General features: G+C 60.4%; 50 protein-coding genes. 20 read left to right on the forward strand and 30 right to left on the reverse strand.

The window, feature by feature from the left end; translation table 11 throughout:
* Positions 1–483: methyl-accepting chemotaxis protein (locus M5G18_RS28490; RefSeq protein ID WP_273926229.1), on the forward strand; the 483-nt coding region annotated here is incomplete at its 5' end.
* Between the two features lie 72 nt (positions 484–555).
* Here the strand turns inward: M5G18_RS28490 and M5G18_RS28495 are convergent.
* The 5 genes from M5G18_RS28495 to M5G18_RS28515 all read right to left on the reverse strand — a co-directional run bounded on the left by M5G18_RS28495 (position 556) and on the right by M5G18_RS28515 (position 3,916).
* Positions 556–963 (reverse strand): HvfA family oxazolone/thioamide-modified RiPP metallophore, encoded by a 408-nt coding sequence (locus tag M5G18_RS28495; RefSeq protein ID WP_273897794.1) that lies wholly within the window; start codon positions 961–963, stop codon positions 556–558.
* Positions 964–1,175: 212 nt separating this feature from the next.
* Positions 1,176–2,474, reverse strand: coding sequence for an NAD(P)/FAD-dependent oxidoreductase (locus tag M5G18_RS28500; RefSeq protein ID WP_064599500.1), 1,299 nt, complete (start codon positions 2,472–2,474; stop codon positions 1,176–1,178).
* Between the two features lie 66 nt (positions 2,475–2,540).
* A complete protein-coding gene (locus M5G18_RS28505) occupies positions 2,541–2,714 on the reverse strand; it encodes a DUF3094 domain-containing protein (protein ID WP_007909875.1) in 174 nt (57 codons plus the stop codon).
* Between the two features lie 51 nt (positions 2,715–2,765).
* Positions 2,766–3,293, reverse strand: coding sequence for an MOSC domain-containing protein (locus tag M5G18_RS28510; RefSeq protein WP_102686306.1), 528 nt, complete (start codon positions 3,291–3,293; stop codon positions 2,766–2,768).
* Positions 3,290–3,916 carry a DUF1780 domain-containing protein gene (locus M5G18_RS28515; protein WP_230733577.1) on the reverse strand — a complete coding sequence of 209 codons (627 nt, stop codon included), beginning with the start codon at positions 3,914–3,916 and terminating at the stop codon, positions 3,290–3,292. Before M5G18_RS28515 ends, M5G18_RS28510 begins: the two co-directional genes overlap by 4 nt.
* 133 nt (positions 3,917–4,049) lie before the next feature.
* Here M5G18_RS28515 and M5G18_RS28520 point away from each other — a divergent pair, with 133 nt between their 5' ends.
* A complete protein-coding gene (locus M5G18_RS28520) occupies positions 4,050–4,739 on the forward strand; it encodes an energy-coupling factor ABC transporter permease (protein ID WP_115079246.1) in 690 nt (229 codons plus the stop codon).
* 65 nt (positions 4,740–4,804) lie between these two features.
* Positions 4,805–5,020: a hypothetical protein gene (locus M5G18_RS28525; RefSeq protein ID WP_007959584.1), complete on the forward strand. Its 216-nt coding sequence runs from the start codon at positions 4,805–4,807 to the stop codon at positions 5,018–5,020.
* Between the two features lie 6 nt (positions 5,021–5,026).
* Here M5G18_RS28525 and yacG read toward each other — a convergent pair whose 3' ends face one another.
* The 5 genes from yacG to pilB are packed head-to-tail and all read right to left on the reverse strand — an operon-like array spanning position 5,027 to position 9,638.
* Entirely contained in the window at positions 5,027–5,227 is a 201-nt protein-coding gene (gene yacG / locus M5G18_RS28530; protein WP_011335983.1) for a DNA gyrase inhibitor YacG, read from the reverse strand.
* The gene (coaE, locus tag M5G18_RS28535; protein ID WP_007959586.1) at positions 5,224–5,847 is read right to left on the reverse strand and encodes a dephospho-CoA kinase; all 624 of its coding nucleotides are present in this window, start codon (positions 5,845–5,847) and stop codon (positions 5,224–5,226) included. Before coaE ends, yacG begins: the two co-directional genes overlap by 4 nt.
* On the reverse strand, positions 5,844–6,716 hold the full coding sequence (locus tag M5G18_RS28540; RefSeq protein ID WP_273897795.1) for a prepilin peptidase: 873 nt from the start codon (positions 6,714–6,716) through the stop codon (positions 5,844–5,846). The genes coaE and M5G18_RS28540 overlap by 4 nt, the downstream gene beginning before the upstream one ends.
* 1 nt (position 6,717) lies before the next feature.
* A complete protein-coding gene (locus M5G18_RS28545) occupies positions 6,718–7,935 on the reverse strand; it encodes a type II secretion system F family protein (RefSeq protein WP_273897796.1) in 1,218 nt (405 codons plus the stop codon).
* A 2-nt stretch (positions 7,936–7,937) separates the two neighbouring features.
* Positions 7,938–9,638, reverse strand: coding sequence for a type IV-A pilus assembly ATPase PilB (gene pilB, locus M5G18_RS28550; protein ID WP_273897797.1), 1,701 nt, complete (start codon positions 9,636–9,638; stop codon positions 7,938–7,940).
* A gap of 226 nt (positions 9,639–9,864) precedes the next feature.
* Between pilB and M5G18_RS28555 the strand changes: the two genes are divergently transcribed.
* Both M5G18_RS28555 and M5G18_RS28560 read left to right on the forward strand, forming a co-directional pair.
* Positions 9,865–10,281 (forward strand): pilin, encoded by a 417-nt coding sequence (locus tag M5G18_RS28555; RefSeq protein ID WP_011335978.1) that lies wholly within the window; start codon positions 9,865–9,867, stop codon positions 10,279–10,281.
* A gap of 310 nt (positions 10,282–10,591) precedes the next feature.
* The gene (locus M5G18_RS28560; RefSeq protein WP_085608680.1) at positions 10,592–10,948 is read left to right on the forward strand and encodes a BON domain-containing protein; all 357 of its coding nucleotides are present in this window, start codon (positions 10,592–10,594) and stop codon (positions 10,946–10,948) included.
* Between the two features lie 166 nt (positions 10,949–11,114).
* On the opposite strand, the gene M5G18_RS28565 is transcribed toward M5G18_RS28560, so the two are convergent.
* The 14 genes from M5G18_RS28565 to dksA form a co-directional block, all read right to left on the reverse strand.
* Complete coding sequence (locus M5G18_RS28565; RefSeq protein ID WP_273897798.1) at positions 11,115–11,411, reverse strand: DUF2845 domain-containing protein; 297 nt, start codon at positions 11,409–11,411, stop codon at positions 11,115–11,117.
* Positions 11,411–14,362: a DUF748 domain-containing protein gene (locus M5G18_RS28570; protein WP_273897799.1), complete on the reverse strand. Its 2,952-nt coding sequence runs from the start codon at positions 14,360–14,362 to the stop codon at positions 11,411–11,413. Before M5G18_RS28570 ends, M5G18_RS28565 begins: the two co-directional genes overlap by 1 nt.
* A 133-nt stretch (positions 14,363–14,495) precedes the next feature.
* Positions 14,496–15,512 carry a class I SAM-dependent rRNA methyltransferase gene (locus M5G18_RS28575; protein ID WP_273897800.1) on the reverse strand — a complete coding sequence of 339 codons (1,017 nt, stop codon included), beginning with the start codon at positions 15,510–15,512 and terminating at the stop codon, positions 14,496–14,498.
* 100 nt (positions 15,513–15,612) lie between these two features.
* The gene (gene acs / locus M5G18_RS28580; RefSeq protein ID WP_273897801.1) at positions 15,613–17,550 is read right to left on the reverse strand and encodes an acetate--CoA ligase; all 1,938 of its coding nucleotides are present in this window, start codon (positions 17,548–17,550) and stop codon (positions 15,613–15,615) included.
* Between the two features lie 114 nt (positions 17,551–17,664).
* Complete coding sequence (gene pgi, locus M5G18_RS28585; RefSeq protein ID WP_273897802.1) at positions 17,665–19,329, reverse strand: glucose-6-phosphate isomerase; 1,665 nt, start codon at positions 19,327–19,329, stop codon at positions 17,665–17,667.
* 349 nt (positions 19,330–19,678) lie between these two features.
* Entirely contained in the window at positions 19,679–20,539 is an 861-nt protein-coding gene (gene panC / locus M5G18_RS28590) for a pantoate--beta-alanine ligase (protein ID WP_273897803.1), read from the reverse strand.
* A complete protein-coding gene (gene panB / locus M5G18_RS28595; RefSeq protein ID WP_273897804.1) occupies positions 20,536–21,336 on the reverse strand; it encodes a 3-methyl-2-oxobutanoate hydroxymethyltransferase in 801 nt (266 codons plus the stop codon). The genes panC and panB overlap by 4 nt, the downstream gene beginning before the upstream one ends.
* 320 nt (positions 21,337–21,656) lie before the next feature.
* Entirely contained in the window at positions 21,657–22,142 is a 486-nt protein-coding gene (folK, locus tag M5G18_RS28600; RefSeq protein ID WP_273897805.1) for a 2-amino-4-hydroxy-6-hydroxymethyldihydropteridine diphosphokinase, read from the reverse strand.
* Between the two features lie 3 nt (positions 22,143–22,145).
* Positions 22,146–23,546, reverse strand: a complete 1,401-nt coding sequence (locus M5G18_RS28605) for a polynucleotide adenylyltransferase PcnB (protein ID WP_007959609.1) — start codon at positions 23,544–23,546, stop codon at positions 22,146–22,148.
* A gap of 734 nt (positions 23,547–24,280) precedes the next feature.
* Positions 24,281–25,717 (reverse strand): sigma-54-dependent transcriptional regulator, encoded by a 1,437-nt coding sequence (locus M5G18_RS28610; RefSeq protein WP_085608675.1) that lies wholly within the window; start codon positions 25,715–25,717, stop codon positions 24,281–24,283.
* Between the two features lie 22 nt (positions 25,718–25,739).
* Positions 25,740–28,694: a sensor histidine kinase gene (locus M5G18_RS28615; protein ID WP_007959612.1), complete on the reverse strand. Its 2,955-nt coding sequence runs from the start codon at positions 28,692–28,694 to the stop codon at positions 25,740–25,742.
* Complete coding sequence (locus M5G18_RS28620; RefSeq protein WP_003176118.1) at positions 28,678–28,854, reverse strand: hypothetical protein; 177 nt, start codon at positions 28,852–28,854, stop codon at positions 28,678–28,680. The genes M5G18_RS28615 and M5G18_RS28620 overlap by 17 nt, the downstream gene beginning before the upstream one ends.
* Before the next feature lie 77 nt (positions 28,855–28,931).
* The gene (gene gluQRS, locus M5G18_RS28625; RefSeq protein ID WP_273897806.1) at positions 28,932–29,828 is read right to left on the reverse strand and encodes a tRNA glutamyl-Q(34) synthetase GluQRS; all 897 of its coding nucleotides are present in this window, start codon (positions 29,826–29,828) and stop codon (positions 28,932–28,934) included.
* A gap of 83 nt (positions 29,829–29,911) precedes the next feature.
* Positions 29,912–30,355 (reverse strand): RNA polymerase-binding protein DksA, encoded by a 444-nt coding sequence (gene dksA, locus M5G18_RS28630; protein WP_007959616.1) that lies wholly within the window; start codon positions 30,353–30,355, stop codon positions 29,912–29,914.
* Positions 30,356–30,689: 334 nt separating this feature from the next.
* On the opposite strand from dksA, the gene M5G18_RS28635 reads away from it, so the two are divergent.
* Positions 30,690–31,862, forward strand: a complete 1,173-nt coding sequence (locus tag M5G18_RS28635) for a pyridoxal phosphate-dependent aminotransferase (RefSeq protein ID WP_007959618.1) — start codon at positions 30,690–30,692, stop codon at positions 31,860–31,862.
* Positions 31,862–32,575 (forward strand): DNA/RNA nuclease SfsA, encoded by a 714-nt coding sequence (sfsA, locus tag M5G18_RS28640; RefSeq protein ID WP_273897807.1) that lies wholly within the window; start codon positions 31,862–31,864, stop codon positions 32,573–32,575. The genes M5G18_RS28635 and sfsA overlap by 1 nt, the downstream gene beginning before the upstream one ends.
* Here the strand turns inward: sfsA and M5G18_RS28645 are convergent.
* Positions 32,572–32,889, reverse strand: a complete 318-nt coding sequence (locus M5G18_RS28645) for a Rieske (2Fe-2S) protein (RefSeq protein WP_273897808.1) — start codon at positions 32,887–32,889, stop codon at positions 32,572–32,574. The genes sfsA and M5G18_RS28645 overlap by 4 nt on opposite strands.
* Before the next feature lie 162 nt (positions 32,890–33,051).
* On the opposite strand from M5G18_RS28645, the gene M5G18_RS28650 reads away from it, so the two are divergent.
* The 4 genes from M5G18_RS28650 to M5G18_RS28665 are packed head-to-tail and all read left to right on the forward strand — an operon-like array spanning position 33,052 to position 36,598.
* Positions 33,052–33,924 carry a heme/hemin ABC transporter substrate-binding protein gene (locus M5G18_RS28650; RefSeq protein WP_273897809.1) on the forward strand — a complete coding sequence of 291 codons (873 nt, stop codon included), beginning with the start codon at positions 33,052–33,054 and terminating at the stop codon, positions 33,922–33,924.
* Positions 33,925–33,974: 50 nt separating this feature from the next.
* Complete coding sequence (locus tag M5G18_RS28655) at positions 33,975–34,958, forward strand: FecCD family ABC transporter permease (RefSeq protein ID WP_273897820.1); 984 nt, start codon at positions 33,975–33,977, stop codon at positions 34,956–34,958.
* Positions 34,958–35,725, forward strand: coding sequence for a heme ABC transporter ATP-binding protein (locus tag M5G18_RS28660; protein WP_273897810.1), 768 nt, complete (start codon positions 34,958–34,960; stop codon positions 35,723–35,725). The genes M5G18_RS28655 and M5G18_RS28660 overlap by 1 nt, the downstream gene beginning before the upstream one ends.
* A gap of 21 nt (positions 35,726–35,746) precedes the next feature.
* Positions 35,747–36,598: a ChaN family lipoprotein gene (locus M5G18_RS28665; protein ID WP_273897811.1), complete on the forward strand. Its 852-nt coding sequence runs from the start codon at positions 35,747–35,749 to the stop codon at positions 36,596–36,598.
* A gap of 226 nt (positions 36,599–36,824) precedes the next feature.
* Here the strand turns inward: M5G18_RS28665 and M5G18_RS28670 are convergent, their stop codons facing one another.
* The 4 genes from M5G18_RS28670 to M5G18_RS28685 all read right to left on the reverse strand — a co-directional run bounded on the left by M5G18_RS28670 (position 36,825) and on the right by M5G18_RS28685 (position 40,117).
* Entirely contained in the window at positions 36,825–37,616 is a 792-nt protein-coding gene (locus M5G18_RS28670; RefSeq protein WP_273897812.1) for a Crp/Fnr family transcriptional regulator, read from the reverse strand.
* Positions 37,617–37,631: 15 nt separating this feature from the next.
* Positions 37,632–37,904 carry a TfoX/Sxy family protein gene (locus M5G18_RS28675; RefSeq protein ID WP_003228231.1) on the reverse strand — a complete coding sequence of 91 codons (273 nt, stop codon included), beginning with the start codon at positions 37,902–37,904 and terminating at the stop codon, positions 37,632–37,634.
* A gap of 220 nt (positions 37,905–38,124) precedes the next feature.
* Positions 38,125–38,469: a pentapeptide repeat-containing protein gene (locus M5G18_RS28680; protein ID WP_007959639.1), complete on the reverse strand. Its 345-nt coding sequence runs from the start codon at positions 38,467–38,469 to the stop codon at positions 38,125–38,127.
* A 91-nt stretch (positions 38,470–38,560) separates the two neighbouring features.
* Positions 38,561–40,117: a bifunctional aminoglycoside phosphotransferase/ATP-binding protein gene (locus M5G18_RS28685; RefSeq protein WP_273897813.1), complete on the reverse strand. Its 1,557-nt coding sequence runs from the start codon at positions 40,115–40,117 to the stop codon at positions 38,561–38,563.
* Positions 40,118–40,235: 118 nt separating this feature from the next.
* On the opposite strand from M5G18_RS28685, the gene mrcB reads away from it, so the two are divergent.
* From mrcB to M5G18_RS28700, 3 genes are read left to right on the forward strand one after another with little or no spacing between them, the layout of a single operon-like run.
* Positions 40,236–42,560, forward strand: coding sequence for a penicillin-binding protein 1B (gene mrcB / locus M5G18_RS28690; protein WP_273897814.1), 2,325 nt, complete (start codon positions 40,236–40,238; stop codon positions 42,558–42,560).
* A gap of 16 nt (positions 42,561–42,576) precedes the next feature.
* The gene (locus M5G18_RS28695; RefSeq protein WP_273897815.1) at positions 42,577–43,323 is read left to right on the forward strand and encodes a tetratricopeptide repeat protein; all 747 of its coding nucleotides are present in this window, start codon (positions 42,577–42,579) and stop codon (positions 43,321–43,323) included.
* Positions 43,323–43,658, forward strand: coding sequence for a YqcC family protein (locus M5G18_RS28700; RefSeq protein ID WP_064599443.1), 336 nt, complete (start codon positions 43,323–43,325; stop codon positions 43,656–43,658). Before M5G18_RS28695 ends, M5G18_RS28700 begins: the two co-directional genes overlap by 1 nt.
* Before the next feature lie 18 nt (positions 43,659–43,676).
* Here M5G18_RS28700 and M5G18_RS28705 read toward each other — a convergent pair whose 3' ends face one another.
* Complete coding sequence (locus tag M5G18_RS28705) at positions 43,677–44,093, reverse strand: DUF4124 domain-containing protein (RefSeq protein WP_273897816.1); 417 nt, start codon at positions 44,091–44,093, stop codon at positions 43,677–43,679.
* 400 nt (positions 44,094–44,493) lie between these two features.
* On the opposite strand from M5G18_RS28705, the gene M5G18_RS28710 reads away from it, so the two are divergent.
* From M5G18_RS28710 to msrQ, 6 genes are all read left to right on the forward strand, one after another.
* Positions 44,494–46,218 carry an acetolactate synthase 3 large subunit gene (locus tag M5G18_RS28710; protein WP_273897817.1) on the forward strand — a complete coding sequence of 575 codons (1,725 nt, stop codon included), beginning with the start codon at positions 44,494–44,496 and terminating at the stop codon, positions 46,216–46,218.
* A 2-nt stretch (positions 46,219–46,220) separates the two neighbouring features.
* Complete coding sequence (ilvN, locus tag M5G18_RS28715) at positions 46,221–46,712, forward strand: acetolactate synthase small subunit (protein ID WP_003176102.1); 492 nt, start codon at positions 46,221–46,223, stop codon at positions 46,710–46,712.
* 48 nt (positions 46,713–46,760) lie between these two features.
* The gene (gene ilvC, locus M5G18_RS28720) at positions 46,761–47,777 is read left to right on the forward strand and encodes a ketol-acid reductoisomerase (protein WP_007959661.1); all 1,017 of its coding nucleotides are present in this window, start codon (positions 46,761–46,763) and stop codon (positions 47,775–47,777) included.
* A 147-nt stretch (positions 47,778–47,924) separates the two neighbouring features.
* Complete coding sequence (pssA, locus tag M5G18_RS28725) at positions 47,925–48,782, forward strand: CDP-diacylglycerol--serine O-phosphatidyltransferase (protein WP_039771608.1); 858 nt, start codon at positions 47,925–47,927, stop codon at positions 48,780–48,782.
* 62 nt (positions 48,783–48,844) lie between these two features.
* Entirely contained in the window at positions 48,845–49,858 is a 1,014-nt protein-coding gene (msrP, locus tag M5G18_RS28730) for a protein-methionine-sulfoxide reductase catalytic subunit MsrP (RefSeq protein ID WP_273897818.1), read from the forward strand.
* Positions 49,858–50,481 carry a protein-methionine-sulfoxide reductase heme-binding subunit MsrQ gene (gene msrQ, locus M5G18_RS28735; RefSeq protein ID WP_273897819.1) on the forward strand — a complete coding sequence of 208 codons (624 nt, stop codon included), beginning with the start codon at positions 49,858–49,860 and terminating at the stop codon, positions 50,479–50,481. The genes msrP and msrQ overlap by 1 nt, the downstream gene beginning before the upstream one ends.
* Positions 50,482–50,603 lie beyond the last annotated feature (122 nt).

The following is a 50,603-nucleotide window of genomic DNA, read 5'->3' on the forward strand; positions in this document are numbered from 1 at the left end:
GCCGAACAGACCAACCTGCTGGCGCTCAATGCTGCCATCGAAGCGGCACGGGCCGGGGAGAGTGGACGCGGTTTTGCGGTGGTCGCCGATGAGGTGCGGGCTCTGGCTTATCGCACGCAGCAATCGACCCAGGAAATCGAGCAGATGGTGCAGGGCATGCGCAGCGGTTCGAGCCTGGCGCTGGAGTCGATGCAGGCCAGTGCCTCGCGGGCGGCTACCACGCTGGTGCTGGCCGAGCGGGCCGGTGAAGCGTTGCAGACGATCACGGCCTCGGTACACGAAATCCACGAACGCAATCTGGTGATCGCCAGCGCCGCCGAAGAACAGGCGCAGGTGGCGCGGGAAGTGGATCGCAATCTGGTGAACATTCGTGATCTGTCGGTGCGTTCAGCGGCGGGTGCCGATCAAACCAACGCGTCGAGCCATGAACTGTCGCAACTGGCCAACGCCCTGCAAGGCATGGTGCGACGCTTCCAGCTGTAATCATGCAGGCGTGAAAAAGCCGCGCTTCTCGTCAGAGAAAGCGCGGCTTTGTTTTGTCGGGCGTCTGAAAAATCAGGCACCGTCCTGGTCTTTCAGGTGTTCGAACAGGCCTTTCGGCATTTTCTTGCCATTGGCTTCGAAGTTGGCTTTGACGTTGTTGTACGCCTCTTGCTCGTCGATGAAGCCGTCGTGGTTGGTGTCGATCTTGTCGAAGTCGGACTTCGGCGCGACCTTCAGAAATTCAGCGCGCGAGACCTTACCGTCGCCATCGGTGTCGGTCTTGGCCATCGACGCATCGCCGCATTTGCCTTCACCGCATTTGCCTTCCGGGGTTTTCACTGAGGTATCGGCCGAGGCGACCATGTAGCCCTGGGCCAGCGGTTGCGCGGCGAATACCGAGCCGGACAACATCAGGCCGCCGGCCAGTACGGCACCGACCAGGCCAAGGGAGTTTTTGCCGATTTTCGAAGTACGGGACATTGCATTCTCCTTCGGTTGCACTGCGCAACCACACGTTAAGGGCGATCAAGCCGGAGCAGGTGTGCTCGGGTGTGGCCATTAAGCGGTGGCGGTGTATCGCGTCTGTGTCGAGGAGCGGGGCGTTTGTAAGCGAAGGTGGGGAAAGCAGGGGGCAGATACAGTAGAAAACAAAACACCGTGGGGGCCAGCCAGCCCCCACGGTGTTTTTTACATCAGTGCAGCTTCAGGCGAGGCTCGGTGCCGCGTCCGATCTTGCTGCCCAGCATCAGCATCGCCGTGCGGAACGGCCCGTACAGCGCCATCTGGTGCATGCGATACAGCGACACGTAAAACATCCGCGCCAGCCAGCCTTCGAGCATCACGCTGCCGGTCAGGTTGCCCATCAAGTTACCCACAGCCGAAAAACGCGACAGCGAAATCAGCGAGCCGTAGTCGGTGTACTTGTACTCCGGCAGGGTCTTGCCTTCGATCCGCAGTTTCAGCGACTTGGCCAGCAACGACGCCTGTTGGTGCGCTGCCTGAGCCCGTGGCGGAACGTTGCGATCCGAGCCCGGTTGCGGGCAGGCGGCGCAGTCACCGAAGGCGAAGATGTTTTCGTCGCGGGTGGTCTGCAGCGTCGGCAGCACTTGCAGCTGATTGATGCGGTTGGTTTCCAGACCGTCGATGTCCTTGAGGAAACCCGGTGCGCGGATCCCGGCAGCCCAGACTTTCAGACTCGCCTTGATCTCGTTGCCATCGGCGGTGATCAGGCTGTCGGCGGTGACCTGGCTGACTGAAGCGTTAGTCATCACGTTGACCCCGAGTTTCTCCAGGGTCTTGTGCACCGGCCCGCTGATGCGCTCCGGCAGGGCTGGCAGCACCCGTGGCCCGGCTTCGATCAGGGTGATGTGCATGTTTTCCGGTTTGATCCGGTCCAGACCGTAAGCCGCCAGTTCATGGGCGGCGTTGTGCAGCTCGGCCGCCAGTTCCACTCCCGTGGCGCCGGCGCCAACGATAGCCACGCTGATTTGCTGGACCACATCGGTTTGCCCGGCGTGAGCACGCAGATAGTGATTGAGCAGTTGTTGATGGAAACGCTCGGCCTGTTTGCGGGTGTCGAGGAACAGGCAGTGTTGCGCGGCGCCCTGGGTGCCGAAATCGTTGGTGGTGCTGCCGACCGCGATCACCAGCGAGTCGTAGGGCACTTCCCGCGCCGGAACCAGCTCGACGCCGTTTTCGTCGTAGGTGGCGGCCAGCTGGATCTTCTTCTGCTCACGATCGAGCCCGCTCATGCGCCCCAGCTGGAACTCGAAGTGGTTCCATTTGGCCTGGGCGACATAGTTGAGTTCGTCTTCGGAAGAGTTCAGCGATCCTGCAGCCACTTCGTGCAGCAGCGGTTTCCAGATGTGTGTGAGGTTCGCGTCGACCAGCATGATGCTGGCGGTGCCGCGTTTGCCCAGAGTCTTACCCAGACGGGTAGCCAACTCCAGACCGCCGGCGCCGCCGCCGACAATGACAATACGATGGGACATAGGGATAGCTCGCAAGGTTTTGAAAGGAAATCTTTGTCGTCGTAACCCGAGCGAGCGCGATGCAGCTCATAGCGTCAGGTAACTGATAAATCGGCTCAACAGGCCCAGACCAATGGTCACTGCCAGCACCAGCACCAGGAGCATCCACGGCCGGAATGGCCGGCGCTCGACACGGTGTTGGGACAATTGCAGGTACTCTTCGACATGCTTCTGGTCTTCGGGGTTCAGGCGGCTGGTCATAAAGGCCTCGTCAGGTAGACGTTACTGAATGAGAACACGCTACAGCGGTTTTCAACCGGGATTGAACGCAGCATAGCCACTGTCCGGGACCGGTTCGACAGACACACTGTCCCCGAGGCGAATGATCCCGCTTTGTAACACTCGCGCGGTGATTCCGCCATGCCCGCGCACGGCCTGGAACGTTCCGGGGCCAAGGTTGTTTTGCAGACGCGCACACGGCTGGCACCAGCCTGTGGTTTCGAAAATCGCCTGACCAATGCGAAAGCGCCGCCCCTTGAGGCTGAACAGGTTGATCCCGCTTATAACGAGATTGCGCCGCAGATCTTCAGGCGTGACCGGTTGTTCGGCCGACCGGCCCATCAGGGCGCTGATCACGGCCAGATGTTCCCACTGAATCAGCGTCACCTGCCGCGCATTGCGCACCCCGGGCCGAGCGTGATCGCCAGTGAGTCCGGCTTCAAGCCGCGCCTCCACGGCATCGAGTGCGAGCATCGGCCCCCGTGACTCGGGGCGCACACCAATCCAGCGTACGCATCCGGTCTGCGGGACATCGGCAATCAATTGTTGAAGTGGCGTCACAGGCTGATCCCGACATCGAACACGATGCTGCGCCCCAGATTGCCGCGCAGAAAATCCGGGGCATCGGGATGGGCGAACAGCACCCGCGCAAAGGTCGGCCCGACCAGCGACAGCGAACGCCAGCCCTGGCGCAAATATTCGGTGGGCGGCGGAAAGTGGCTGTTCAGATCGAGCACTTCGCGTTTGAGGCTGGCGAAGGCAATGATGTCCAGCTCGCCCAGATCCATGCCGCGTTCCTTGTAGTTGTGCGCTTTCTTGCGCAAGGTCGGCGCCAGTCTCAGCAAAAATTCATTGGCCGGAATCCGCCGCGGCTTGGCTTCACGGCGCACCAGTTGGCTGAGGGAAAACGCACTGCGCCGCCGTTGCAGCTCATCGCGCCATTCGTCGTTGAGCCGGCGGCCCTCGTCGAGGACGAAAAATACCTCGAAATTGGCGTCGCGAAACAGCACGTCCGGCGGTTCCCCGGCAGGCGCGAACTCGTCGACGCGATAAGGAATATTCAAGCCTTGCAGCAGGCGCTGGCAGACCCAACGCTCACGCTCCCATTTGCGGGCATTGGACAGGAAGGCGTTGGCTTGCTCGGCCGCGATGGTCAGCAGGCGTAAATAATCTGAGTCATCCATAGGCCCAAGCTTAGCGTTCAATTGCGACAAGCAGAAAGCTTTGCATCGGCAGATGTCCCGCCGTGCAGGTGTAGACTTCGGCGCAGGAGCGCCAATCAAAGGAGTCTGCGGTGCTAATGAAGGTGATGGGATCATGATCGGTGCAGAACTGCTGTCATCGACAAGTCTGACCCTAGGTTGGCTGATTTACCTGCCGGTGCTGCTCTGGGCGATTGTCCGCGCACCGTGGGTCGAGCTGTTCAGCGACAACCGCCGTCAGCACTTGCTGTTCGGCACGGTGTTCGCGTTGTTTCTGCTGTGGCTGGTGCGCAGGGATTTCGACACCGGCGTGTCCTACCACTTCATCGGCATGACAGCGGTGACGCTGCTGCTGGACTGGCCGCTGGCGATCGTCGGTGGACTGGTGGCGCAACTGGGACTGGTGCTGTTGGGACGTCAGGATCTGGTGGCTGTCGGGGTCAACGGCGCCTTGCTGATCCTGTTGCCGGTGCTGATCACCGAATGCGTGGCGATCCTGGTCGAGCGCGCTCAACCGCGCAATCCGTTCGTGTACATCTTCTGTTCCGGCTTTTTCGCCGCCGCGCTGTCAGCGTTGTTCTGTCTGACCCTGAGCCTGACGTTGCTCTGGTACGACGGCCTCTTTGCCATGCCCGAATGGCTGGAAGATTTCATCGGTTACCTGTGGCTGCTGATTTTTCCCGAAGCCTTCATCAACGGCATGGTGGTCAGTGCCTTGGTGGTGTTCTGCCCGGAATGGCTGGAGACCTTCAACCGCACACGCTACCTTTCGGCGCCGTGGAAGGACGACGATCCCAAGTCTTGATCCACATCAAATCCACCCAGCGCGCGGCATTTCATGCTCGGCCAAATCCCTTCAGGAGCAGCGGCATGAGCGTGTACGAATGGGCGAGGCAGGAAACCCGGCAGAGTCTGGAGATGGCGCAGGAGGTGGGGTTCGATCCGGGCCTGAGCCTGCGCGCCTTGCTCAGTGCGGTGGTGCAGCAGAGCAAGGCGGTGCGCAACGCCGAAGACCTGGCCGACGAGTTGCGTTTTCTGGCGGAAAACCTCGACGACGATCAGGACTACGGCTTCATGAGGCCCTGAACGGGATCAGTGACGCGGGTCGAAGTCGCCGGAAAACAGTTCGTCCTCGGCATCCGGGGCAACCGGAATCTTGTGCTCTTCCGACGCCCAGGCGCCGAGGTCGATCAGTTTGCAGCGGTCCGAGCAGAACGGACGGTATTTGTTTTCCGGGGTGAATTCCACGGGCGCGCCGCAAGTCGGGCAGTTGACGGTTGGGGTCTGGCTCATGATTGGCCTCCGGATAAAGTCAGGTAAAAGTGATGCAGGCGCTCGACCTCGCTGTGCAGCCAGGCGAGGTCGCGGTCGTTGACCACCACGTCGTCGGCACGGCTGACGCGGTCTTCGCGGCTGGACTGGGCCTTGAGGATCGCCTGGACCTGCTGTTCGCTGGTCTGGTCACGTTGCAAGGTGCGTTCGATCTGCAGTTGTTGCGGGGCGTCGATCACCAGGATTCGCTGGGTCATCGCGTATTGCCCGGATTCGATCAGCAGCGGCGAGACCAGAATCGCGTAAGGCGATTGTGCCAGCGCCAGGTGATGGGCGATTTCTTCGGCGATCAGCGGATGCAGCAGCGCTTCGAGCCAGCGCCGTTGCTCCGGCACCTCAAAGATCAGTTTGCGCAGGGCCGCACGGTCGAGCGTGCCGTCGGCCTGCAATACATCGGGGCCGAAGTGTTCGGCGATCTTCGCCAGCGCCGGGCGGCCCGGCTCCACCACCCAGCGCGCCGCGTGATCGGCGTCCACCACGTGGATACCAAGATCGATGAAGTGCTGGGCGGCAGCGCTTTTGCCGCTGCCGATGCCGCCGGTCAGGCCGAGAATCCAGGGTTTTTCCACAGGGGTATTCATTTCAAACCGACAAACTGCCAATAGAAGCCGGTTATTTGACCACCCCAGAGCAAGGCAATCCAGCCGGCAATTGCCAGATACGGGCCGAAGGGGATCGGCGTCGAGGTTTTCTGGTCACGCAGCTTGAGTAAAATCACCCCGAGCACGGCGCCCACCAGCGAAGACAACAGGATGGTCAGCGGCAGAATCTGCCAGCCGCCCCAGGCCCCGAGCAGCGCCAGCAGCTTGAAATCGCCGTGACCGATGCCGTCCTTGCCGGTGATCAGTTTGAACAGCCAGAACACCGACCACAGCGCCATGTAGCCCAGCACCGCGCCCCACAGGGCATCGTGCAGCGGCACGAACAGCTCGAAGCTGTTGACGATCAGCCCCAGCCACAGCAGCGGCAGCACCAGCACGTCGGGCAGCAATTGATGTTCGGTGTCGATCAGGCTCATGGCCAACAGGCCCCAGGTCAGCACGATCAGCAGGCACGCCGGCCAGCTGAAACCCAGGTGCCAGGCGATGAACGCCGAGAGCAGGCCGCAGGCCAGTTCGGTCAGCGGGTAACGCTTGCTGATCGGTGTGCTGCAACTTGAGCAGCGCCCGCGCAGGAGCACGTAACTCAACACCGGGATATTTTCCCACGCGCGGATCCGGTGGCCACAGTGCGGGCATTGCGAGTGCGGCAGCATCAGGTTGTAAGTGGGTGACGGCGCTTCACCGGGCAGTCCCAAAACATCGTGAGCCTGCTGGCGCCATTCGCGCTCGAGCATTTTCGGCAGGCGCCAGATCAACACATTGAGAAAACTGCCGACCACCAGCCCGAGCAGCAGGGCGGTGAAAACAAAGGCCAGTGGGTAGAGACTGAAGAGTTCGTCGATAGGCATGTCAGATCGCTGAGCCGAGTTGGAAGATCGGCAGGTACATCGCCACCACCAGACCGCCGACGATCACCCCGAGTACCACCATGATGAACGGCTCCATCAGGCTGGTGAGGTTGTCGACCATGTTGTCCACTTCGTCCTCATAGAAACCCGCGACCTTGTCGAGCATCTCGTCCAGTGCGCCGGACTCTTCGCCGATGGCGGTCATCTGCACCGCCATGTTCGGAAAGATGCCGGTGGAGCGCATCGAGAAATTCAGCTGCATGCCGGTGGAAACGTCCTGACGGATACGCAGCACGGCGCGCTTGAACACCACGTTGCCGGTGGCCCCGGCCACCGAGTCCAGCGCTTCCACCAGCGGCACGCCGGCCGCGAAGGTGGTCGACAGGGTCCGGGCAAAACGCGCCACAGCGGACTTGTACATCAATGTGCCCACCAGCGGCAGCTTGAGAAACCAGGCGTCGCGTCGGTCGCGCATGGCCTGGGATTTTTTCAGGGCATGGCGGATGCCGAAAAAACCGGCCACCAGCACCCCGAGAATTGCCCACCACCATTGCTGCATGAATTCGGACAGGCTGATCACCATCAAGGTGAAGGCCGGCAGTTCGGCACCGAAGCCGGAGAACACCGACTGGAACTGCGGCACCACCTTGATCAGCAGAATCCCGGTGACCACCGCCGCCACCAGCACCACGGCGGACGGGTAGGTCATGGCCTTCTTGATCTTGGCCTTGAGGCTTTCGCTCTTTTCCTTGTAGGTCGCGACCCGTTCCAACAAGGTGTCGAGGGCACCGGACTGTTCACCGGCATCCACCAGGTTGCAGTAAAGCTCGTCGAAATATTGCGGCTTCTTGCGCAGCGCGGCAGCGAAACTGTTACCGGCCGCGACCTCCTGCTTCACCTCGTCCACCAGCTTGCGCATGGCCGGGTTTTCGAAGCCTTCGCCAATGATGTCGAACGACTGCAACAGGGGTACGCCGGCCTTCATCATGGTCGCCATCTGTCGGGTGAACAGGGCAATGTCCTGGGCCTTGATGCGCTTGCCGAAGCTCAGCAACGAGGCGGATTTCTTGCGTACCTTGCCGGGGTTGATGCCCTGCTTGCGCAATTGGGCCTTGACCAGTGCGGGGTTCTGGCCGCTCAGCTCGCCGGTCACCTTGCTGCCTTTGCGGTCCGTGCCTTCCCAGGCGTAGACGCTGATTTTCGCTGCCTTGAGCGCCATGTTCAGTCCTTGGTGACCCGGTTGATTTCTTCAAGGCTGGTGATGCCTTGCATGGCCTTGATCAGGCCCGAGGTGCGCAGGTCGTTGAAGCCGTCCCGGCGCATCTGGGTATCGATTTCCAGTGAGTTGCCCTCGGCCATGATCAGCCGTTGCAGCTCGGGGGTGTTCTTCACCACTTCATAAATCCCCACGCGACCCTTGTACCCGCCGTTGCAGTGATCGCAACCGGAGGGCTCATAGATCGTGAAATGGCCGATGCGTTCCTCGGGGAAACCTTCCTTGATCAGGGTTTCGCGAGGGATTTCGATGGGTTTCTTGCAGTGGCTGCAGAGTTTGCGCGCCAGGCGCTGGGCAATGATCAGGCTCACCGAGGTCGCGATGTTGAAGCCGGGGATGCCCATGTTGTGCAGACGGGTGAGGGTTTCCGCCGCGCTGTTGGTGTGCAGGGTGGACAGAACAAGGTGCCCGGTCTGGGCGGCCTTGATCGCGATTTCGGCGGTTTCGATGTCGCGGATCTCACCGACCATGATCACGTCCGGGTCCTGACGCAGGAACGAGCGCAGCGCCTGGGCAAAGTCCATCCCCTGACGTGGATTGACGTTGACTTGGTTGATGCCTTCCATGTTGATTTCCACCGGGTCTTCGGCGGTGGAGATGTTGATGTCGACGGTATTGAGGATGTTCAGCCCGGTGTACAGCGACACGGTCTTGCCCGAGCCGGTGGGGCCGGTCACCAGAATCATGCCTTGTGGCTGCTTGAGGGCGGCCATGTACAGGTCTTTCTGCTCCGGCTCGTAGCCGAGGGCATCGATGCCGATCTGGGCGCTGGACGGGTCGAGGATCCGCATCACCACTTTCTCGCCCCAGAGCGTGGGCAGGGTGTTGACCCGGAAATCGATCGACTTGCTCTTCGACAGACGCATCTTGATCCGCCCATCCTGGGGTTTGCGCCGTTCTGAAATGTCGAGGCTGGCCATGACCTTCAGGCGTGCGGCAATGCGCCCGGCGAGCTGAATCGGCGGCTTGGCCACTTCCCGCAGAATGCCGTCGGTGCGCACCCGCACCCGGTAGTTCTTTTCGTAAGGCTCGAAGTGCAGGTCGGACGAGCCGCTCTTGATCGCGTCCAGCAGCATCTTGTGTACGAAGCGCACCACCGGGGCATCGTCGGCGTCGATTCCGCCGAGCGTGTCCTGCTTGCTGTCATCGGCCGACTCGATGTCCAGACCGTCGAGGTCGACATCGGCCATCTCCTCCAGGCCGGTGGCGTGGGTGTCGAAGAATTTTTCGATGGCGTCGGTGAGCTTGTCGTCCTCCACCAGAATGGCTTCGGTGCTCAGCCCGGTGCTGAACTGAATGTCATTGATCGCCTGATGATTGCTCGGGTCGGAAATCCCCACGAACAGTTTGTTGCCGCGCCGCCAGAGGGGCAGGGCGTGGTGCTGGCGCACCAGTTTTTCACTGACCAGGCCCTTGGGCTGGGTTTCCTTGTCGAGACAGTTGAGGTCGAGAAATGCCATGCCGAAATGCTCCGAGGCAATTTCGGCGACCTGCCAGCTCTTCACCAGTTTGTTCTGCACCAGGTAACTGACCAGCGACAGGCGATTGCGCTGCGCCTGTTGCCAGGCTTGCTGGGCACTCTTTTCCGTGAGCAATTCGGCCTGGACCAGTTGTTTGGCCAGACCGCTCAGAGCGATGTCATTCATGGGGTTTCCACGTGCTTGCCGTTCATGACTTATAGCCTAGTCAAGTGACAGCGCCAAACACGCGGGGTGCAGGTGACAAAAAGTGTCAGATAGTGCGGTTACGGGTTGTAGGAATCGGCGCGAAGTCCGGATCACGCCCAGCAGACCGGGGCTTCAAGCGCTTGGCACGGGCTGTGCTGAGTCCTGTTCAGATCATGAGATTCCGACTCATGCATGGAGCGTGTCTATGAAGAAACAACAAGGTTTCACTCTGATCGAGCTGCTGATCGTTGTGGCGATCATCGGGATTCTGGCGACGATTGCCTTGCCGCAGTACTCCAAATATCAGGCGCGGGCCAAGGTCACGGCGGGGATTGCCGAAGCGTCGGCGCTGAAGGTCAACTTCGAAGACGTCATCAATGCCGGCTCTACTGATCCGAGCATTACTAACGTCAATGCGGGTACGACTGCGACACAAAATTGCACGCTGGCGGCGAGCGGTAAAGTTGCCGACGGCACAGGGACCATCACCTGCACCTTGCTCAACGCTCCGGCGCCTGTGTTGGGGCAAACCGTCACCCTGACCCGTACGGCGGCAGCAGGTTGGTCGTGCAAGTTCTCGGGTTCGAAAGACTATTCGACCACCAGTTGCCCGGGCGTTTGATCCACAACGCTTAAAGCTGGCTGCTCTATAAAGAATGCCCCGCACTGCGGGGCATTTTTCATGACTGACGGTTTAATAAAAGCTTCAATAATTTCAGCGAGTTAGGAACTTTCAGAAAAGCCGCAACTTGCATGTCTTTTTGCACAAGGTCATGCAAATTGCATGATTCCGAAAATTTTCATAAATTATAAACTATTGATTTATAAGGATTTATTTGGTTTTTGAAAGTTGGCACAGCGTTCGCAATATCTCCGGTAACCCTGCTGACAAGACATGCAGCAGACTTTCCAGAAAAACAGGAGTTACTCGTATGAAGAAGTTCGCTATCACTGCCGCTGCTGCTACCGCGCTGACCCTGACCATGGCTTCCGGTGCATTTGCTCAATCGACTCAGACCACTCAGGCGCCAATGACCCTGGCTGCCGGTGAAGTCACCAAGGCTAAAGAAGCTACTTCCGATACCTGGATCACTACCAAAGTCAAAAGCGACCTGGTAACCGAAAAAGGCATTCCTGGTACCGACATCAAAGTCGAAACCAACAAAGGTGTGGTTTCCCTGTCCTCTGAGGTCGCCATCACCGAAGCCCAGAAAACCACCGCAGTGAACATCACCAAGAAAATCAAAGGCGTGAAAGCGGTCTCCGCTGACGGCCTGAAAGCCGAGTAAGGCAAGACTTCTCGCCTGGACCGGGAGAAGACGCGACAGGCGGGCCGAGCAATACGTCTGCCGCACTTTAGAGTTCATGCGAATGGCCACACGGATTGTGGCCATTACAGGCCCCGGCATTCATGTCGGGGCCTGTTCTATTTCAGGGGAGCAAAAAGCGGGGAGGTCAGTTGCCGCGCTTGCTGTTGATCTGCTTCAGGCGATTGCCTTCGAAGCGCAGGTATTGATACATGCCGTTGCTCGGGCCGTAGGTCCATTCCTCGACCTGAAACTCTTCACGACGGTTGGCGCTGCGCTTGTAACCGAGCAGATCGCGACTGACCGGCTCACCGCATTTTTGCAGCACTTCGCTGGCGCGGTCGCCAAGGCTCACCAGTTGGCTGCCGCAGCGCAGGGTATCGGATGCCGCAGCGTGGCTGGCGATCAATGCCAGCCCCAGTGCCGCCAGCCATTTGCAGTTCATCACTCGGCATCCAGATGCATTTGCGTCACCACGCGGCCGTCGCTCTCCGCTTCGCCGAGATTGGCGTCGATGAAGTACACGCGATCGTCGGCCAGTTGGCCCTTGTCCACCAGGTAATCCTTGATGCTGCTGGCCCGATCCTGACCGAGCTGGCGCAGCAGCACGTCGCTGGAGCTCCAGAACTTGATCACGTCGGCGCGCATTTTCGCCGTGCGTTCTTCCTTGCCCAGATCCTTCCATTCGGCCGGTGGCTGGGTTTTCAGGCGGGTGCGATAGATGCCTTCGAGCAAGGGACCTTTTTCGCCGTCCGGCACCTGAATCAGCGAGGCCTGAGCCGGCACCTTGTCGCCCCGGCGCTGGAGCATCTTGTAGTAGTTGTACTGGTATTCACGTTCCAGACGCTGCTCGGCGAGCAACGGACCGTCACTGCTTTTTGCCGCGGTGCCTTCGATTTCCAGGCGCAGGGCCGGACGCTCCTTCAGCGCTTGCGACAGTTTCACCAGCGCCGCTTCGGCGTCTTTGCTCAGGTCGCTCGAACCCGGTGCAAAAGACACGGTGCCGAGGTCTTCGGAACCACCACCACTGACCAGACCGCCAATCAGCTTGAATGGCGCGGCGGCGGCCTTGACGATCAGGTTGCGCAGGGTCTGCCAGACAATCGGCATCACGCTGAATTGCGGGTTGTTCAGGTCACCGGTGACCGGTAGCTCGATGGAGATCTTGCCGTCGACGTCCTTGAGCAGGGCGATCGCCAGTTTCAGCGGCAGGCTCACGGCGTCCGGGCTGTCGACTTTCTCACCCAGTTGCAGTTGCTCGACCACCACTTTGTTTTCGGCCTTGAGCTGGCCTTTGGTGATCAGGTAATGCAGGTCGAGGTTGAGCCGGCCCTTGCGGATCCGGTAGCCGGCGAACTTGCCGGAGTAGGGGGTCAGGGTGGTCAGTTCGACGCGTTTGAAACTGGTGGCGATGTCGAGGCTGGCCATCGGATCGAACGGGTTGACCGCGCCCTTGATGGTCACCGGCGCATAGCGGTCGACCTTGCCCTTGACGTCGACGCTGGCGGGCTTCGCCTGACGGCTGTCGATGGTGCCGATCTGGCCGTTGAGTTGCTGGATCGCGGTGGCAAAGTTCGGGGTCAGGCTGAAGTCGGCGAAGTTGGCCGAGCCGTCATTGATCGCGATGCCGCCGATGTGAATGCCCAGCGGTTTGTCATTGCTCGCCGGTTTCGCCGCGGCGGTCTTCGCCCCGGAATCCGCCGGTTGCGGGATCAGCAGGTCGTCGATGTTGGTGGTGCGGTCATCGTTGATCATGAACCGTGCATACGGCTGGAACAGGTTGACCTTGTCGATCGACAGGCTGTCGCCGTGCTGATAGTTCAGGCCTTCCACCACCACTTGCTGCCACTTGAGGAAGTCGCGGGTTTTCAGGGTGTCGAGGGTGTGCAACTGATCGACCTGAGCGCGACCGGTGACGCTGAGGGCCAGCGGGTCAGTGCTTTTCAGGTTCACTTTCAGGTCGCTGCCGAGCATGCCGCTGCGCAGTTCGAGGCGAATGAACGGGTTGATGTAGGACTGCGCGACCCGCAGGTCGATGTCCTGGGTTTTTACGTTGAGCTGCGCGGTGACCGGGGCCAGATTGACCACGCCGTCGGCGCTGATCTTGCCTTGCTTGCCCAGCCCGGTGTCGAGTTTGAGGTTGAAAGGCGAGCCGTTGAGGCTGTCGAAATTCTGCAGATCGACATTCAGCGGGGTGACATCCAGGGTGACTTCCGGCTTCGCCGAGCGGTCGGCAAGATGCACTTTGTAGTCACGCAGTTGCACGTCCTTGAGCAGCACTTGCCACGGCTTGCTCGGCGCGGTCGGCTCGGGTTTCGGCGAGTCGGCGGCGGCCGGAGTGCTTTTTGGTTCCGCCGCAGCTTTGGCGGCCGGTTTTGAGGGCTGGCTGGCGAACAGTTTTTGCCAGTCCAGTTGTCCGTCCGCTTCCAGGGCTGCCCAGGTTTCCAGTTTCTGGCTGCGGATCTTGCCGACCACCACTTGCTGTTTGGCCAGGTCCACGGTGGTGTCGCTGACGTCGAGACGCTCGAGTTTCGCCAGCTGACGTCCGTCCGGCGCCTTGATGGCGAACGGCGCGATGTTGACCGCCACGTTGCTCAGCAGCAGTTCGGTTTCCTTGGACAGGTTGAGCTTGTAGTCGGTGCTCAGGCTGATGACACCCTCTTCCAGCACCAGTGGCACGGCGTCGCGCACGTAAGGCCAGAAGGCTTTCATCTTGCCGTCGGTGATCTTGAGGGTGCCTTCGGAGGCGATCGGAACCAGGCTGAAGTTGCCTTTCCAGTCGATCTGCCCACCGGCCGGGCCGATCGCAACGAGGGTCATGTCGGCGTTGTCTTCAGGCAGGGTGCTGAGGTTTTTCAGCTCGAAATCGAGTTTGTCGTAAACGAATTCGATCGGTTCGCTGGGACGCGCATCCACGAAATGCAGGTTGCCGCCGGCCAGCTGGATGCGGTCGATGCGCAGCGGAAACGGTTTGGCGTCGGGATCGGCCGGGGTGGGCTCGCTGGCCGGGAGCTTGAACAGACCGAGAAGATTGAGCTGGCCGTCTTTGGCGAACAGGATCTCGGTCCTGGATTTTTCCAGTTCGATGTCGGACAGATGCAGGGCTTTGGTCCACAGGCTGTCGAGTTGCAGGTTGGCGTACAACCGTTCGAAGCCGACCTGTTCCTTGCCCGGCTCGCCGATCACCAGGCCCCACAGCGTGAGTTCAAGGCTGAACGGGTTGAGTTCGATGCGCTGCAGATGCGCCGGCACCGTGGCGTAGTCGGCCAGTTGCTGATTCACCACCCTGAGCGCAATGCCCGGCAAAATCAGGAACCCCAGCAGGCTGTAGAGGGCCAGGGCAGTCAACAGGGCGCCAATCGCGCGAATCAATCCTTTGGGCATGTGCGGCTTCATCTGTCTGAATCGGAGTGCCTTGGAGTATGGCACGCGATTCCGGTTCCGAAGTACATCGCGCGAGACAGGATTGTTCAGATTTGTCTGCAATTTCTGTAGGAGCTTCCGAAGGCTGCTCCTGCAGGGGTAAAGATCAGAGCTGCAGAATCAGTGTCTTCAACGGCGGTTGTTGATCCCGCGAAGGGAAGTCGGCACCTGGCGTCATCACGCTACATTCACGCACCGGCCGCCCGGCTTTTTCGGCGCAGCGCAGCACCTGTTCGCGCCAGTCATCCATGCTGACTTTCGCCAGATTGTTGCAGCAGATCAGCACGCCATTCTCGGCGGTGGTCAGCAGGGCGGGTTTGAGCAGGCTTTGATAATCGCGCAGCAGGTCGACGGTGCCGAACGCACTCTTGGCCCACGCGGGTGGGTCGAGCAGCACCAGATCGTACTGGCGCTGTTCGAGGCGTTGATAGCTCGGCAGTTTCTGCCCGCGACGCTGGCTGATCGGCAGGCCTGCCAGTTGGCGGATCGCCGGGAAGTAGTCGGACTGGATGAATTCCATGGTCGGCAGTTGCGGGTTGAGCTGACCGTTCTCGCGCCCCACCGCCAGATTGCCCTCGGCGAAATCCAGGTTGCACACTTCGCGCGCACCGCCGGCTGCTGCGCTGAGACCGACGCCGCAGGTGTAGGCAAACAGGTTGAGTACGCTTTTGCCCTTGGCGTGATCCTTGACCCAGCCACGGGTGTTGCGCAGGTCGAGGAACAGCAGCGGATCCTGCCCGGCATGGCGTCCCCGCACGCGATAATTCAGGCCCCATTCGTGGCCGACCAGATCGGCCAGCGCGGCGTCGTCGGCGCGGTAGACGCTGTCTTCACGATCGATCCGCGAGTTGCCACGGGAGCGGTCGTTGTAGACCAGCAGGGTTTCAAGGCCCAGGGTCTGGTTGACCATGATGTGCAGTTGCAGCAGGTCTTCGCGCGCCAGGGTCTGGTGGAAGCTTTGCACCATCAGTTGCGGACCGTAGCGGTCGATGGTCAGGCCGCCGGCGCCTTCCTGGCTGCCGTGGAACAGCCGATAGCAGTCGGTGCCCTGACGGTGCAGCTCGGCGAGCAGATCCTGGCGTTGGTCGAGGGCGGCGCGCAGCGCCAGGTTCAAGGAAGACATGCGGGCGCCTTGCTGGAGGGAATCGGGGCGCGGGAGTTTAGCAGCAACTCGGCTGCAAGCGGCGAGCTTCAAGCTTGAGGCTCGCCGCTTGCAGCAGCGCTTACTGGTTCAGGCGTTTATCGATCAAGCCCTGCACCACGCTCGGATCCGCCAGCGTCGAAGTGTCGCCAAGGCTGTCAAGTTCGTTGCAGGCGATCTTGCGCAGGATCCGCCGCATGATCTTGCCCGAGCGGGTTTTCGGCAGTGCCGGGGCCCACTGGATCAGGTCCGGTTTGGCGAAACTGCCGATTTCCTTGCTGACGTGGGCCAGCAGTTCTTTCTTCAGTTCATCGTTGGGCTCGGTGCCGTTCATCGGTGTGACGAACGCATAAATCCCCTGGCCTTTGACGTCGTGGGGATAACCGACCACGGCGGCCTCGGCAATGCTGTCGTGCAGCACCAGCGCACTTTCCACCTCGGCGGTGCCGATGCGATGGCCGGAGACATTGATCACGTCATCGATGCGCCCGGTGATCCAGTAATCGCCGTCCTCGTCGCGGCGGGCGCCGTCGCCGGTGAAGTAGTAACCGGGATAGGGCTTGAAGTAGGTGTCGACCATGCGCTGCGGATCGCCGTACACGCTGCGGATCTGCGCCGGCCAGCTCGACTTGATCGCCAGCACGCCGCTGCCGGCGCCCTTGATTTCCTTGCCGTGCTCATCGAGCAGCACCGGTTGCACGCCGAACATCGGCTGGGTGGCGCAACCCGGTTTGATCCGCTGGGCGCTGACCAGCGGGCTGAGCATGATGCCGCCGGTTTCGGTCTGCCACCACGTGTCGACTATCGGGCAGCGCTGTTCGCCGACGACGTTGAAATACCATTCCCACGCTTCCGGGTTGATTGGCTCACCGACACTACCGAGCAATCTGAGGCTTTGTCGCGAAGTTTCCTGCAAGGGCCCGGCGCCTTCACGCATCAACGCCCTCAATGCAGTCGGCGCGGTGTAGAAGATGTTGACCTTGTGTTTGTCGATCACCTGCCAGAACCGCGAAGTGCTCGGATAGCTCGGCACGCCTTCGAATATCAGGGTGGTCGCGCCGTTGGCCAGCGGGCCGTAGACGATGTAACTGTGGCCGGTGACCCAGCCGACGTCGGCGGTGCACCAGAACACTTCACCGTCGCGGTAGTCGAGCACGTACTTGAAGGTCATCGCCGCTTGCAGCAGGTAACCGCCGGTGGTGTGCAGCACGCCCTTGGGTTTGCCGGTGCTGCCGGAGGTGTAGAGGATGAACAGCAGGTCTTCGGCGTCCATCGGTTCCGGCGGGCAATCGTCGCTGACGTCGCGTACGGCCTGGTGATACCAGAGGTCGCGGCCTTCGACCCAATCGACGTTGTTCTGGGTGCGCTCGACCACCACGACCGTGCTGACATTCGGGCAACTCTGCAGGGCCTTGTCGACATTCTGTTTCAGTGGCACGAATTTGCCACCGCGCACGCCCTCGTCGGCGGTGATCACGGTGCGGCAGTCGGCGTCGAGAATGCGGTCGCGCAACGAGTCCGGGGAGAAACCGCCAAACACCACCGAATGAATCGCGCCGATCCGCGCGCAGGCGAGCATGGCGTAGGCGGCTTCGGGAATCATCGGCATGTAGATGCACACCCGGTCGCCTTTTTTCACGCCACGGCTTTTCAGCACGTTGGCCAGGCGGCAGACGTGGTGATGGAGTTTGCTGTAGGTGATTTGCGTCGATTCGGCAGGGTCGTCGCCTTCCCAGAGGATGGCGGTCTGATCGCCGCGCGTTTCCAGATGGCGGTCGATGCAGTTGTAGCTGACGTTCAGCTTGCCACCGGCAAACCAGGTGGCGTCGCCGGTCTTCAGGTCATAGCGCTGGACGGTCTGCCACGGCGTGCTCCAGTCGAGAAAGCGGGTGGCCTGTTCGGCCCAGAAGGTGCTGGGGTGTTCAATGGATTCGCGGTACAGGCGCTGGTAGTCGTCCTGACTCAACTGTGCAGCCCGGCGGACGGCATCGGCTTTGGGGAACGTGCTGATATCGAACATGACGGTTCCTTATTCTTGTTGTGCGACAAGGATAAAGATGCGCCGAGAGCGGAGAGGGTTCAATACCTGTAAACAAACACCCCCTCATGGCGAGGGGGTGTGTTCAGGGCGGGATCAGCCGCGGTGACGGCCGCGGAAGTAGTTGATCAGGCCTTGGGTGGACGGGTCTTCAGCGGCGGTTTCTTCGCTGCCGACCAGGCGGTTGTAGACGCCTTTGCCCAGTTCCTTGCCCAGTTCCACGCCCCACTGGTCGAAGGCGTTGATGCCCCAGACCACGCTTTGCACGAAGACTTTGTGTTCGTACATCGCCACCAGTGCGCCGAGACGACGCGGGCTGATGCGCTCGACCACCAGGGTGTTGCTCGGACGGTTGCCCGGGATCACCTTGTGCGGTGCCAGTTTCTGCACTTCGGCTTCGCTCATGCCCTTGTCGCGCAGTTCCGCTTCGGCTTCCGGCAGGGTCTTGCCGAGCATCAGCGCCTGGCTCTGCGAGAGGCAGTTGGCGTACAGCCACTGGTGGTGGTCGGAGACCGGGTTGAAGCTGACGATCGGCACAATGAAGTCGGCCGGAATCAGTTGGGTGCCTTGGTGCAGCAACTGGTGGTAAGCATGCTGACCGTTGCAGCCGACGCCGCCCCAGATCACCGGGCCAGTGTCGGTCGACACCGGGGTGCCGTCCTGACGCACGCTCTTGCCGTTGGATTCCATGTCCAGCTGTTGCAAGTGCTTGGTGATGTTACGCAGGTAGTGGTCGTACGGCAGGATCGCGTGGCTTTGCGCGCCCCAGAAGTTGCCGTACCACACGCCGAGGAGGGCCAGCAACACCGGCATGTTCTGTTCGAACGGCGCGCTCTGGAAATGCTGGTCCATGGTGTAGGCACCGGACAGCAGTTCCTTGAAGTTGGACATGCCGATGGCCAGCGCGATTGGCAGGCCGATGGCCGACCACAGCGAGTAACGACCGCCGACCCAGTCCCACATCGGGAAGATGTTTTCTTCGCGGATACCGAAGGCCACGGCTGCCGCGTTGTTGCTCGATACGGCGATGAAGTGGCGATACAGCTCGGCTTCCGAACCGCCCTGAGCCAGGTACCAGGCACGTGCAGCCTGGGCGTTCTTCAGGGTTTCGAGGGTGTTGAACGACTTCGACGAAACGATGAACAGCGTGGTCTCGGCGCGCAGTTTCTGCGTCAGCTCGTGGAATTCGCTGCCGTCGATGTTCGCCAGATAGTGGCAACGCACGCCTTTCTGGGCGTAAGACAGCAGGGCTTCGGAGACCAGCTCGGGGCCGAGGAAAGAGCCACCGATGCCGATGTTCACAACGTCAGTGATCGGCTTCTCGGTGTAACCGCGCCACAGACCGTCGTGGATGCGGCCCACGAGATCGGTGATCTGGTTCAGCACCTTGTGTACTTCAGGCATCACGTTGACGCCGTTGACCGACAGCTTGTCGCCAACCGGGCGACGCAGGGCGGTGTGCAGCGCCGGGCGGCCTTCGGAGGAGTTGACGATTTCGCCGTCGAACAGCGCCTTGATCGCGCCCTTGAGATCGACTTCATTGGCCAGACCCACCAGCAGGTTGCGGGTCTCGGCGTTGATCAGATTCTTCGAATAGTCGAGAAACAGTCCGCAGCTGCTGAGGGTGAACTGATTGAAGCGCTGCGGATCGGCGTTGAAGGCTTCGCGCATGCTGAAATCCTGCATGGCTTGGCGGTGATCTTTCAACGCTTGCCAGGCAGGCAGAGCGGTAACGTCATGAGGAGTGCGGTAGTACGCCATCGCTGCGGTTTTCCTTTTTACTTGAACGGCCTTTTGAACTCTGAAAAGACCTCCCCGCCATGTTTGGGCGAGGGGGCAACTGCGTCGACACGATTACTTTGGCGCAGGGCGAATACAGTAAACCCAGCGCCGCGATCTGTCTTGGCTTTGTCTGACCTGTTTTCGGTACTTTTTTAACATTGATAACAGACGGGGCCGACAGACGGCGAGTAATGCGAGCAAGTCCCTGCTTATCGCGTGGCGTCGAACGGCAGGAAGTTTGCCCGATGGGCAGGTGCTCAGCAATACGGTCTGGAAGGGCGTGCAGACGCTGTGGGAGCGGGGTTGCTCCCACAGCGTTTGCCGGTGTTCAGGCGGGGGTATCGAGATTCAGATGCAGGTTGTCGATCAACCGGGTGGTGCCGAGGAAGGCCGCGACCAGAATCACCAGATCACGATCCTCCGCCGTTGCCGGACGCAGGGTCAGGGCGTGGCGGATCTCCAGATAATCCGGACGCAGACCGGCGGCTTCCAGTTGCTGGCGTTGCGCCTGGATCAGGGCAGGGAAGTCGCGTTCACCTTGCTTGATCGACTCGGCAATGCTGCTCAGGGTGCGATAGACCACCGGCGCCACGGCGCGCTGTTCTTCACTGAGGAAACCGTTGCGCGAGGACAGCGCCAGTCCATCGGCGGCACGCACGGTCGGCTCGCCAATGATCTGGATCGGCATGTTCAGGTCGTGCACCAGCGCGCGGATTACCGCCAGTTGCTGGAAGTCTTTCTGGCCGAAGATCGCCAGGTCCGGCTGGACCATGTTGAACAGCTTGCTGACCACCGTCGCCACGCCTTCGAAGTGCCCCGGACGGCTGGCGCCGCACAGACCTTCGGAGAGTTGCGGCACGCTGACCCGGGTCTGCCCGGCCATGCCGTCGGGGTACATTTCTTCGACGGTCGGGGCGAACAGCAGATCGCATCCGGCTTCCAGCAGTTTTTCCTGATCCGCCGCCAGGGTGCGCGGGTACTTGTCGAGGTCTTCGCCGACGCCGAACTGCAGCGGGTTGACGAAAATGCTCGCGACCACGAAGTCCACGCGCTGGGTGGCTTTGGTGATCAGGGCAATGTGGCCGCTGTGCAGGTTGCCCATGGTCGGCACGAAGCCGATGCGCTTGCCTTCACTGCGGGCGCGCGCCACGGCGGCGCGCAGTTCACGTACGGTTTTGACGGTGTTCATGCAGAGAATCCGTGTTCGATCCCGGGGAAAGTGATGGCTTTGACTTCGCTGACGTAAGCCTTCAGCGCGGACTGGATGCTGTCCTGACCCTGCATGAAGTTCTTCACGAACTTCGGCACGCGACCGCTGATCGACAGGCCGAGCATGTCGTGCAGTACCAGCACCTGACCGTCGGTGTCGCTGCCGGCGCCAATGCCGATCACCGGAATCTTCACAGCCTGGCTGATTTCAGCCGCCAGTTCGCTCGGCACGCATTCGAGCAGCAGCATGGCCGCACCGGCCTGCTCCAGCGAGATCGCGTCGGCGCGCATCTGGCGTGCCTGGTTCTCGTTGCGCCCCTGCACTTTATAGCCACCGAGAATGTTCACGGCTTGCGGGGTCAGGCCCATGTGGGCGCAGACCGGCACGCCGCGTTCGGCCAGCAGGCGGATCGAGTCCGCCAGCCACAAGGCGCCTTCGACCTTGACCATGTGCGCGCCGGCCTGCATCAGCAGGGCGCTGTTGGTCATGGTTTGTTCGAGGGTGGCGTTGGCCATGAACGGCAGGTCGGCCAGGATCAGGGCATCAGAGTTGCCGCGTTTGACGCTGGCAACGTGGTAGGCCATTTCTGCGGTGGTCACCGGCAGGGTGCTGTCGTGACCCTGCAGGACCATGCCGAGGGAGTCGCCCACCAGCAGCACTTCGACACCGGCCTCGTTGCAGGCGTGGGCGAAGGTCGCGTCATAGCAGGTCAGCATGGTGATCTTTTCACCTTTCTGCTTGAGGCTCTGGAGCGTGGTCAGGGTGATGGCTGGCATGTAAGAAATCCTCGTTCAGGCGCTTTGGAAACTACTGCGAGTAACGCGCGTGATTCGTCATCTATTCAGGCGCACGCTCTTTTGTCGTGCTTATAAGGCCTGGATTGCGCCCTTGTATGCCGGGTTGGCGGCAGCGGGACGCCTATAGTCGTGATGAGGCCTCAGGAAGTCAATTGCATGTGTTACCGCATTGTTACGAGGGGAGTGTTACCGGCGTTACTGATGCGATTCAGCGGGCCGGCGGGCCTGATCTGCGGGGTTTTTGTCCTACAAGAACGCAAAATGCGGGAGCCGGTTGGCGCCCGCATCAGCGGTGTGTGTCAGGCGTGAGGGAGGCGTTCGAGGCCGACGAACGGGCAGGCTTTCAGAAGGTCGGCAAGGTTGCGGCCATCGGCCAGACGCAGATCTTCGGGCGCCAGTTCGGCCAGGGGGTAGAGAACGAACGCGCGTTCCTGCATGTGGTAATGCGGGACTTTGAGGCGCGGCTCATCGATCAGGCGATCACCGAACAGCAGAATGTCCAGATCCAGCGTGCGCGGGCCCCAGCGCTCCAGGCGTTCGCGGCCCTGGCCGTTTTCGATCGCCTGCAAGGCATCGAGCAGTTCCAGCGGGGCGAGTGTGCTGTCGAGCGCCGCGACCGCGTTGGTGTAACGCGGTTGGCCCGGCAGCAGCGAGTCGCTCTGGTAGAAGGCGGACACGCCGACCAGTTCGGTGTCGGGCAATTGCCCCAGCGCGTCGACCGCGCTGCGCAGTTGTTCGGCCGGGTCAGCCAGGTTGCTGCCCATGCCGATGTAGATGCGTTCCATGTCTTATTCGCCCGTGGCGCTCGGTGCGCCAGCACGTTTGCGCTTGGAACCGCTGCTGCGGCGACGCTTGCGCGGTGCGCCACTGGCGTCATCACCCTTGCCGCTGAGGTCGCGGATCATGTCGCGACGTTCGCTGTCGTTGGCGTCCTGATAATCGGTCCACCATTCACCCAGGCCATCGGTCTGCTCGCCGGCGCTTTCACGTAGCAGCAGGAAGTCGTAGCCGGCGCGGAAGCGCGGATTGTCCAGCAGCAGGTCGGCGCGTTTGCCGCTACGGCGTGGCAGGCGTTCCTGCATGTCCCAGATCTCGCGGATCGGCATGGTGAAACGTTTTGGAATCGCGATGCGCTGGCACTGTTCGGCGATCAGTTCGTGAGCGCCTTCCTGCATGGCCGGAATCGGCGGCATGCCGCGCTCTTGCAGACGCAACACGCGGGCCGGCAGGGCAGGCCACAGCAGCGCGGCGAACAGGAACGCCGGGGTTACCGGTTTGTTCTGCTTGATCCGCAGGTCGGTGTTGGTCAGTGCTTCGCTGATCAGCGTGTGGGTGTATTCCGGGTTGTGTTCCAGCGCATCGGCACTGGCCGGGAACAGCGGCGCGAACAGTTGCAGGTCGACCAGCATCTCGAAGGTGATGGCACCGTGACCGGAGAGGAACAGCTTGAGCACTTCCTCGAACAGGCGGGCCGACGGGATCTCGCGCAGCATCGGCGCCAGTTCGCGGATCGGCTGGACGGTGTGCTTCTCGATACCGAAATTGAGCTTGGCGGCGAAACGCACGGCCCGCAGCATCCGCACCGGGTCTTCCTGGTAACGCTGCTTCGGGTCGCCGATCAGACGGATCAGGTGATTGCGGATGTCGTGCACGCCGTTGGCGTAGTCGAGGATGCGCTCGCTGACCGGATCGTAATACAGGGCGTTGATGGTGAAGTCGCGGCGTTGCGCGTCTTCTTCCAGGGTGCCGTAGACGTTGTCGCGCAGAATGCGTCCGCTCTCGTTGCGCGAAGACTGGTTACTGTCTTCGTCGTCTTCGTTTTGCGGGTGATTGGCGCGGAAGGTCGCGACTTCGATGATTTCGCGACCGAAATGGATGTGTACCAGCTTGAAGCGGCGACCGATGATCCGCGCATTGCGGAATTCGGCACGAACCTGCTCGGGGGTGGCGCTGGTGGCGACGTCGAAGTCTTTGGGCGTGATGCCCAGCAGCATGTCTCGCACGCAACCGCCAACCAGGTAGGCCTGGTAGCCGGCGCCCTGCAGGCGTTCGACGATGTTGACCGCGTAACGGCTGAATTGCGCCTTCTGCAGCGAATGTTGGCCGCTGTTGAGGACTTCAGGCGTGCTACGGATGTGTTGCGTACGACGCAGGGGAGTTCGGAATGACTGGAACAGCTTCTTCAGCATGGGATGCACTGTTTGAAGGAATGTTCGGCCATACCAGAGAATGACCGCATGATGGGCCGGGATTCTAGCATTTAGTCGAGGGATGGTGTAGGACGCTGCCGTTTTGCGCTGCAAGCCGCAGGCTAGAGGGGATAAAGATGCGTCAGAAGGGGGGATTTGCCGTAAAGGAGAAACTACAAGGGGAGCCGAAGCTCCCCAAGAAGTAGTTGCGTGCTCTTTTTATTATTGATTCGGGCTTCTTGTTTTTGTTGAGTGCCCTCGCCATGAAGCTTTTCCTTCATGACCCTCCCAATCGGGAGCCAAGAGCAAACGGATTGCTTTGGTCGCTGTGTTGCAGTGATCTTGCGATCCAACCAGTACAGGCTCTGTCTTAAGACAGTTTTTGTTGTTCTCGGCCTGGTCGTGGGGCTAGCCCCAAATACAACGCCTCTCCAAAAGAATCAGTTAGCTGCGCCTCTCGCCGTCTTGTTTTTATTGTGCGTGAGTCGATTCGTCTTATTTTTATTGTCTTGTGCATTGCTTGTTATTGTTCTTGTACCAAACATATAGCAGGTGCCGTGCCAACTTTTTCGAACCCCAATAAAACAAGGGGTTAGGTCGATATAACCGTTTTCGCAGGGCGAAAAAAAGCCGGGGTTTCGTTACCGATAACCCCGGCTTCTGTTACGTGAAAGGACTGAGGTAACAGTTTTTTCACATCTTCAACGGTAACCCGCACACTCGACAGGTAACGTTCAGCTCTCGCTGGCGACCCCGGTCTTGCGCCGTGGAATGCCCAGACGCTGACGACGTTCCCACAAGCATTTGCGGCTGACGCCCAGTTTGCGCGCCAGTTCGGTCTCGGTCATGTGGTCCTGATGCTCGAGTACGAAATGCTGGAAGTAGTCTTCCAGTGACAGGTCTTCGGTCGGTTCGTGGCTGCTGTTGCTGGCGTTACCGGGCTGTTGAGCCGGCAGGCCGATGAATTCGTCGTCCTCCAGGTCGCCCAGTTCGATGTCGATGCCCAGCAGGTCGGCAGAGATTTCCGGGCTTTCGCTCAGAATCACCGCGCGCTCGACGGCGTTTTCCAGCTCCCGCACGTTACCCGGCCAGGAGTAGTGCCGGATCGCCTGTTCGGCATCGGCAGCAAATTTCAGGTCGGTGCGGTTGATGCGGGCGCTCTGACGAGCGAGGAACGCATTGGCGATTTCGTTGACGTCGGCGCCACGCTCACGCAGGGCCGGCAGTTTCAGCGCGATCACGTGGAGGCGGTAATACAAGTCTTCACGGAACTGGCCGATTTTCGCCAGGCTCTTGAGGTCCCGGTGGGTTGCAGCGATCAACCGGACATCGACCTTCTGCGACTGGACCGAGCCCACCCGGCGAATCTCGCCTTCCTGCAATACGCGCAGCAAACGAGCCTGAGCTTCGAGTGGCAACTCGCCGATCTCGTCGAGGAACAGCGTGCCGCCGTCCGCCGCTTCCACCAGACCGGCGCGACCGGCGCTGGCACCGGTGAACGCGCCTTTTTCGTGACCGAACAGTTCGGACTCGATCAGGCTTTCCGGAATGGCTGCGCAGTTCACCGAGATCATCGGCGCCTTGGCGCGCTTCGACAGGTTGTGCAGGGCACGGGCCACCAGTTCTTTACCGGTACCGGATTCACCCTGGATCAGCACATTGGAATCGGTCGGGGCGACTTTACGGATCTTGCCGTAAAGGTCCTGCATCGGCGGACACGAGCCGATGATGCCGATTTCGCCATTGCTGTTGTCGATGGCGGATTTGCCGCTGCCATTGGCTGATTTGGCGGGAGCTGCTTCGCCGGCGGCAGGCGCCGACTGGCGATCACGCAGGATCCGCGCGACAGCCTGAAGCATTTCATCGTGGTCGAAAGGCTTGGCGATGTAATCCACCGCGCCCATCTTCATCGAGTCGACCGCCGAGCGCAGGCTGGCGTAGCTGGTCATGATCAGCACCGGCGTGCCCTGGCCGAGCTTGATCAGCTCGGTGCCCGGAGCGCCCGGCAGTCGCAGGTCGCTGACGATCAGATCGAATGTGGGAATACTGAAGCGTTCTTGTGCTTCCTGCACTGAACCGGCTTCGCTGACCTGGTACTGGTTGCGTTCCAGCAGGCGGCGCAAGGCGGAGCGGATAATGGTTTCGTCTTCGACGATCAAAATGTGCGGCATTGATTCGATACTCTCGACGGTCTCAGTTCACAGCGGACGTCGCTTCGACATGGCGCGGCAATGTCACCCGGATACGGGTGCCGCGCTGGCTCTGAACATCAGCCGGGCTGTCGATGGTGATTTGTCCATAATGCTCTTCAACGATGGAATAGACCAGTGCAAGGCCCAGACCGGTGCCTTCGCCAGGATCCTTGGTGGTGAAGAAGGGTTCGAACAATCGGTCCATGATGCTCGACGGAATACCGCTGCCTTCGTCTTCGACGATCAGATCGACCGTGTGTTCGCCGGCCTCGCTCTTGACCCGCACCGCACTGCCGGCAGGCGAGGCATCGCGGGCGTTGGAGAGCAGATTGATCAGTACCTGGGCGAGCCGCTGCGGATCGCCTTCGACCCAGTGATCGGGATCGCACAGGTTGTAGAACTGGACTTCAAAATTGCGCCGGTTCAGGGCCAGCAGGCCGATGGCGTCCTGGGCGACTTCCGCCAGACAAACGGGCTCGTCGCTGTGCTGATGGCTGCCGGCGTGGGCGAAGCTCATCAACGACTGGACGATGCGTGACACGCGTTTGGTCTGCTCGAGGATCTGGCCGCTGATTTCTGTCAGCTCACCGTCCTCTTCGCGCTCTTCCCGCAGGTTTTGCGCGAGGCAGGCGATGCCGGTGATCGGGTTGCCGATTTCGTGAGCAACACCCGCCGCGAGTCGGCCGATGCTGGCCAGGCGCTCGGAATGCACCAGTTTGTCTTCGAGCATCTGGGTTTCGGTCAGGTCTTCCACCAGCAGCACCAGGCCGCTATTGCCCGGAGCCAGCGGTTCGTCGATGGCCGCTTTGTGCAGGTTCAGCCAGCGGGTCTGGCCGTCGAGGGCCAGGTGCTGTTTGTGCAAGTGCTCGTCGGGCAGGTGGATGAAGCCTTGCAGCAGATCTTTCCACGGATTGGCGATGGTGCTCAGGCGCGAGCCGACCACCCGTTGCGCGGCAATCCCGGTCAGTTCCTCCATGGCCTTGTTCCACATCAGGATCTCCTGATCCTTGGCCAGCGAGCAGACGCCCATCGGCAATTCCTGCAGGGTCTGGCGGTGGTAGCGGCGCAGGGCGTCGAGTTCGGCCGCCAGACCGGTCAGGCGCGAGTGGTAATCCTCGAGGCGGCTTTCGATGAAGTGGATGTCTTCAGTGACGTAGTTTTCACCGCCAGCCTTGTATGGCAAGAAGGTTTCCACCATGTCCTGGGCGACGCTCGGGCCCATCAGGCCGGAGAGGTTGGCTTCGATCCGGTCACGCAGGCGGCGCAAGGCATAAGGGCGGCGCTCGTCGAATGGCAGATAAAGGTCGCGCAGGGCCTGCTCAACTTCTTTCTGCGCAGCCTTGGCGCCCAGCGGTTTGGCCAGTTGCGTGGCGAATTCTTGCGGGGAGGCGGCGTGCAATTCGCGGCGTTGCGGGCGACGTACGTTGTCCACAGCGCAGGCTTCGGCGGCGCTGGCCTCTTCGGGGCTGGCATTGGTGAACAGCGAAATCAGCGTGAACATCAGGACGTTGGCCGCCAGCGAGGCGATGGCCGCCATGTGCCAACTGGTGTCGTCCAGCACGTAGATCATGTTCAGCAGCGGAATATAGAAACCCTGCAGATTGCCGACCAGCGGCAACAGCATGGTCACGACCCACACCACAATCCCCGCCAACAGACCGGCGATAAAGCCGCGGCGATTGGCGGTCGGCCAGTACAGCACCGACAGCACGCCCGGCAGGAATTGCAGAGTCGCAACGAAGGCGACGATGCCGAGGTTGGCCAGATCCTGCTCGGCGCCGAGCATCAGGTAGAAGCAGAAACCGGCCATGATGATCGCGACGATCAGCGCCCGACGAGTCCATTTCAACCAGCGATAGATATTGCCCTCGGCCGGTGGCTGATAGAGCGGCAGCACCAGATGGTTCAGCGCCATGCCCGACAGCGCCAGCGTGGTGACGATGATCAGGCCGCTGGCTGCCGACAGTCCGCCGACATAGGCCAGCAACGCCAGCGACTTGCTGTTGGCGGCGATGCCGATACCGAGGGTGAAGTATTCCGGATTGGTGGTTGCGCCGAGTTTCAGGCCGGCCCAGAGAATCAGCGGCACGGCCAGGCTCATCAACAGCAGGAACAGCGGCAGGCCCCAGCTCGCGCTGACCAGCGAGCGTGGGTTGAGGTTTTCGGTGAAGGTCATGTGATACATGTGCGGCATCACGATCGCCGAGGCGAAAAACACCAGCAGCAACGTGCGCCACGGGCCTTCCTGCAATGGCGTGTGCAGAGCGGCGAGGGCGGTCTGGTTCTGCAGCAGCCACAGTTCAAGCTGTTGCGGGCCGTCGAATACGCCGTACAGCGCGTAGAGGCCGACGCCGCCGAGGGCGGCCAGTTTGATCACCGATTCGAAGGCAATCGCGAACACCAGCCCTTCGTGCTTTTCACGGGTGGCGATGTGACGGGAGCCAAAGAAGATCGTGAACAGGATGATCAGCGCACAGAACGCCAGGGCCACGCGATTCTGCACCGGTTCGCCGGTGAGAATACCGATGGAATCGGCCACCGCCTGGATCTGCAACGCCAGCAACGGCAATACGCCGATCAGCATGAAGATCGTGGTCAGCGCACCGGCCCAGGTGCTGCGGAAGCGGAAGGCGAACAGGTCCGCCAGCGACGACAGTTGATAGGTGCGGGTGATCTTGAGGATCGGATACAACAGCACCGGCGCCAGCAGAAACGCGCCGGAGACCCCGAGATAGCTGGACAGAAAACCGTAGCCGTACTGATAGGCCAGACCGACCGTGCCATAGAACGCCCACGCACTGGCGTAAACCCCCAACGACAGGGTGTAGGTCAACGGATGGCGAATGATCGCCCGCGGGATCATGCCCCGTTCACTGATCCACGCCACACCGAACAACGCGGCCAGGTAGGCGGCGCTGATCAGCAGCATCTGGGTCAGGCTAAAGCTCATCGGCATCTTTTTGGCTCTGCAGGATGAAGGTCACGACAATCAGGATCAGCCAGAGCAGATAAGGGCGATACCAGGCGCCCGTAGCGTCGATCCACCAATCCATGATGGCGGGAGAAAACAGGTAGATCCCCACGACCAGAAGCAGGACCAAGCGATAGATGTACATCCCGGCCTCTCTTTTTTATGCGCGTGCCCGAAAACGTGCGGCGATGGTAACGGATGGGCGCGCCACTGCAAGTGTCGTCACAGCAGTTGCGCTTCGGGCAGGGTCAGTGTGCGCGGGATTTTCAAGGCATCCCAGTGGGCGCTGCCCCAGTTCAACAGTTCCTGCGGCGAGGCGTGGGCCAGTTCGGGCCCCGGGTTTTGCCCCAGTGCGCGCAGAGCCCGCAACAATAGTGGCGTGGCCTGATCGGCTTCCAGCGGTGGCGAGCGATAGGACTTGCCGAGCTTGTTGCCGTCCGGCTGGGTAATCAGTGGCAGATGCAGATAGCGCGGTTGGCGCAGGCCCAGCAATTCCTGCAGGTAGAGCTGACGCGGCGTGGAGTCGAGCAGATCGGCGCCGCGCACGATGTCGGTGATGCCCTGCCAGGCATCGTCCAGCACCACCGCCAGTTGGTAGGCGTAGAGGCCGTCGCGGCGGCGGATGACGAAATCTCCCACGTCACGGCCCAGATGCTGGCGGTATTCGCCCTGCACCCGGTCGATGAAGTGGTATTCCAGCTCCGGCACGCGCAGGCGAATCGCCGCGTCTTCCTGGCCATGGCCGGCATTGCGGCACAGACCCGGATAAATGCCGTGGTACGGCTCCAGTTGTTTTCGCGAGCAGGTGCAGGCATAGGCGAGGCCGTGATTGAACAGGCTGTCGAGCACTTGCGCATAGGCCTCGTGCCGATCGCTCTGGCGGACCATGTCGCCGTCCCATTCGAAGCCATAGCTTTCCAGCGCCTTGAGAATCGCCGCTTGCGCGCCCGGTTCCTCGCGAGGCGGATCGAGGTCTTCCATGCGCACCAGCCAGCGGCCATTCACCGAGCGGGCATCCAGATAAGAGGCGAGCGCCGCTACCAGCGAGCCAAAGTGCAGGTGTCCACTGGGGGTCGGGGCAAAGCGGCCAATATAGGCGGGGGAGGTGTTGGCAGTCATGAGGGCGATGTTACTTGAGAGTCAAAAAACAGCAGAAACAAAAACGGAGCGTTCGCACGCTCCGTTTTTCGTTCAGGCCGGGATTATTTGCCGACCTGCTTTTCCTTGATTTCCGCCAGGTTCTTGCAGTCGACGCACATGTCGGCAGTCGGACGGGCTTCAAGGCGCTTGACGCCGATCTCGATGCCGCAAGAGTCGCACCAGCCGTACTCTTCGTCTTCGATCAGTTGCAGGGTCTTGTCGATCTTCTTGATCAGTTTGCGCTCGCGGTCGCGGGCGCGCAGCTCGAGGGCGAACTCTTCTTCCTGGCTGGCACGGTCGGCCGGATCAGGAAAGTTGGCCGCTTCGTCTTTCATGTGATCAACAGTGCGGTCGACTTCCTGCATCAAGTCCAGTTTCCACTTGGTCAGGATCTTGGTGAAGTGCGCGCGCATTGGAGCGCCCATGTACTCTTCGCCCGCTTTCGGGACGTAGGGTTCGAAACCGCTGAGTGTCTGACTTGCCTGTTGCTTTGCTTGGGTGGGCATGAAATGGACCGCCTCTACTCTTGTAATCCATTGCGCAGGATTGCTCCATCACCGACACCTGCCGGCCCTGCGGCTGCAAGCGGGCGAACTTACCAGATCAATTCGGCCCGCGCTACTCCCGGATGTCGAGCGCGCGGCCGGTGGGGCTTGCAAATGTTTGCCAAGCCATGTCGGGCAATGTTGCAGACCTGCTCAATCACTGATTTTAGTCAATCCTGGAGCGTACGCTCGGGTCGTTACAGTCCAGTGTTCTTGAGGCTGTGACCGCTGCGGGTTCTCGCTCGTTCCGGCAGATGGGTAGAATCGTTTCTTTTCCCTCGTTGAAGGAAGGCCAATGGCTCAGCCCTACAGTGCGCGCAGTCGTGCGATCGAACCGTTCCATGTGATGGCGTTGCTGGCGCGGGCCAATGAATTGCAGGCCGCCGGCCACGACGTGATCCACCTGGAAATCGGCGAACCGGACTTCACCACCGCCGAGCCGATCATCCGCGCCGGCCAGCAAGCTTTGACAGACGGGAAAACCCGCTACACCGCGGCCCGTGGCATTCCCGAGCTGCGCGAGGCGATTTCCGGTTTCTATCAAACGCGCTACGGCCTGAACATCGATCCACGCCGGATTCTCATCACGCCCGGCGGTTCCGGTGCGTTGCTGCTGGCCAGTGCGTTGCTGGTGGATCCGGGTAAACACTGGCTGCTGGCCGACCCCGGCTATCCTTGCAACCGGCATTTTCTGCGGTTGGTCGAGGGCGCGGCGCAGCTTGTGCCGGTCGGCCCGGACGTTCGCTATCAACTGACGCCGGACCTGGTGGCGCGCCACTGGGATCACGACAGCGTCGGTGCGCTGGTCGCTTCGCCAGCCAACCCGACCGGTACGATTCTGACCCGCGATGAGCTGGCCGGTTTATCCACAGCCATCAAGGCGCGTCACGGGCATCTGGTGGTGGACGAGATCTATCACGGCCTGACTTATGGCACCGACGCGGCCAGTGTGCTGGAAGTCGATGACAGCGCATTTGTTCTTAACAGTTTCTCCAAATATTTCGGCATGACCGGATGGCGCCTCGGCTGGCTGGTGGCGCCGGATGCGGCGGTCAGTGAACTGGAAAAACTCGCGCAGAACCTCTACATCAGTGCGCCAAGCATGGCCCAGCATGCGGCGCTGGCCTGTTTCGAGCCGGACACCATCGCGATTCTCGAAGAGCGCCGCGCCGAATTTGGCCGTCGCCGTGACTTCCTGTTGCCGGCATTGCGTGAACTGGGCTTCAACATTGCCGTGGAGCCGGAAGGCGCGTTCTATTTGTATGCCGATATCAGCCAGTTCGGCGGTGATGCCTTCGCGTTCTGCCGGCATTTCCTCGAAACCGAACATGTGGCCTTCACTCCGGGGCTGGATTTCGGCCGCTATCAGGCCGGCCATCATGTGCGCTTTGCCTACACGCAAAACCTCCCTCGCTTACAGGAAGCGGTAGAACGCATCGCACGTGGCTTGAAGAGCTGGCAAGGCTGATGCGCTTTCATCCTCCTCTCGAAGAAGGCCGGTTGATCCGCCGTTACAAGCGTTTTCTCGCCGATATCGAAACCGTTGGCGGCGAGTTGCTGACCATTCATTGCCCGAACACCGGCTCGATGCTCAATTGTCAGGTCGAGGGCGGGCAGGTCTGGTTCAGCCGCTCCAATGACCCCAAGCGCAAACTGCCTGGCACCTGGGAAGTCGGCGAAACACCGCAGGGGCGGCTGTTTTGCGTGAACACCGGGCGCGCCAACACACTGGTCGAAGAAGCCTTGCAGTCCGGCGTCATCAGTGAATTGAATGGGTTTACCGGGCTCAAGCGCGAAGTGGCATACGGACAGGAAAAGAGCCGGATCGATTTCCGCCTCGACTACCCGACGGGCCCGGCGTACGTGGAAGTGAAAAGTGTCACGCTGGGTTTCGACGGCACGGCGGTCGCGGCATTTCCCGATGCAGTGACAGAGCGCGGCGCCAAGCATTTGCGTGAGCTGGCGCATTTGGCCAGGGACGGGATTCGCGCGGTGCAGTTGTACTGCGTCAATCTCACCGGCATCGAAGCGGTGCGTCCTGCCGAGGAAATCGACTCGGCCTACGCCGCCGCGCTGCGTGAGGCGGTGGCGTGCGGGGTCGAAGTCCTGGCGTACGGCGTGCGTTTGAGCCATGAAGAGATGGTGATCGACCAGCGCCTGGAGGTGCTGCTCAACGGTTAAACATCGACCCACAGCCCTTGCGCGTCTTCACGGCAAGGGATGGCCGTCAGCGATTGCCCGGCGCACGGGCCGGCGACGCATTCACCGTCTTCGATCAGAAACAGTGCGCCGTGGGTGGCGCACTGGATCAGGCTGTTGCTCGGGTCGAGAAACTGGTCGGGCTGCCATTCCAGGCCGACGCCCCGATGCGGGCAGCGATTGAGATAGACGTAAGCCTGCCCCGCGCGGCGCACGGCAAACAGTTTTTTCCCGTCGATATCGAAACCGCGACTGCCGCCCTCAACCAGATCGGCGCCCGCGCAAAGAAACTTCATGGCTATCCTCAAATGTCGGCTCGTGTCTGGATATGTCCGAGCTTGACGTTCAAATGCAAACAATTATCAAATGGCCGCCTTCGCCCGTGGCGAGGTGACCGCTGCCGAGGATACTTGGCCTGCCGTTCCGATGCCCGGGAAAACCTTTCAAGGAAGCTGTCTATGCGCCTGAGTACCCGCGTTGCCGTGCTGTGTGTCGGACTTTTGGTCAGCCACCAGGCTGCAGCGGCCGAGTTGCCGCAACGTTGGGTCAGCGCTGGCGGCGCGTTGTCGGAGTGGGTGAGTGCGCTGGGCGGTGAGGCGAAACTGGTGGGCGTCGACACCACCAGCCAGCATCCCGAGTCTCTCAAGTCGCTGCCGAGCATCGGCTATCAGCGCAGCCTGTCGGCCGAAGGTATTCTCAGCCTGCGCCCGGACATCCTCATCGGCACCGAAGAAATGGGCCCGCCGCCAGTGATTTCGCAGGTTCGCAGTGCCAAGGTGCAGGTGGAATTGTTCTCGGCTCAGCCGGATCTGCCGACATTGGAAAAAAACGTTACCCATCTGGGACAGTTGCTGGGCGCCGAAAGCCAGGCCGCGCAATTGCTGCAAAGTTATCAACAGCAACTCGATACGCAAAAGGTTCGTGTAGCTGAGGCCCAGACCCAGCAGAAAGCGCCGGGTGTGCTGTTGTTGCTCGGACATGCTGGCGGCAAACCGCTAATCGCCGGCAAAGACACCGCCGCCGATTGGCTGCTGCAACAGGCGGGTGGTCATAACCTTGCGACGCACACCGGTTACAAGCCGTTTTCTGTGGAATCCCTGGCCAGCCTCGATCCTGAAGTGCTGGTGTTCGCTGATCGTGCGCTGACCGGCGAGGCGGCGAAAGTGGCGCTGTTCAAGGAAAACCCGATCCTCAATTCCAGCCGTGCGGCCAAGACCGGACGCGTGCTGGAGCTGGACCCGACGCTGCTGGTGGGCGGGCTCGGGCCGCGTTTGCCGGCAGCGCTGAAGACCCTGTCTGACGGTTTCTACCCGGGCCAGAGCGGCCAATGACCACGCTGGTCAAACCCCGTGGCTTGTTTATCGGCCTGATCCTGCTGTGTCTGCTGGCGATCTGGTTGTCGCTGGCGTTGGGGCCGGTGAGTCTGCCGTTGTTCGATACCTTGTGCGCTGCGCTGCGCATGATTGGTGTGCCGCTGGCGCCGGACGGGCTGGAACAGGCTGAACTGATTCTCGGGCAGATTCGTCTGCCGCGTACGTTGCTCGGGCTGGCAGTCGGCGGTGTGCTGGCGCTGTCCGGGGTGGCGATGCAGGGGCTGTTTCGCAATCCTTTGGCCGATCCGGGGTTGGTTGGCGTGTCTAGTGGTGCTGCGTTGGGCGCGGCGGTGGCGATTGTCGGCGGTTCGTTTTTCGGCGGTCTGCCGGAGTGGTTCGGGCCTTACTTGTTGTCGGTGTGTGCGTTTCTCGGTGGTCTGGGTGTGACGGCGCTGGTTTATCGGCTCGGCCGCCGTAATGGGCAGACCAATGTGGCGACCATGCTGCTGGCGGGAATTGCCCTGACGGCGCTGGCCAGTTCGGCGGTGGGGCTGTTTACCTATCTGGCCGACGACGCGACATTGCGTACGTTGACGTTCTGGAACCTGGGCAGCCTCAACGGCGCGAGCTATGCGCGGTTGTGGCCGTTGCTGATCATTACCGCCGGTGTTGCACTGTGGCTTCCGCGTCGGGCGAAGGCGCTCAATGCGTTGCTGCTCGGCGAATCGGAAGCCGGGCATCTGGGGATCGATGTCGAGCGGCTCAAGCGCGAATTGGTGTTCTGCACGGCGTTGGGCGTCGGCGCGGCGGTGGCAGCGGCGGGCATGATCGGCTTTGTCGGGCTGGTGGTGCCGCATCTGGTGCGCTTGCTCGCGGGGCCGGATCATCGGGTATTGCTGCCGGCATCGGTGCTGGCCGGGGCGAGTCTGTTGCTGCTGGCGGATCTGGTGGCGAGGCTGGCGCTGGCGCCGGCGGAATTGCCGATCGGCATCGTCACCGCGTTCATCGGTGCGCCGTTCTTCCTTTATCTGCTGCTGCGAGGGCGTGCCTGATGTTGCGTGCGCACAATCTGCACATCCGACGTGGCCGCAAGACTGTTCTGGCCGATGTCAGCCTGCAACTCGAACCGGGCGAAGTGCTTGGCGTGTTGGGGCCGAATGGCGCCGGTAAAAGCACCTTGCTCGGCGCGTTGTGCGGTGAGTTGAGCGCGCACGACGGGGAAGTGCTGCTGGACGGAGAGGTCTTGAGCCATTGGAGCGGCACTCAGCGCGCCCAGCGGCTGGCGGTGTTGCCACAGGTGTCGACCCTGGATTTCGCCTTTCGTGTTGAAGAAGTGGTGGGCATGGGGCGTCTGCCTTATCAGAGCGGGCGGGTGCGCGATGACGAGATCGTCGCTGCCGCATTGCGGGCGGCCGATGCCGGGCATCTGAGTGGCCGCAGTTATCTGGCGCTGTCCGGCGGCGAGCGTCAGCGGGTGCATCTGGCGCGGGTGCTGGCGCAACTCTGGCCGGGTCAGGCGGGGCAGACGTTACTGCTCGATGAGCCGACTTCAATGCTCGATCCGTTGCATCAACACACGACACTGCAAGCGGTGCGCGAATTTGCCGATCGCGGCGCGGCGGTGCTGGTGATCCTGCATGATCTGAATCTGGCCGCGCGCTATTGTGATCGCATCCTGCTGCTGGAAGGCGGGTGCCCGGTGGCACTGGATACGCCGCAACAGGTGTTGCGTCCGGAATCGCTAAAGGCGGTTTTCGGTCTGGAAGTATTGGTGCAGCCGCACCCGGAGCGCGGGCATCCGCTGATCATCGCCCGCTGATTTCGTCATCGAGGTGAGGGTATGCGCGGGATTTTGCTGTTGGCGGTGTTGTGGCTTGCAGGTTGCCAGCATGTTGCGGCGCCGCCGGTCGTGGGCGAGATCCGTGATCTGCGCAGTGGCGAGAGTCTGACGGCGCAGCAATTACTGACGCAACTGAGCAGACCGTCACGGCTGATCATTGGCGAACAGCATGACAACGCCGATCACCACGCCCTTCAATTGTGGTTGTTGCAGAACCTCGAACAAACGCGACCCCAAGGCAGTCTCCTGTTGGAAATGCTGACGCCCGATCAACAGTCGCGCGTCGATGACGTGCGCCATGCCGCAACGCCACCGGCTGATCTTCCCGCTGCATTGGCCTGGCAGGATGGTTGGGACTGGAATCTCTACGGGCCGATTGTTCGGTTTGCCCTCGCGCAATCCTGGCCGTTGCTGGCGGCCAACCTCGATAACATCGAAATTCGCGCGTTCTATCGCGATCCTCCGGTTCTGAGCGGTGAGCGCAGCAACGCCAAATCCGTGAAGGAGACGCTGTTGGAGCAGATCGGCGATTCTCACTGCGGCCTGCTGCCGTCATCACAAATGCCGGCGATGCTGGCCGTTCAACAACAACGGGATCGGCGCATGGCCTCGCGTTTGTTGGCGGCGCCTGCGCCTGCCTTGTTATTGGCGGGTGCGTATCACGCGCGCAAAGATGTGGGTGTGCCGCTGCATGTGCTGGATCTGCGGGCGGCCGAAGCGCCGACGGTGCTGATGCTGGCGGAGCAGGGCAGTCGGATTACGGCGGCGATGGCTGATTATGTCTGGTACACACCCGCCACGCCGAAACCGGATTATTGCGCCGAGATGCGTAAACAGTTCAGTAAGAAATGACTTTTCCACAGGCAAAAAAAGACCCGGTAAAAACCGGGTCAAATAACCGTGATTAGCCTGATGAGGAGATAATCTGAGAGTCCGAACCAAGGGCTTTTCAGAATATCGACTGATCTCGCGACCAGTTGTGATAATCATAGCGATTCTCATTACCAAGTCAACTGCTGTTTTTTCATTTCTTTTGTTTTGTCCCGGCAATGGCGTAAACACCCCGTGAATACGGGCGTCAGGTCTGGCTGTTAAATCCCGTGAGCTGCTTGTTGAGCTGGTCGATACGCCGCGCCATGCTTTCGATCAGGCTGTGGGCGATTTTCGGATTGGTGCGGGTCATGCTCAGAAACTGATCGCCGGGAATCAGCATTACAGTGCTCGCCTCCCGGGCAATCACCGTGGCATTGCGCGGCTCGCCTGTGAACACCGCCATTGCGCCGAATATTTCATCCTTGGGCACGTCGCCTACCTTGTGCCCGTTAACAAACGCTTCGGCGTGTCCTTCGATAATCACGAACACATGATCGGCGACATCGCCCTCGCGGATCAGAACGTCCCCGGCTTCAACCCGCTTGAAACCATTGGTGCTGCGAAACTCGCGCGGCTTGAACTCGGCGACTGCGTGCGCCAGCAACGCCATCTGCCCGAGCAGGTAGCGCAAAAACTGCTCAGAGCGCGACGTTTCGCCATACACATGTTGAAACAAATCGCTTCGGCGATAGGGCAGTAATGTCAGCGGGTTGTCTGAGTACAGCGTGCAATCCGCCCATTCCGGCCCCTGTTGCAGGCCGATCAAATCTCCCTCGTGCCAGTAGAACAAGCCTCGACCACTAAGTCGGCCGGTGATGACACCTTGCGTGAGCAAGAACAACTGATCGTCCGGCAAACGTGCCAACAGATCATCCGTGGCTTCAAGTGCCAGCGCAGGCCCGCACGGCGGCAGGCCTTCGAGCCATTGCGCAGGCAAGCTCTGCAAGTGGTTGATCAATGCATCGGCCTGGGCCGATTGTTCCCCGAGCAGGTACATGGCGGTCAGTGCCCGTTAGTTCTTGTGGCGAGAGGAAATGGCTTCCAGCTGCTTGTTCAGTGCATCCTTGCGTTCGGCGGGAATGTCGTTCCAGTGCACATCCATCAGCGCCCCTTCGATCGCGTACAACAACACCTTCGACGCCCGAAACCCGCGAGTGCGCACGGCCCGGTAGGCATCCACCGCGCCCAGGCGACGCAGATCCGAAGCGCTATGGATGCCCACGGCATGCAGCCATTGCGCCGACGTCTTGCCAAGATTCTTCAGGTGTTGCAGTTCATCATTCATCAAGCCTCCTTGCGACGGCCGAATGGTGCGTGGGCGAGCTTCTCAGGAGTGTAGCCATCAGTAGGAAAAGCGTGGTTGTTTGGTCGGATTCAACGCAAACGCTTCTAAGAAACGTCAGTTTTCGCTGATGAGTCGGGATGGGGAGGGCGAGGGAGAATTACCAATAGCACGCAGTCCAGCGCAAAGCGGGGGCGCTGGACGAGTTTGGGTGTTCCGAGACTCAGCGAGTGCGATAACGCAGGCGCGTACCGAAATTCATCGACATCAGGATTTCGTCGGCACTCAGTTCCGGCGGGAAGTAGGCCCCGGAAATCTGCGCGTGGGCCAGGCTCGCGCCTTCCAGCGAGGCGTTGCGAAAGTCGATGCCGCGCAGGTCGGCGGAACGGAAGTAGGCGTCCCGGAAATCCACGCCATCGGCGTTCAGTTCGCGCAGGTCGAGACCACGAAAGTCACCGCCGACCATGTCGATCGGGCCGTCTTTCGGGCGTTCATTGTTGAAACCTGTGATGTCGTCTTTGTGCAGCAAGGCATAAAGCGGGGTGTCGAGAAGTTTCGGCTGGCTCATGTCAAATCACCTGTTGGTTTTATGACGCCAGTATAGTGCCACTATTTGACGGCCGTGAAGCGAGCGAGGGCTTCACGGCCGAAATAGTTTCTTACAGACCTGGCAGGCGCTGGCGGATCTGCGCCACGACGGTGTCCAGGGTGCCGGATTCATTGGTCTGCACGCGTTTGCTGCGCAGGATTTCTTCCGGCGTCAGGGCTTCGCGGTTGGCCTGTTGTGCTTCGATCACGGCGAGGGTCGCGTCGGACGGATCCTTCTTGTCCGCCTGACGAATCGCCAGCCAGCTCTCGATCACGGCCTGCGGAGCATTGCAGTCGAGGATCAGGAATGGCGCGCCAGTGGCTTCGGCAACCTTGGCGGCGTTGTCGCGTTGTTCGCGCTTGAGGTAAGTGGCGTCGATCACCACCGGAAAACCGGCGTGCAGGATCACTTCGGCGATTTCATGCAGACGAGCATAAGTCGCGGTGCTGGCATCGGTGCTGTAGATCCCGGCCTGAACATCATTGGCAACGGTTTGCTCGCCAAACAGACGTTTGCGCTCGACATCGGAACGCAGACGGATCGCGCCCAGCGCTTCGACCAGACGCATGGCCACATGGCTTTTGCCTACAGCGGACACGCCGTGGGTAATCGCCATGAAGCGCGAAGGAATGGTGCTGTAGCTTTCCGCCAGGTTGGCGTAGTTGCGGTACTGGCGCAGGGTGGTAGCGCGTTGCACCGGAGTGGCGTCGGCCGGCATGCTGAACAGTGCAACCTTTGCACGAACCAATGCGCGGTAAGCCTTGTAGAAGTTCAGCACTTCCAGGCCTTGGTAGTCGCCGGTCAGTTCCAGGTACTGGCTGATGAAACGACGGGCCAGGGATTTCAGGCCACGGTCTTCCAGGTCCATCGCCAGGAAGCCGGTGTCAGCCCAGACGTCGGTGAAACGGAACGGTTCGTTGAATTCGATGCAGTCGAAGATCACGACTTTGCCGTCGATCAGCGTGGCGTTGCCCAGGTGAATGTCACCGTGGCATTCGCGAGTGAAGCCGTCAGCCTTGCGTTGGGCGAACAGTGGCTTCAGGCGATCGAAGCTGCTTTCAGCCCACGCTTGCAGGGCATCGAGTTGCAGCAGGTCGTTCTTGTCGCTGAGGAACGGCAGGATCTGTTCGAAGTTCTGGCGCACTGGCGCCATTACGCTTTCAGGTGTGCCGGCGTCGTGCTCGGCCGGGACTTTCGGCGCGTTGAGGTGGAAGCGGGCGATCTGTTCGGCCATCGCGTCGACGTGGGCGGTGGTCAGCTCGCCATTGGCTTGCAGGGTGCTGAGCAGGCCGGTCTGCGGGAACTGGCGCATTTTCAGCAGGTATTCGATGGCCGGGCCATCGCCACCCAGTTGCGGAGCTTCGGCGCTGCCGGTCACTGGAATCACTTCCAGATACAAATCTTCGGTCAGGCGCTGGTTCAGGCGCAGCTCTTCGCCGCAGAAGTGCTCACGGGAGTCGAGGCCGGTGAAATCCAGGAAGCCGAAATTCACCGGCTTCTTCACTTTATAAGCGTAGGGGCCGGTGAGCAGCACCCACGAGATATGGGTTTCGATGACCTGGAACCCTTCGACGGGGTGCGGGTAGAGGGCCGGGTTTTGCAGGGCAGCGATCAGGGACTGGCTCACGGACGATCCTTCAGAGACTGGGGGAAATTCAAGGCGCTCATTATGGCCGCTCGCCAGCCCGACGCAAACCTCGGAGCGCTCCTGTTGAGTATGAATAAAGTGCGTATAATCCGCCGCCATGACTCGTACTCGATCCCCCCGTACCCCTAAAAAACCAGCTTCCCGGGGCCTGCGCCCATGGTTGGGCTGGGCCCTCAAACTCAGTCTGGTCGGCCTTGTGGTGCTGGCCGGCTTCGCCGTTTACCTCGATGCCGTGGTGCAGGAGAAGTTCTCCGGCAAGCGCTGGACCATTCCGGCCAAGGTGTACGCGCGCCCGCTCGAGCTGTTCGTCGGACAAAAGCTGAGCAAGGACGATTTCCTCACCGAACTCGATGCCCTGGGCTATCGCCGCGAAGCCGTGAGCAACGGTCCCGGCGCCGCGGCGGTCAATGGCAACACGGTTGATCTGAATACCCGTGGCTTCCAGTTCTACGAAGGCCTCGAGAAACCGCAGCCGGTGCGCGTGCGTTTCTCCGGCGATTACGTGGCCGAACTTTCGGCGACCAACGGTTCGAAACTCTCCGTGGTACGCCTGGAGCCGCTGATGATCGGCGGTATCTACCCGAAAAACCTTGAAGACCGGATTCTGATCAAGCTCGATCAGGTGCCGCCGTATCTGCTGGAAACTCTGGTTGCCGTGGAAGACCGGGATTTCTACAGCCACTGGGGCGTCTCGCCGAAATCGATTGCCCGCGCAGTCTGGGTCAACACCTCGGGCGGCAAGATGACCCAGGGCGGCAGCACGCTGACCCAGCAACTGGTCAAGAACTTCTACCTGACCAACGAACGCAGCCTGACCCGCAAGCTCACCGAAGCGATGATGGCGATGCTGCTCGAACTGCATTACGACAAAAAGGAAATCCTTGAGGCGTACCTCAACGAGGTCTTTGTCGGTCAGGACGGTCAGCGTGCGGTGCACGGTTTCGGTCTGGCCAGCCAGTTCTTCTTCGCCCAGCCCTTGTCCGAGTTGAAGCTGCATCAGGTCGCGTTGTTGGTCGGCATGGTCAAAGGTCCGTCCTATTACAACCCGCGTCGCAACCCGGAGCGGGCGCTGGAACGACGCAATCTGGTGCTCGACGTGCTTGAGCAGCAGGGCGTTGCTACCGCCGAGCAAGTGGCCGCCGCGAAAAAAATGCCACTGGGCGTGACCACGCGCGGCAAGCTGGCCGACAGTTCTTTCCCGGGCTTCATCGATCTGGTCAAACGCCAGTTGCGTGAAGACTACCGCGACGAAGACTTGACCGAAGAAGGCCTGCGGATTTTCACCAGTTTCGATCCGATCCTGCAGATGAAAGCCGAAGCCTCGGTCAACGACACCTTCAAGCGTCTGTCCGGTCGTAAAGGTTCCGACGACGTGGAAGCGGCGATGGTCGTGACCAACCCGGAAACCGGTGAAGTCCAGGCCATGATCGGCAGCCGTCAGGCGAGTTTTGCCGGTTTCAACCGGGCACTGGATGCGGTGCGGCCGATCGGTTCGCTGATCAAGCCGGCGGTTTATCTGACGGCACTGGAGAAACCAAGCCAGTACACGCTGACCAGTTGGCTGTCGGACGACCCGCTTTCGATCAAAGGCGCGGACGGTCAGGTCTGGAAACCGCAGAACTATGACCGTCGCTCCCACGGCACAGTGTTCCTGTATCAAGGGCTGGCGCATTCCTACAACCTGTCGACCTCGCGTCTCGGTCTGGCGGTCGGTGTTCCGAATGTCCTGAAGACATTGGCGCGCTTGGGTGTAACCCGCGAATTCCCTGCATTTCCATCGATGCTGCTCGGCGCTGGCGGCATGACCCCGATCGAAGTCGCGACCATGTATCAAACTCTGGCCAACGGTGGTTTCAACACGCCGATGCGCGGGATCCGCAGTGTGCTGACAGCCGATGGCGAGCCGCTCAAGCGCTATCCGTTCCAGATCGAGCAGCGCTTCGATCCGGCCTCGATCTACCTGATCCAGAACGCCATGCAGCGGGTCATGCGTGAAGGCACCGGCAGTTCGGTTTATAACGTGTTGCCAAGAACCCTGACACTGGCGGGCAAGACCGGTACCAGTAACGATTCGCGCGACAGCTGGTTCGCCGGTTTCAGCCAGGATCTGCTGGCGGTGGTCTGGCTCGGCCGTGACGACAACGGCAAGACGCCGTTCACCGGGGCCACCGGTGCGTTGCAGGTCTGGACCAGCTTCATGCGCAAGGCCGATCCGCTGCCGCTGGACATGCCGCAGCCGGATAACGTGGTGCAGGCCTGGGTCGATTCGCGTACCGGCCAGGGCTCCGATGCCAACTGTCCGGGCGCCGTGCAGATGCCGTATATTCGCGGCAGCGAACCGCCACCCGGCGCCTCCTGCGCAGGCGAAAGCCCTGCCTCGGGCGAGTCGGTGATGGATTGGGTCAAGGGCTGGATGAATTAAGCAAAGAGGGTTTCAAGTGAACAAGTGGTTGATTCCAGCGGTGACCGCCGTGGCTTTGCTCAGCGGCTGCTCCACCGTACAGCGTGGTTCGATTCCGGTTGTGGACTCCGGCACCGCCGTGTCCAACAGCGAGCGCATTTCGGCCAATGGCGGTTTCCGTCAAACGACGGTGAAACGTCCTGCACAGGCCCAGACCCAGGCGATCCCGCAAGGCGACACCGGTGTGGTGGTCATGGTGCCGGGCGGCGCAGCGGCTTCGGCACCGATCAGCACTTCGCCGATCGTTCCGGGCCCGGCGTCTGGCGGCATCACGCCGGGGCCGTATAACCCTTCGTCAGTCGAGTCGGCACCGATCAGCTCCGGCAGCTACAGCATGCCTTCGACGCCGAGCGGCATTCCTTCGGCCAGCAGCGGCGGCGGTCTGTCTGCCGATGAACAACTGGACGGTCCGGTTCTCGCGTTGTTGAGCACTGCGCAACAGCAGCAGGCAGGTGGCGACCTCAACGGCGCTTCCTCCAGCCTGGAGCGTGCACAGCGTGTAGCGCCGCGCGAGCCGCAAGTGCTTTACCGTCTGGCGCAGGTGCGCATGGCCCAGGGCGATGCGCCGCAGGCCGAGCAGACCGCTCGTCGCGCACTGACCATGGCCAATGGTCGTCCGGACTTGCAGGCCAGTCTGTGGGAATTGATCGCTCAGGCACGTGAGAAACAAGGTGATTCCGCCGGCGCCACTCTGGCCCGTCAGAAGGCCAAGGTTTCGCTGTGATGGACAGTCGTTTCTCCAAGGTCGCCGATCAATTGCTGTTGATCGAGCGTGAACTGCGCGCCCAGGGCTGGTGGGATGACGTCCAGCCCTCGGTCGAAGCCCTGAGCAGTGTCGAACCGTTTTCGGTCGACACCCTCGATTTCGAGCAGTGGCTGCAATGGATCTTCCTGCCGCGGATGAAGATGATCCTCGAACAGGATCTGCCATTACCCAATGCCTCGGGCATTCAGGAAATGGCCGAGATGGTTTTTGCCCAGCGCAATCTGCAGGGCAAGGATCGGCAGCTTCAGGTATTGCTCAAAGAGTTCGACCTGCTGATCACCGCTTCGCGCTGAACCGGAAACTGCCAGTGGTTACTGGCAGTTTTCCGTAATCTGTTTTTGTGCCTCCGCAGTACGTTGCTGGCGCTGGTCGTCGCTCAGCCGCCGCAATTCTCCCTCCACTTCCTCCCTCAAGCGCGGATTGTTCTGCAGTTGCGCGAGATTTGTGCGCGCCTGTTCGCAAAAGGCCTTGAGCTGATTCTGTTGCTCGGCTACTTGCTTCTTGACCTTGTCATCGATGGCTTTCTGATCGCCCAACGCGCCGTTGCCAGGTAATGCGGCAGGTATTGGAGTGGGAGAGGAGGGCGTCTTCACGGCGGTGGATGACTGCCCTTGTGGTGGCTGTTGATCGAAATGGGTGACGCCCTGGGCATCGACCCATTTGTAGATCTGACCGGCCATACACCAGGGGCTGGCGCCGATCAGCAGAGTTAAGAGAAGCGTTCGCATGCTGATTCCTTGGCAAAACTGCGCAATTGAAGCTAACAGAGTAGCGGTTTCCAGGTTTTTTCTTGCGTTCTCATGTGCTTACCCACAATTAAGCACATAGACGGCTTGACTTGCAGAGGGCGAAACAGAAGAATCCAAAGTCCGCTGTACAGGGACTGCCAGAAGCAGACCCTCTCGGCAGATCATGAGGCGCATATCCGCGTCGACCTGTTACACCCGCAACGCGTTACCTCGCGCTGGGTGGGAAAGGCCCGCAACACTTGGGACGATCCCAATACTTGCTCAGTCAGTGCTGACGTAGTCGGCGACCACCGTCGCTCATGCTCTGCCGAGAAGTAAACCTATTAAGACCCGTTCGCTTTTTTGTGGACGGTATTCTGGCGTTTTAGAGGTGAACAACGTGGAGCTTTTATCTGGCGGTGAGATGCTCGTCCGCTTTTTGCGTGACGAAGGCGTCAAATATATCTACGGGTACCCGGGTGGTGCTCTCCTTCATGTTTACGATGCCCTGTTCAAAGAACCGGAAGTGACCCACATCCTGGTTCGTCACGAACAAGCGGCTACCCATATGGCTGACGGCTACGCCCGTGCCACCGGTAAAGCCGGCGTGGTATTGGTGACTTCCGGTCCAGGCGCCACAAACGCCATCACCGGTATTGCCACTGCCTATATGGACTCGATTCCAATGGTGATCATTTCCGGTCAGGTGCCAAGCACCATGGTCGGCACCGACGCGTTCCAGGAAACCGACATGATCGGTATCTCCCGGCCGATCGTGAAGCACAGCTTCATGATCAAGCACGCTTCGGAAATCCCGGAAGTCATGAAGAAAGCCTTCTACCTGGCGCAATCCGGTCGTCCGGGTCCGGTCGTGGTCGATATCCCGAAAGACATGACCAACCCGGCCGAGAAGTTCGAATACATCTTCCCGAAGAAAGCCAAACTGCGTTCCTACAGCCCGGCCGTTCGCGGTCACTCCGGGCAAATCCGAAAGGCGGCAGAAATGCTCCTGGCGGCCAAGCGTCCCGTGCTGTACTCCGGCGGTGGCGTGATCCTCGGCAACGGCTCCGCGCCGCTGACCGAACTGGCGCAAATGCTCAACCTGCCGGTTACCAATACCTTGATGGGCCTGGGTGGCTACCCTGGCACTGACCGTCAGTTCATCGGCATGCTCGGCATGCACGGCAGCTACACCGCCAACCTGGCGATGCATCATGCCGACGTGATCCTGGCGGTCGGTGCGCGTTTCGACGATCGCGTGATCAACGGCGCGCCGAAGTTCTGCCCGAACGCCAAGATCATTCACATCGACATCGACCCGGCTTCGATTTCCAAGACCATCAAGGCCGACGTGCCAATCGTTGGTCCGGTGGAGAGCGTCCTGACCGAAATGGTCGCGATCCTCAAGGAAATCGGCGAAACCCCGAACAAGGAAGCCGTTGCCAGCTGGTGGAAGCAGGTTGATGAATGGCGCGGTGATCGCGGCCTGTTCCCTTACGACAAGGGCGACGGCAGCAAGATCAAGCCACAGACCGTGATCGAAACCCTGTGCGAAGTGACCAAGGGCGACGCCTTTGTGACCTCCGACGTGGGCCAGCACCAGATGTTTGCTGCGCAGTACTACAGGTTCAACAAGCCGAACCGCTGGATCAACTCCGGTGGCCTGGGCACGATGGGCTTCGGTCTGCCGGCTGCGATGGGTATCGCTCTGAGCTTCCCTGACACCGATGTTGCGTGCGTCACCGGTGAAGGCAGTATCCAGATGAACATCCAGGAACTGTCGACCTGCCTGCAATACGGTTTGCCGGTCAAGATCGTCATTCTGAACAACGGTGTTCTGGGTATGGTTCGTCAGTGGCAGGACATGAGTTACGGCAGCCGTCACTCGCACTCCTACATGGAATCCTTGCCTGATTTCGTCAAGCTGGCTGAAGCCTATGGCCACGTCGGCGTGCGCATCACCGAATCGAAAGATTTGAAGTCGAAGATGGAAGAAGCGTTCGCCCTGAAGGATCGCCTGGTCGTGATCGATATTTCGGTCGACACCAGCGAGCACGTCTACCCGATGCAGATCAAAGACGGCTCGATGCGCGATATGTGGCTGAGCAAGACGGAGCGTACCTAATCATGCGGCACATTATTTCCTTGCTTCTGGAAAACGAACCCGGTGCTTTGTCTCGCGTAGTCGGCCTGTTCTCGCAGCGCAACTACAACATCGAAAGCCTGACCGTGGCGCCGACCGAAGACCCGACCCTGTCGCGTCTGACGCTGACCACAGTTGGCCACGATGAAGTCATCGAGCAGATCACCAAAAACCTGAACAAGCTGATCGAAGTGGTCAAGCTGGTGGACCTGTCGGAAAGCGCTCACATCGAGCGCGAACTGATGCTGGTCAAGGTCAAGGCCACTGGCGCCCAGCGCGCCGAGATCAAACGCACCACCGATATTTACCGTGGACAGATCGTCGACGTCAGCGCCAGCGTGTATACCGTTCAACTGACCGGTACCAGCGACAAGCTCGACAGCTTCATTCAGTCCATCGGCACCGCATCGATTCTGGAGACCGTCCGCAGTGGCGTCACCGGTATTGCCCGCGGCGACAAAGTACTCAGCATCTAAACCAAATTAGCGAATGGCCTGAACGGCCTGGATATAAAGGGGAAATTCATGAAAGTTTTCTACGATAAAGACTGCGACCTGTCGATCATCCAGGGCAAGAAAGTTGCCATCATCGGTTACGGCTCCCAGGGCCACGCCCAGGCGTGCAACCTGAAAGATTCCGGTGTCGACGTTACCGTCGGTCTGCGTAAAGGTTCGGCTACCGTTGCCAAGGCTGAAGCCCACGGCCTGAAAGTGACCGACGTGGCTGCCGCTGTTGCCGGCGCCGATCTGGTCATGATCCTGACCCCGGACGAGTTCCAGTCCCAGCTGTACAAAAACGAAATCGAGCCGAACATCAAGAAAGGCGCCACCCTGGCCTTCTCCCACGGCTTCGCGATCCACTACAACCAGGTTGTTCCGCGTGCCGACCTCGACGTGATCATGATCGCGCCGAAAGCCCCGGGCCACACCGTACGTTCCGAGTTCGTGAAAGGCGGCGGTATCCCTGACCTGATCGCGATCTACCAGGACGCCTCGGGCAACGCCAAGAACGTTGCGCTGTCCTACGCCGCTGGCGTTGGTGGCGGTCGTACCGGCATCATCGAAACCACCTTCAAGGACGAGACCGAAACCGACCTGTTCGGCGAACAAGCCGTTCTGTGCGGCGGTACCGTCGAGCTGGTAAAAGCCGGTTTCGAAACCCTGGTTGAAGCTGGCTATGCACCGGAAATGGCCTACTTCGAGTGCCTGCACGAACTGAAACTGATCGTTGACCTCATGTACGAAGGCGGTATCGCCAACATGAACTACTCGATCTCCAACAACGCTGAATACGGCGAGTACGTGACCGGCCCGGAAGTGATCAACGCCGAATCCCGTCAGGCCATGCGCAACGCCCTGAAACGTATTCAGGACGGCGAATACGCCAAAATGTTCATCAGCGAAGGCGCAACCGGCTACCCTTCGATGACCGCCAAGCGTCGTAACAACGCCGCTCACGGTATCGAAATCATCGGCGAGCAACTGCGCTCCATGATGCCGTGGATCGGTGCCAACAAGATCGTCGACAAAGCCAAAAACTAAGTCGTCGACCCTTGTATGAAAAAACGCGGCCTAGGCCGCGTTTTTTCGTATGGGCGGGCGGTTCTGGTATAAAGCTGCATCGTTTGTGGCCGAACCGTCGTCCCAGACACCTGTCGAAAATGTCCAATCCGTTGCAAGGTACTGTCCATGAGCGAACGTCCCGAAGAGCCGAACCAGGCTTCCGACGCCGAAAGCCTGCTGCCCATCGATGAGCACATCGAAGAAGGGCATGACGCAGAAGGCCGTAAAGTCCGGCATCGTGGTATCTATCTTCTGCCGAATCTATTCACCACTGCGAACCTGTTCGCAGGGTTCTATTCCATCATCAACTCGATGAGTGCCCAGGCTGCGCTGAGCGCCGGGGACGCGGCGAATGCGAGCAAGTATTTCGCCTTTGCTGCCATCGCGATTTTCGTCGCCATGGTGCTCGACGGTCTTGATGGTCGCGTAGCGCGCATGACCAATACCCAAAGTGCCTTCGGCGCCGAGTACGACTCGCTGTCGGACATGGTAGCCTTTGGCGTCGCGCCGGCATTACTGGCATTCGGCTGGGCGCTGGGTGACATGGGCAAGGTCGGCTGGATGGTTGCCTTCATTTATGTGGCGGGTGCGGCATTGCGCCTGGCGCGCTTCAACACTCAGGTGGGTACCGCCGACAAGCGCTACTTCATCGGCCTGGCCAGCCCGGCTGCTGCCGGTGTGGTTGCGGGGATTGTCTGGGCGTTCAGCGATTACGGGATCCAGGGGTCGAAGATGTCATTCCTGGTCGCGCTGATGGTGGCGGCCGCCGGCATGCTGATGGTCAGCAACATCAAGTACAACAGCTTCAAGGAGCTGGATCTGAAGGGGCGGGTGCCTTTCGTGGCGATCCTTGCCGTGGTGCTGGTCTTTGCCGTGGTGTTCAGCGATCCGCCTCGCATTCTGCTGCTGGTGTTCCTCGCCTATGCCGCTTCGGGCCCGGTGCAGTATCTGTTGCATCTTCGTCGTCACAAACACGCCGAGTGATGTAATTTCCCTCATACTCCGCAGTCTATGGTGCATCTGTCCTCCAAAGCTGCGGAGTTGCCATGCTGATCAAAGTCCCCAAAGCGTCCGACTGCCATGAGTCGGACGTCACGCCTGAATCCATTTATCTTTCTCGCCGACAATTGCTCGGAGCGACCGCGGCCGGCCTGGCCGTGAGCACTTTGCCGCGCTGGGCCAGTGCCGAAGAGGCTGCCCGCTATGCCGATGTCGAAGCCGGAAAGGCACCCGCCTGGTTTGCCGAGAAGTTGCCCTCTGTCAAATGGGGCGCGGTGAACGTCAAGGATGAGGCGATCACACCTTTCAAAGACGCGACCCATTACAACAACTTCTATGAGTTCGGTACCGACAAGGGTGATCCGGCAGCCAATGCCGGTTCGTTGAAAACCGAACCGTGGAGTGTTGTCGTGGACGGGGAGGTGGGTAAGCCGGGGCGTTATGCTCTGGAGGACTTCATGAAGCCTTACCAGCTGGAAGAGCGTATTTATCGCCTGCGCTGTGTCGAGGCGTGGTCGATGGTGATTCCCTGGATCGGTTTTCCCATCTCGGCACTGTTGAAGCAGGTAGAGCCTACTTCGAATGCCAAATACATTCGCTTCGAAACCTTGCAGGATCCGAAGAGTATGCCCGGACAGCGTTCGGGATTTGCTCTGATCGACTGGCCTTATGTAGAAGGCTTGCGTCTGGATGAGGCGATGAATCCCTTGGCGATTCTGGCGGTGGGTATGTATGGCCGCGAATTGCCAAACCAGAACGGTGCGCCGTTGCGTCTGGTGGTGCCCTGGAAGTACGGCTTCAAGAGCGTCAAATCCATCGTGCGGATCAGTCTGGTCAGCGAACAGCCGAAGACAACCTGGCAGAGCATCGCGGCGGATGAGTACGGGTTCTATGCGAATGTGAACCCTACCGTAGACCATCCACGCTGGACTCAGGCCCGGGAGCGGCGACTGCCCAACAGTCTGTTCAAGCCGAATGTGCGTGATACGCAGATGTTCAACGGCTACTCGGATGAGGTCGCTTCTTTATATACAGGGCTCGATCTGCGGAAGAACTACTGATGCGATATCCGATCTGGCGCGTAGGCGTTTTCCTGGCTGCGGCGATCTGGCCGCTGTTCTGGTTCTATCAGGCTTTTGCGGATCTGCTTGGACCCGATCCGGGGAAGGTTCTGGTTGATCGGCTGGGGCTTGGGACATTGGTATTGCTGTTGATCACCCTGAGTATGACGCCGCTGCAGAAACTTACGGGGTGGGCCGGGTGGATTGCTGTGCGTCGGCAGTTGGGGCTCTGGTGTTTTGCCTATATGGTTCTGCACCTTTGCAGCTATATGGCGTTCATTCTTGGTTTCGACTGGTCGCAATTGGGTGTCGAGCTGCGCAAGCGTCCCTACATCATTGTGGGTGCTCTGGGTTTTCTGGGGTTGTTGGCATTGGCGGTTACCTCCAACCGATACAGTCAGCGCCGTTTAGGTGCCCGCTGGAAGAAGTTGCACCGGCTGGTGTATGTGATTCTCGGGTTGGGATTGCTGCATATGTTGTGGATTGTGCGTGCTGATCTTAAGGAGTGGGCAATCTATGCCTTTATAGGTGTTTTCCTTTTGGCGCTGCGTATTCCTCCCTTGACCCGCCGGATCCCGCGTTTGATGGGTAAAAAGCAGGTTTTTCAGGAAAAGCGAAATTAAGGGTTGACGGCAGATTCTGAGTCTCTATAATTCGCCCCACTTCCGGCGCAGTCGAAACGGAAAACTCCTTGAGATTCAATGAGTTAAGTAGGTTTCGAAAGCGGGTCGCTTCAGTTCATCGA

The organism is Pseudomonas aphyarum (assembly GCF_028657055.1).
Lineage (GTDB): Bacteria > Pseudomonadota > Gammaproteobacteria > Pseudomonadales > Pseudomonadaceae > Aquipseudomonas > Aquipseudomonas aphyarum.

What these genes read in the sequence shown, in the direction of transcription:
- M5G18_RS28495 (WP_273897794.1), bottom strand. Translation starts at nt 963, where the DNA reads ATGTCCCGTACTTCGAAAATCGGCAAAAACTCCCTTGGCCTGGTCGGT.
- M5G18_RS28500 (WP_064599500.1), bottom strand. Translation starts at nt 2,474, where the DNA reads ATGTCCCATCGTATTGTCATTGTCGGCGGCGGCGCCGGCGGTCTGGAG.
- M5G18_RS28505 (WP_007909875.1), bottom strand. Translation starts at nt 2,714, where the DNA reads ATGACCAGCCGCCTGAACCCCGAAGACCAGAAGCATGTCGAAGAGTAC.
- M5G18_RS28515 (WP_230733577.1), bottom strand. Translation starts at nt 3,916, where the DNA reads ATGGATGACTCAGATTATTTACGCCTGCTGACCATCGCGGCCGAGCAA.
- M5G18_RS28520 (WP_115079246.1), top strand. Translation starts at nt 4,050, where the DNA reads ATGATCGGTGCAGAACTGCTGTCATCGACAAGTCTGACCCTAGGTTGG.
- M5G18_RS28525 (WP_007959584.1), top strand. Translation starts at nt 4,805, where the DNA reads ATGAGCGTGTACGAATGGGCGAGGCAGGAAACCCGGCAGAGTCTGGAG.
- yacG (WP_011335983.1), bottom strand. Translation starts at nt 5,227, where the DNA reads ATGAGCCAGACCCCAACCGTCAACTGCCCGACTTGCGGCGCGCCCGTG.
- coaE (WP_007959586.1), bottom strand. Translation starts at nt 5,847, where the DNA reads ATGAATACCCCTGTGGAAAAACCCTGGATTCTCGGCCTGACCGGCGGC.
- M5G18_RS28540 (WP_273897795.1), bottom strand. Translation starts at nt 6,716, where the DNA reads ATGCCTATCGACGAACTCTTCAGTCTCTACCCACTGGCCTTTGTTTTC.
- M5G18_RS28545 (WP_273897796.1), bottom strand. Translation starts at nt 7,935, where the DNA reads ATGGCGCTCAAGGCAGCGAAAATCAGCGTCTACGCCTGGGAAGGCACG.
- pilB (WP_273897797.1), bottom strand. Translation starts at nt 9,638, where the DNA reads ATGAATGACATCGCTCTGAGCGGTCTGGCCAAACAACTGGTCCAGGCC.
- M5G18_RS28555 (WP_011335978.1), top strand. Translation starts at nt 9,865, where the DNA reads ATGAAGAAACAACAAGGTTTCACTCTGATCGAGCTGCTGATCGTTGTG.
- M5G18_RS28560 (WP_085608680.1), top strand. Translation starts at nt 10,592, where the DNA reads ATGAAGAAGTTCGCTATCACTGCCGCTGCTGCTACCGCGCTGACCCTG.
- M5G18_RS28565 (WP_273897798.1), bottom strand. Translation starts at nt 11,411, where the DNA reads ATGAACTGCAAATGGCTGGCGGCACTGGGGCTGGCATTGATCGCCAGC.
- M5G18_RS28570 (WP_273897799.1), bottom strand. Translation starts at nt 14,362, where the DNA reads ATGAAGCCGCACATGCCCAAAGGATTGATTCGCGCGATTGGCGCCCTG.
- M5G18_RS28575 (WP_273897800.1), bottom strand. Translation starts at nt 15,512, where the DNA reads ATGTCTTCCTTGAACCTGGCGCTGCGCGCCGCCCTCGACCAACGCCAG.
- acs (WP_273897801.1), bottom strand. Translation starts at nt 17,550, where the DNA reads ATGTTCGATATCAGCACGTTCCCCAAAGCCGATGCCGTCCGCCGGGCT.
- pgi (WP_273897802.1), bottom strand. Translation starts at nt 19,329, where the DNA reads ATGGCGTACTACCGCACTCCTCATGACGTTACCGCTCTGCCTGCCTGG.
- panC (WP_273897803.1), bottom strand. Translation starts at nt 20,539, where the DNA reads ATGAACACCGTCAAAACCGTACGTGAACTGCGCGCCGCCGTGGCGCGC.
- panB (WP_273897804.1), bottom strand. Translation starts at nt 21,336, where the DNA reads ATGCCAGCCATCACCCTGACCACGCTCCAGAGCCTCAAGCAGAAAGGT.
- folK (WP_273897805.1), bottom strand. Translation starts at nt 22,142, where the DNA reads ATGGAACGCATCTACATCGGCATGGGCAGCAACCTGGCTGACCCGGCC.
- M5G18_RS28605 (WP_007959609.1), bottom strand. Translation starts at nt 23,546, where the DNA reads ATGCTGAAGAAGCTGTTCCAGTCATTCCGAACTCCCCTGCGTCGTACG.
- M5G18_RS28610 (WP_085608675.1), bottom strand. Translation starts at nt 25,717, where the DNA reads ATGCCGCACATTTTGATCGTCGAAGACGAAACCATTATCCGCTCCGCC.
- M5G18_RS28615 (WP_007959612.1), bottom strand. Translation starts at nt 28,694, where the DNA reads ATGCCGATGAGCTTTAGCCTGACCCAGATGCTGCTGATCAGCGCCGCC.
- M5G18_RS28620 (WP_003176118.1), bottom strand. Translation starts at nt 28,854, where the DNA reads ATGTACATCTATCGCTTGGTCCTGCTTCTGGTCGTGGGGATCTACCTG.
- gluQRS (WP_273897806.1), bottom strand. Translation starts at nt 29,828, where the DNA reads ATGACTGCCAACACCTCCCCCGCCTATATTGGCCGCTTTGCCCCGACC.
- dksA (WP_007959616.1), bottom strand. Translation starts at nt 30,355, where the DNA reads ATGCCCACCCAAGCAAAGCAACAGGCAAGTCAGACACTCAGCGGTTTC.
- M5G18_RS28635 (WP_007959618.1), top strand. Translation starts at nt 30,690, where the DNA reads ATGGCTCAGCCCTACAGTGCGCGCAGTCGTGCGATCGAACCGTTCCAT.
- sfsA (WP_273897807.1), top strand. Translation starts at nt 31,862, where the DNA reads ATGCGCTTTCATCCTCCTCTCGAAGAAGGCCGGTTGATCCGCCGTTAC.
- M5G18_RS28645 (WP_273897808.1), bottom strand. Translation starts at nt 32,889, where the DNA reads ATGAAGTTTCTTTGCGCGGGCGCCGATCTGGTTGAGGGCGGCAGTCGC.
- M5G18_RS28650 (WP_273897809.1), top strand. Translation starts at nt 33,052, where the DNA reads ATGCGCCTGAGTACCCGCGTTGCCGTGCTGTGTGTCGGACTTTTGGTC.
- M5G18_RS28660 (WP_273897810.1), top strand. Translation starts at nt 34,958, where the DNA reads ATGTTGCGTGCGCACAATCTGCACATCCGACGTGGCCGCAAGACTGTT.
- M5G18_RS28665 (WP_273897811.1), top strand. Translation starts at nt 35,747, where the DNA reads ATGCGCGGGATTTTGCTGTTGGCGGTGTTGTGGCTTGCAGGTTGCCAG.
- M5G18_RS28670 (WP_273897812.1), bottom strand. Translation starts at nt 37,616, where the DNA reads ATGTACCTGCTCGGGGAACAATCGGCCCAGGCCGATGCATTGATCAAC.
- M5G18_RS28675 (WP_003228231.1), bottom strand. Translation starts at nt 37,904, where the DNA reads ATGAATGATGAACTGCAACACCTGAAGAATCTTGGCAAGACGTCGGCG.
- M5G18_RS28680 (WP_007959639.1), bottom strand. Translation starts at nt 38,469, where the DNA reads ATGAGCCAGCCGAAACTTCTCGACACCCCGCTTTATGCCTTGCTGCAC.
- mrcB (WP_273897814.1), top strand. Translation starts at nt 40,236, where the DNA reads ATGACTCGTACTCGATCCCCCCGTACCCCTAAAAAACCAGCTTCCCGG.
- M5G18_RS28700 (WP_064599443.1), top strand. Translation starts at nt 43,323, where the DNA reads ATGGACAGTCGTTTCTCCAAGGTCGCCGATCAATTGCTGTTGATCGAG.
- M5G18_RS28705 (WP_273897816.1), bottom strand. Translation starts at nt 44,093, where the DNA reads ATGCGAACGCTTCTCTTAACTCTGCTGATCGGCGCCAGCCCCTGGTGT.
- ilvN (WP_003176102.1), top strand. Translation starts at nt 46,221, where the DNA reads ATGCGGCACATTATTTCCTTGCTTCTGGAAAACGAACCCGGTGCTTTG.
- ilvC (WP_007959661.1), top strand. Translation starts at nt 46,761, where the DNA reads ATGAAAGTTTTCTACGATAAAGACTGCGACCTGTCGATCATCCAGGGC.
- pssA (WP_039771608.1), top strand. Translation starts at nt 47,925, where the DNA reads ATGAGCGAACGTCCCGAAGAGCCGAACCAGGCTTCCGACGCCGAAAGC.
- msrP (WP_273897818.1), top strand. Translation starts at nt 48,845, where the DNA reads ATGCTGATCAAAGTCCCCAAAGCGTCCGACTGCCATGAGTCGGACGTC.
- msrQ (WP_273897819.1), top strand. Translation starts at nt 49,858, where the DNA reads ATGCGATATCCGATCTGGCGCGTAGGCGTTTTCCTGGCTGCGGCGATC.